The organism is Fictibacillus sp. Mic-4 (assembly GCF_049843615.1).
Taxonomy (GTDB): Bacteria; Bacillota; Bacilli; order Bacillales; family Fictibacillaceae; genus Fictibacillus_A; species Fictibacillus_A gelatini.
This window is the reverse complement of sequence record NZ_JBBHZM010000008.1, coordinates 57,672-113,643: the sequence shown is the minus strand read 5'-3', so window position 1 is coordinate 113,643 and position 55,972 is coordinate 57,672. Positions and strand designations below refer to the sequence as shown.

The 55,972-nt window shown below is 41.1% G+C and carries 52 protein-coding genes (1 of these 52 running past the window's edge); 6 read left to right on the top strand and 46 right to left on the bottom strand.

What is annotated here, in order from left to right; all coding sequences use genetic code 11:
• Positions 1-551: 551 nt before the first annotated feature.
• The 14 genes from WD019_RS08240 to WD019_RS08175 all read right to left on the bottom strand — a co-directional run bounded on the left by WD019_RS08240 (position 552) and on the right by WD019_RS08175 (position 16,682).
• Complete coding sequence (locus tag WD019_RS08240; RefSeq protein WP_425711189.1) at positions 552-1,025, bottom strand: hypothetical protein; 474 nt, start codon at positions 1,023-1,025, stop codon at positions 552-554.
• Positions 1,026-1,193: 168 nt separating this feature from the next.
• Positions 1,194-1,544 (bottom strand): hypothetical protein, encoded by a 351-nt coding sequence (locus WD019_RS08235; RefSeq protein ID WP_425711188.1) that lies wholly within the window; start codon positions 1,542-1,544, stop codon positions 1,194-1,196.
• A gap of 39 nt (positions 1,545-1,583) precedes the next feature.
• Positions 1,584-1,883: a hypothetical protein gene (locus WD019_RS08230; RefSeq protein WP_026677566.1), complete on the bottom strand. Its 300-nt coding sequence runs from the start codon at positions 1,881-1,883 to the stop codon at positions 1,584-1,586.
• Between the two features lie 26 nt (positions 1,884-1,909).
• Positions 1,910-2,248, bottom strand: coding sequence for a DUF4176 domain-containing protein (locus tag WD019_RS08225; protein ID WP_425711187.1), 339 nt, complete (start codon positions 2,246-2,248; stop codon positions 1,910-1,912).
• Positions 2,245-2,505, bottom strand: a complete 261-nt coding sequence (locus tag WD019_RS08220; protein ID WP_425711186.1) for a hypothetical protein — start codon at positions 2,503-2,505, stop codon at positions 2,245-2,247. Before WD019_RS08220 ends, WD019_RS08225 begins: the two co-directional genes overlap by 4 nt.
• A gap of 35 nt (positions 2,506-2,540) precedes the next feature.
• Positions 2,541-4,013: a lipase family protein gene (locus tag WD019_RS08215; protein ID WP_425711185.1), complete on the bottom strand. Its 1,473-nt coding sequence runs from the start codon at positions 4,011-4,013 to the stop codon at positions 2,541-2,543.
• A gap of 13 nt (positions 4,014-4,026) precedes the next feature.
• Complete coding sequence (locus WD019_RS08210) at positions 4,027-4,815, bottom strand: DUF3952 domain-containing protein (protein WP_425711184.1); 789 nt, start codon at positions 4,813-4,815, stop codon at positions 4,027-4,029.
• A 308-nt stretch (positions 4,816-5,123) separates the two neighbouring features.
• Positions 5,124-9,626: a type VII secretion protein EssC gene (gene essC, locus WD019_RS08205; RefSeq protein ID WP_425711183.1), complete on the bottom strand. Its 4,503-nt coding sequence runs from the start codon at positions 9,624-9,626 to the stop codon at positions 5,124-5,126.
• Positions 9,627-9,689: 63 nt separating this feature from the next.
• A complete protein-coding gene (essB, locus tag WD019_RS08200; protein ID WP_081412625.1) occupies positions 9,690-11,036 on the bottom strand; it encodes a type VII secretion protein EssB in 1,347 nt (448 codons plus the stop codon).
• Positions 11,037-11,113: 77 nt separating this feature from the next.
• A complete protein-coding gene (locus WD019_RS08195; RefSeq protein WP_026677555.1) occupies positions 11,114-11,365 on the bottom strand; it encodes an EsaB/YukD family protein in 252 nt (83 codons plus the stop codon).
• Between the two features lie 16 nt (positions 11,366-11,381).
• Positions 11,382-11,888, bottom strand: coding sequence for a type VII secretion protein EssA (gene essA, locus WD019_RS08190; protein ID WP_051291423.1), 507 nt, complete (start codon positions 11,886-11,888; stop codon positions 11,382-11,384).
• A complete protein-coding gene (esaA, locus tag WD019_RS08185) occupies positions 11,863-15,291 on the bottom strand; it encodes a type VII secretion protein EsaA (RefSeq protein WP_425711182.1) in 3,429 nt (1,142 codons plus the stop codon). Before esaA ends, essA begins: the two co-directional genes overlap by 26 nt.
• A gap of 146 nt (positions 15,292-15,437) precedes the next feature.
• Positions 15,438-15,734 (bottom strand): WXG100 family type VII secretion target, encoded by a 297-nt coding sequence (locus WD019_RS08180; RefSeq protein ID WP_026677552.1) that lies wholly within the window; start codon positions 15,732-15,734, stop codon positions 15,438-15,440.
• Positions 15,735-16,385: 651 nt separating this feature from the next.
• Positions 16,386-16,682, bottom strand: a complete 297-nt coding sequence (locus tag WD019_RS08175; RefSeq protein ID WP_026677547.1) for a WXG100 family type VII secretion target — start codon at positions 16,680-16,682, stop codon at positions 16,386-16,388.
• 497 nt (positions 16,683-17,179) lie between these two features.
• Here WD019_RS08175 and WD019_RS08170 point away from each other — a divergent pair, with 497 nt between their 5' ends.
• Both WD019_RS08170 and WD019_RS08165 read left to right on the top strand, forming a co-directional pair.
• Positions 17,180-18,256 carry a DUF5105 domain-containing protein gene (locus WD019_RS08170; RefSeq protein ID WP_026677546.1) on the top strand — a complete coding sequence of 359 codons (1,077 nt, stop codon included), beginning with the start codon at positions 17,180-17,182 and terminating at the stop codon, positions 18,254-18,256.
• Between the two features lie 5 nt (positions 18,257-18,261).
• Complete coding sequence (locus WD019_RS08165) at positions 18,262-19,386, top strand: TcaA second domain-containing protein (RefSeq protein WP_425711181.1); 1,125 nt, start codon at positions 18,262-18,264, stop codon at positions 19,384-19,386.
• A gap of 51 nt (positions 19,387-19,437) precedes the next feature.
• On the opposite strand, the gene eno is transcribed toward WD019_RS08165, so the two are convergent.
• From eno to WD019_RS08105, 12 genes are all read right to left on the bottom strand, one after another.
• Positions 19,438-20,730: a phosphopyruvate hydratase gene (gene eno, locus WD019_RS08160; protein ID WP_026677544.1), complete on the bottom strand. Its 1,293-nt coding sequence runs from the start codon at positions 20,728-20,730 to the stop codon at positions 19,438-19,440.
• Between the two features lie 79 nt (positions 20,731-20,809).
• Entirely contained in the window at positions 20,810-22,345 is a 1,536-nt protein-coding gene (gene gpmI, locus WD019_RS08155) for a 2,3-bisphosphoglycerate-independent phosphoglycerate mutase (RefSeq protein ID WP_425711180.1), read from the bottom strand.
• Complete coding sequence (gene tpiA, locus WD019_RS08150) at positions 22,335-23,099, bottom strand: triose-phosphate isomerase (RefSeq protein ID WP_026677542.1); 765 nt, start codon at positions 23,097-23,099, stop codon at positions 22,335-22,337. The genes gpmI and tpiA overlap by 11 nt, the downstream gene beginning before the upstream one ends.
• A gap of 48 nt (positions 23,100-23,147) precedes the next feature.
• The gene (locus tag WD019_RS08145) at positions 23,148-24,332 is read right to left on the bottom strand and encodes a phosphoglycerate kinase (RefSeq protein WP_425711179.1); all 1,185 of its coding nucleotides are present in this window, start codon (positions 24,330-24,332) and stop codon (positions 23,148-23,150) included.
• Positions 24,333-24,445: 113 nt separating this feature from the next.
• Complete coding sequence (gene gap, locus WD019_RS08140; protein ID WP_425711178.1) at positions 24,446-25,453, bottom strand: type I glyceraldehyde-3-phosphate dehydrogenase; 1,008 nt, start codon at positions 25,451-25,453, stop codon at positions 24,446-24,448.
• Between the two features lie 84 nt (positions 25,454-25,537).
• Entirely contained in the window at positions 25,538-26,569 is a 1,032-nt protein-coding gene (locus WD019_RS08135; RefSeq protein WP_425711177.1) for a sugar-binding transcriptional regulator, read from the bottom strand.
• Positions 26,570-26,727: 158 nt separating this feature from the next.
• Positions 26,728-26,979 carry a glutaredoxin family protein gene (locus WD019_RS08130; RefSeq protein ID WP_322786398.1) on the bottom strand — a complete coding sequence of 84 codons (252 nt, stop codon included), beginning with the start codon at positions 26,977-26,979 and terminating at the stop codon, positions 26,728-26,730.
• A 119-nt stretch (positions 26,980-27,098) separates the two neighbouring features.
• On the bottom strand, positions 27,099-30,251 hold the full coding sequence (locus WD019_RS08125; RefSeq protein ID WP_425711176.1) for an efflux RND transporter permease subunit: 3,153 nt from the start codon (positions 30,249-30,251) through the stop codon (positions 27,099-27,101).
• A 146-nt stretch (positions 30,252-30,397) separates the two neighbouring features.
• Positions 30,398-31,717 carry an RNA polymerase factor sigma-54 gene (rpoN, locus tag WD019_RS08120; protein WP_026677534.1) on the bottom strand — a complete coding sequence of 440 codons (1,320 nt, stop codon included), beginning with the start codon at positions 31,715-31,717 and terminating at the stop codon, positions 30,398-30,400.
• Between the two features lie 187 nt (positions 31,718-31,904).
• Entirely contained in the window at positions 31,905-32,105 is a 201-nt protein-coding gene (cspD, locus tag WD019_RS08115; protein ID WP_026677533.1) for a cold-shock protein CspD, read from the bottom strand.
• Positions 32,106-32,378: 273 nt separating this feature from the next.
• The gene (locus WD019_RS08110) at positions 32,379-34,196 is read right to left on the bottom strand and encodes a DHA2 family efflux MFS transporter permease subunit (protein ID WP_425711175.1); all 1,818 of its coding nucleotides are present in this window, start codon (positions 34,194-34,196) and stop codon (positions 32,379-32,381) included.
• An 8-nt stretch (positions 34,197-34,204) separates the two neighbouring features.
• Entirely contained in the window at positions 34,205-34,870 is a 666-nt protein-coding gene (locus WD019_RS08105) for an HlyD family secretion protein (RefSeq protein WP_026677531.1), read from the bottom strand.
• Positions 34,871-35,089: 219 nt separating this feature from the next.
• Between WD019_RS08105 and yvfG the strand changes: the two genes are divergently transcribed.
• Positions 35,090-35,302 (top strand): protein YvfG, encoded by a 213-nt coding sequence (yvfG, locus tag WD019_RS08100; RefSeq protein ID WP_425711174.1) that lies wholly within the window; start codon positions 35,090-35,092, stop codon positions 35,300-35,302.
• Positions 35,303-35,561: 259 nt separating this feature from the next.
• On the top strand, positions 35,562-36,155 hold the full coding sequence (gene clpP / locus WD019_RS08095) for an ATP-dependent Clp endopeptidase proteolytic subunit ClpP (protein ID WP_026677529.1): 594 nt from the start codon (positions 35,562-35,564) through the stop codon (positions 36,153-36,155).
• 74 nt (positions 36,156-36,229) lie between these two features.
• Here the strand turns inward: clpP and WD019_RS08090 are convergent, their stop codons facing one another.
• The 16 genes from WD019_RS08090 to WD019_RS08015 all read right to left on the bottom strand — a co-directional run bounded on the left by WD019_RS08090 (position 36,230) and on the right by WD019_RS08015 (position 51,176).
• Entirely contained in the window at positions 36,230-36,487 is a 258-nt protein-coding gene (locus WD019_RS08090; protein WP_026677528.1) for an HPr family phosphocarrier protein, read from the bottom strand.
• A 33-nt stretch (positions 36,488-36,520) separates the two neighbouring features.
• Positions 36,521-37,462, bottom strand: coding sequence for a DNA-binding protein WhiA (whiA, locus tag WD019_RS08085; protein WP_026677527.1), 942 nt, complete (start codon positions 37,460-37,462; stop codon positions 36,521-36,523).
• Between the two features lie 99 nt (positions 37,463-37,561).
• On the bottom strand, positions 37,562-38,509 hold the full coding sequence (locus WD019_RS08080; RefSeq protein WP_026677526.1) for a gluconeogenesis factor YvcK family protein: 948 nt from the start codon (positions 38,507-38,509) through the stop codon (positions 37,562-37,564).
• Entirely contained in the window at positions 38,506-39,384 is an 879-nt protein-coding gene (gene rapZ, locus WD019_RS08075; RefSeq protein ID WP_026677525.1) for an RNase adapter RapZ, read from the bottom strand. The genes WD019_RS08080 and rapZ overlap by 4 nt, the downstream gene beginning before the upstream one ends.
• Positions 39,385-39,479: 95 nt before the next feature.
• Positions 39,480-39,947 carry an NUDIX hydrolase gene (locus WD019_RS08070; protein WP_425711173.1) on the bottom strand — a complete coding sequence of 156 codons (468 nt, stop codon included), beginning with the start codon at positions 39,945-39,947 and terminating at the stop codon, positions 39,480-39,482.
• A gap of 242 nt (positions 39,948-40,189) precedes the next feature.
• Positions 40,190-41,134: a thioredoxin-disulfide reductase gene (trxB, locus tag WD019_RS08065; RefSeq protein WP_026677523.1), complete on the bottom strand. Its 945-nt coding sequence runs from the start codon at positions 41,132-41,134 to the stop codon at positions 40,190-40,192.
• A gap of 216 nt (positions 41,135-41,350) precedes the next feature.
• Entirely contained in the window at positions 41,351-42,955 is a 1,605-nt protein-coding gene (locus tag WD019_RS08060) for a tetratricopeptide repeat protein (RefSeq protein ID WP_425711172.1), read from the bottom strand.
• 233 nt (positions 42,956-43,188) lie between these two features.
• Entirely contained in the window at positions 43,189-43,542 is a 354-nt protein-coding gene (locus tag WD019_RS08055) for a hypothetical protein (RefSeq protein ID WP_026677521.1), read from the bottom strand.
• 1,188 nt (positions 43,543-44,730) lie between these two features.
• Positions 44,731-45,369, bottom strand: coding sequence for a bifunctional phosphoribosyl-AMP cyclohydrolase/phosphoribosyl-ATP diphosphatase HisIE (gene hisIE, locus WD019_RS08050; protein WP_035351093.1), 639 nt, complete (start codon positions 45,367-45,369; stop codon positions 44,731-44,733).
• Positions 45,370-45,371: 2 nt separating this feature from the next.
• Entirely contained in the window at positions 45,372-46,130 is a 759-nt protein-coding gene (gene hisF, locus WD019_RS08045) for an imidazole glycerol phosphate synthase subunit HisF (protein WP_026678382.1), read from the bottom strand.
• On the bottom strand, positions 46,124-46,858 hold the full coding sequence (gene hisA, locus WD019_RS08040; RefSeq protein ID WP_026678381.1) for a 1-(5-phosphoribosyl)-5-[(5-phosphoribosylamino)methylideneamino]imidazole-4-carboxamide isomerase: 735 nt from the start codon (positions 46,856-46,858) through the stop codon (positions 46,124-46,126). The genes hisF and hisA overlap by 7 nt, the downstream gene beginning before the upstream one ends.
• Positions 46,855-47,487 carry an imidazole glycerol phosphate synthase subunit HisH gene (gene hisH / locus WD019_RS08035; protein ID WP_425711171.1) on the bottom strand — a complete coding sequence of 211 codons (633 nt, stop codon included), beginning with the start codon at positions 47,485-47,487 and terminating at the stop codon, positions 46,855-46,857. The genes hisA and hisH overlap by 4 nt, the downstream gene beginning before the upstream one ends.
• A 2-nt stretch (positions 47,488-47,489) precedes the next feature.
• Positions 47,490-48,080: an imidazoleglycerol-phosphate dehydratase HisB gene (gene hisB / locus WD019_RS08030; RefSeq protein ID WP_026678379.1), complete on the bottom strand. Its 591-nt coding sequence runs from the start codon at positions 48,078-48,080 to the stop codon at positions 47,490-47,492.
• Positions 48,073-49,353: a histidinol dehydrogenase gene (gene hisD / locus WD019_RS08025; RefSeq protein ID WP_425711170.1), complete on the bottom strand. Its 1,281-nt coding sequence runs from the start codon at positions 49,351-49,353 to the stop codon at positions 48,073-48,075. The genes hisB and hisD overlap by 8 nt, the downstream gene beginning before the upstream one ends.
• Positions 49,328-49,996 carry an ATP phosphoribosyltransferase gene (gene hisG, locus WD019_RS08020; RefSeq protein ID WP_425711169.1) on the bottom strand — a complete coding sequence of 223 codons (669 nt, stop codon included), beginning with the start codon at positions 49,994-49,996 and terminating at the stop codon, positions 49,328-49,330. Before hisG ends, hisD begins: the two co-directional genes overlap by 26 nt.
• Complete coding sequence (locus WD019_RS08015) at positions 49,989-51,176, bottom strand: ATP phosphoribosyltransferase regulatory subunit (protein ID WP_425711192.1); 1,188 nt, start codon at positions 51,174-51,176, stop codon at positions 49,989-49,991. The genes hisG and WD019_RS08015 overlap by 8 nt, the downstream gene beginning before the upstream one ends.
• Positions 51,177-51,388: 212 nt before the next feature.
• Between WD019_RS08015 and cax the strand changes: the two genes are divergently transcribed.
• The gene (cax, locus tag WD019_RS08010; protein ID WP_026678375.1) at positions 51,389-52,450 is read left to right on the top strand and encodes a calcium/proton exchanger; all 1,062 of its coding nucleotides are present in this window, start codon (positions 51,389-51,391) and stop codon (positions 52,448-52,450) included.
• Between the two features lie 104 nt (positions 52,451-52,554).
• Positions 52,555-53,559: a redoxin domain-containing protein gene (locus tag WD019_RS08005; RefSeq protein WP_425711168.1), complete on the top strand. Its 1,005-nt coding sequence runs from the start codon at positions 52,555-52,557 to the stop codon at positions 53,557-53,559.
• Positions 53,560-53,616: 57 nt separating this feature from the next.
• Here WD019_RS08005 and WD019_RS08000 read toward each other — a convergent pair whose 3' ends face one another.
• From WD019_RS08000 to treR, 4 genes are all read right to left on the bottom strand, one after another.
• A complete protein-coding gene (locus tag WD019_RS08000) occupies positions 53,617-54,270 on the bottom strand; it encodes a DUF6612 family protein (RefSeq protein WP_425711167.1) in 654 nt (217 codons plus the stop codon).
• Between the two features lie 40 nt (positions 54,271-54,310).
• Positions 54,311-54,439 carry a hypothetical protein gene (locus WD019_RS07995; RefSeq protein ID WP_425711166.1) on the bottom strand — a complete coding sequence of 43 codons (129 nt, stop codon included), beginning with the start codon at positions 54,437-54,439 and terminating at the stop codon, positions 54,311-54,313.
• A gap of 398 nt (positions 54,440-54,837) precedes the next feature.
• Entirely contained in the window at positions 54,838-55,662 is an 825-nt protein-coding gene (gene pheA, locus WD019_RS07990; protein WP_425711165.1) for a prephenate dehydratase, read from the bottom strand.
• Between the two features lie 146 nt (positions 55,663-55,808).
• Positions 55,809-55,972: the final stretch of a trehalose operon repressor gene (gene treR, locus WD019_RS07985; RefSeq protein WP_425711164.1), read on the bottom strand. It continues 553 nt past the right edge of the window; the window shows 164 of its 717 coding nt (coding positions 554-717); its start codon lies beyond the right edge, outside the window; its stop codon occupies positions 55,809-55,811.

Below are 55,972 nucleotides of genomic sequence, written 5' to 3'. Positions count from 1 at the left end.
CTTCCATATGTACACCCTCAATTTTAAGAAATACCAAACAATAATTTTTGTTGACACCTGTTTCTTTAAACAATCATTTCCTTCTATTTTATTTTACAATAGGCGAGCTGGAAAAAAGTACTATCTTTTTCTAGTACCCAGGACCAATTATTCGATAAGTAAGATTAACTTAATCCCCTTGCTAATAATCCTCCACCGACTCCTACTATTGTACCAACACCCGGAATTGGGATAAATGCAGTTCCTGCTGCCGTAAACGCTGTCTGAACGTAAGCCAAAAATATAAAAAAGAAGCGCACCTTTTCGGAACGCAACTTAAATAGCCGACTATCCTTTTCAATCGAATATACGGCTTATTTCATTTATTTTCTACATTACCGCCGAATCAGTCATCGAGGTTCAATTCTGTTTATGGAATCTCCAACGACTGTCCTGATCCGGCCGCGTAGAAGTATTTCATTTCCGTTACACCAATCCGATTGCTTGTTTTGTACTCAAATGTGCGAGAACCATCTGTTACGAAAAATAATATACAATTTTTCCAGCTATCTTTAAGAAGCCAAATGCCGAGCAAGCGTGTCGGAAAATTCATTTCCCCGTTTGTTTAAGAGCAGTAAATTAATCGCAACTGAACGCTTTCCGTGTCGATACACCCTCAGGAAATTGGATCTTGTTAGCGCAAACGCTACCGGAGTAGCAACGACATTGGTAAATCGTTCTTGATTGATCCCTGAAATTTCATGCCATGGGACAAACGCTTCAAAAAATACAAATGTTCTTATTTTCATACCTTCCGATGTTATTTCTACAACAGGTCGTGGATCAAAGGTTTTGATGAAACAAGCGATTCCTAATATGAAGGCAATGATGGTCAGCGCCCAGAAAACAGCTACCGCAATACCTGTTAAAAGATAGGTATCTGTTAGAATTTTCGTATAAAATATATAAATCACGCCGATCATCAAAACACCTAACAACCCTGTTATGAGCCGATTCGAATAAAACTTTATTGATTCACTTTGCATTCATTTTCCTCCTTACGGGACGTTTTACTGCTACACATTGTCCCAAGTTTCATTACAATTGTTACGGTCTGTTACAAGATAAACTTTGTAATAGATACATAGACCCTTTCGTCCACCTGAAATATCCCGAAAAAGGCTAATGGTGTAAAGCGTTACTTTAATTTGTCCTCATGCTCTTTTTACCTTTTTTTGCATCGTTAATATACTGGCAGCAATATAAAGAGCTCCAGTAATAAATCCGCTAAAAACAAAGGCAAAAACTCCAATCAACAACAAAGCAATACCTTTTCCAATTGACGCCTTTCTTTTTATTACTAAACCAAATATGATGCCGACAATTCCAAATAATAGCGGAAAGACTACTGATATTGTCCAAAAAAATTCGTCGACAGATATTATGTAAAGGACACCAGATGAGGAAAATATACCCAAAATCAAAAGGGCTATTGATTTTAAAATAGAAATACTTCCTCCAATTAAAGCAAATAGACTGGCTAATCCGTACTTCCCTTCATTCACATGATCCACTCTCCAAAGTTAAGGAATATGGGCAAAAGATTAAGATCCAAGATGAACCAAGAAAATGAATATAATAACACAAGCTGTCATTGCGCAAACGAAAAGACTAATAGCATTTAACGCTAAGGATATATAGAGAAGAATCTTTTTCTCATCTTTCCTCATCAATCCGATTCCCGTTAATGTTAATCCCGCTACTAAAATTAAAAAACCAAAAATAATTAAATAAATGTTTATACTTAATAAAAGGGGTATTCCAAAAAGAAAAGGAATTAGACTTAAAAACAAAGCGATATAACTTATAGGAGAAATTTTCTTCGCCTTCACTGTCTTTTCCATTTCTTACACCTTCTAAAAAAAAGCATTCATCGTTCTTCAGTTTCCTTTTTTTCACTTTGTTCAATTACATCATCGACTCTTGCGGCAAAATCATTTCTCCAAATTTTAAATTTCTCTTCAAACTCGCCCTCTGTTCGGTTGACATACCCTCTAAATTTCACTTGTTCAATATCCGTTGCGTCAAATAATTTATAACTATCTTTTGTTAGCCCTACAGGTAAAAGTACGGCTCCGTAATCTTTGAATGTTTTTTCATCAATTAAAATTCCTCTACTGACGATCATATAATCAAGATTTTCCTCTGACAATAGAGAAACGACACTTCCTAACGGCAAAACTTCGTTAAGTTCCGGTCTTTTTGTCAATTGACTGACCCCCTTAATTCTTTCATTTTGTCCTCAATTTTCCTTCGTTTCTGTTCCAAGTCTTCAATTCTATCAATAAATGCGTCTCTTGTTTTACCTTTCATTTGTCCATCAACAATTTTTTTAAGTTTAGTAATATAATCCGTTAAGGTGTGCACTGACTCTTCTAAACTTTTTATTGTACTGATGATTTCATTAGTTGCCCCGCTTTGTCCAAATGTACTATGAATTCTCTCCATTAATGTAAGATTATCCATAATGAAAAACCTCCTTTCACTTTATTTACTTTCGGCTAACCCGCCAGTGAGACAAATAAAGTACTTTTTAATTCCTCGTCTTTTTCAACCATAGACTGTACCGCAGATTTAACATCATCACTCAATTGAACTATTTCTTTCGATAGTTTATCTATATCGTTTTTGATTTCATTTACCAGGTTCTTATTAATTCCTTTTGTCGGATCCTGTAAAAATAATGTTTTTAACGTTTGATAATGGGAAACCAGGTGTTCGACCACGATTTGTTCAATATGTGGATCAATATCAAAGTCACCTTTAAATACATCCATTATCTCTTTAAAATAGGAAAAGGCAACGTCTTTAACAATACCCATGATTTCACTTGCGGTTAAATAAATAGATACACCTACTTTGAATGCATCGAAAGCAATATCAAACGCTTTTTCTAAAGCGGCATCAATTTTCTCTTTCATTTTAACTAATGTATCTTCTATCCATAGAACAGCATTAGATACCCCAGTCTTAATTGAACCAATTAATTGTTCACAAAATAGAATCGTTTCCTGTACAACCGGATAAGCTAATGTTTCAAAAGCAAGTCCTAAAGCTGACATATCTGCTATATTCATTAATCCAGCAACAATTACCGACACACTTGCTGATAGACCTGGAAATGCAGCCATCCCCCCTGCAAACTTTATAGCTTCTTTTGTTCCAAAATTTTTTTCTGTAATTCCTTTATAAACATCACCCGCTGAAGATACTAATTCAAAAAAACCTGGAAAAAAATCAAGTCCGGTATCATTATCACTTTTCAGTTTATCAAACCAAACAAGGCTTCCGTCTTTGCTAAAGTCGGAGTCATCAAATGCATAAGAATGTCCTTTACCGTTTGGTATTTTATACATTTGACCAGGTATTACCATATCTCCATCCTTTACACCTAAATGCAGTGGATCATTTTCATTAATTACATTACGAATATTTTTTTGATCAAACCCATAACCGTACCTAACAACATCTAAATTTAATAGCGGAGCAGGATTTAAACTAAGAACATCAATGTGATCCTGTTTATTTCTCATTGCCACAGTGTTTGCAAGTCCTCCACCAAGTGAATGTCCAGTTATAGATATTTTAGCCCCGTTAGCATTCGCTTTTACTTTTTGATAAAAGGAATCCGCTTGATCAGCTTGTGTAGTACTCAGAAAATTTAACCCGAAAAGATTGTATCCGCCAATCTCTGCATCCGCTATAATATCCCCTTTCCCCTTTTGTTGAGGTTGTGTACCAACATAAGCAATGACAATTTCTCCCGTTTCATTGTCTTTTAATGCGTATCCGGAGAATCCCGATTTTGGGTCGACGTATTGGTCGATGATTTTTGCATTCATATTATCTTCCAGTGTTCTTTTATCAATGTGTTTTGGACTATTCTTATCATCAAAGTTATAAATCATATCCCCCGCTAGTATTAACTTTCCTTTATCAGAGGATATACTATATGTTTCATCTGGCCTCGACATTCGAATTCCTCCCTTAACTATTTTTTAGTTTTTGATACTCATTTTTCGCATGAAGATTATTACTATCTAAATAAATACTATTATTCATAAAATAATTAACGACTTGTCCATTACGATTTTTCTTCTGCCATTCAATCTCAATGATAATGTAAAATATTTTCATTTTATTTTTGATTTCGTGTAAACTTATTAAAATAGTGGCCTTTTTAAAAGAATCATAATTAATTTTCAACTCATCATTAATAATTTCCTTAAATTGCTTTTCATTCAAACTATAAGCTATGGCTGGCGGTTCATCTAAGCCGTATGTATAACTAGCTGGTTTGATTTTTTCGATTCCTTGAAGTTTATCAAAAATGAATATTAGATCTAATGGTTTTTTCGTTTTTTCATTTATAAACTGATTGTTAGAATAACTAACCTTAAAATTAGGAGAACTATTCTTTTTTATAGTTTTTTCCTCACCCGTTCCTTTTTTTATACTTGTTTCGGAACTTGTTCCGCCTACTCCTACTGCATTATTTTTAACGGTATTATATACACCATCGAATCCAATTTTATTTTTATTATTTATAATACTGTTGTCATTCCTCTTTTGCGAAGTAATAATAAAGGAACGCAATTTAATATTCGAATACCCATCCACGGCATGTAAAATGGAATCCATATTTTTCTCATTTAAGTCTTTTGCGATTTTTTTGTAATCCACTTTCTTTTCAAATGGAGAGCTGTCGGATGATGAACATCCGCTTACTGACGATATGATTATGATTGATAACAATACTGAAAGTAGCTTTTTCATATGTGCACCTCGACTTTAGTTAATGGCATTTCAAATTTGATTTTTTTAACAGTAATTCTTTTGTCGCCACACGTTTCTTTAAATCATCATTTCCTTATATTTTATTTTACAAAAGATAATCTGGAAAAAAAGTACTATCTTTTCCTAGTACCAAGAACAAATGTTCCGTATGGGGGGTAATTGTCTATGACACCTAAAATATTCCACCTTTTCAATATTATTAAACACCTGATAATTTTAAATTCGATTTTTCATTTCAAAGTTTTATGGGGAGGAATACCCACCTCCCCACCTTGATTTAATTTTATTTATGAGTATACCTCAGCTTTTGTTAACGGCATTTTAATTTTTATGAGCGAACCTTTTAAATAATAATATACTTCGTCTTTCGCTAATGGGGCTTCATTGTTAATGTACTTGATATTAAATACATTCTGATCATTTACTGGCATTTTAATCAACCCTGATGTGATCTTGCTTTTACATTTCATTGCCAGTGAATCTCTGTTCCGATACAAATAGTCTTCTTGTCCGCAAATAATGAAATAGAATTCAACTGTTTTTGCCATATCAATTAATAAGCTTGCGTCTTCATCATTTATAAACACTTTATTACAAAAGGACTCGATATCCACAATAAAAATTAATTGTCGTTTAAAAGAAATATCTTTCTGTTTTCCCGCTACCTTTGCTTCTGATAAGATTTGGAGACGATCTTTTATTAAAGACTTCCAATTATTCAATTGTTCCAATATATCTTGTTCGTTTACTGCGTAACTTTTGACCTTATTTCGATACTCTATTAATCCATAGTCTGTCGTATCGATAACGCCCATTGTTTCTAAGTCTCCATTGCTCATCTGGGCCAATAAACTTAGAGATACTTCCGTTAGTAAAGAATTGTCATTGCCATAGATTAATAAGTGGTTGTTGATTGAAAAATTATGTGCGGTCACCTGCACATTATCATAATCAAGTCCCATTGGAAGAAAGCCTTTCTGTTGTGCACTAATGAATTGTTTATTTTTCCGGTAGAGCTGTAAATCGATAACATCAGGCATCATAGGAATTTCCTCTGGTCGATTTCCTTTCCAAGCTTGATCCATTTGAGAAATTTCATGTTGTAAAAGCTTGATTTGCTCAATTTCATTTTCAGCGTTAGTTGGTAAGGCAGCCTGGAAAATTGTTGGGTTATCAATTTTTATTAACCCACGGCCCGGTAATTCTTCAATTTCAAGCGATGTTCTACCAACAATTGAAGTAACTTCACTTTTATCTATTAAATAAAAACAAGCCTGAAGTTTTATATTGCTTACAATTTGCATTCTTAAACTCATCTGTCTAGCGGCACTTACAATAATATGAATGCCAACGCTGGAACCTTCTCGAACAATTTGTAAAACAAATGCTTCAAATTCATTGTAAAATCCAGATTCCTTGACAGCGTCATAGTTATCAATGGCAACTACAATGTTTGCCATTGTATTGCCGCTTATTTTTTCGTACATTTCTGCATTGGCCACATCATATTGACTTAATAATCTTTTCCTTGCTTTCATTTCCACTCTTAGCCGCTCAATCAACTTCATGCATTTTATTGTTTCCTCAATACGAACAATATCCGCAACATGTGGTAGATTTTTCAATGGAAGTAACCCGTTTGTCCCTAAATCAATTAAATAGACATGTAAATGTTCAGGATTGTGCTGTCGGGCTAAATCCATGACTACTGTTTGAATAAATGTTGACTTTCCAAAACCTGGACTTGAAAATATTGCTAAATGCCCATCTTTTGTGAAATCGAGGGTTAACCGATTTTGTGCCTGTAATTCAGGTTGGTCAAGCACACCAATTGTGGCCCGTAATGGTTTTTTTGAGTCCTTCCATGTTTCTTCATAATTTACAGGATGAAGATCTTGTGCATATATCCGCTCCTTCAGCGGTGGCAGCCACGGACGAGGGAGTGGTTTAATATTCTCATGTTCAGCGAATTCATGAATATACTCAATCACCGCGTCAAGTTCTGTTGAGACTTTTGAAATTTCTTGTTGATGGGCAAGACCGCTTAAGTCGTCGGATAGGATGTCGTATTGTCCGAGTTCGTTAATTGCATAGATGGTCGTGTCCATATATGTTTCATCATGTTTATCAGGCACATATTGGGCGCCGCTCCATGCGCTCTGGAACAGTTCGTAAATTTCGTTGTTTCCAACTTGCAAGTAAGCACGGCCCGGCAAGGTGATGTCCGCCGCATCCGGTGTTTTTAAAATTTCGTTCGAGTCGCTCGCATTTTGCACTTTGAGCGCGAGCTTGAATTTTGAGTTCGACCAGATCTGATCATCAACAACGCCGCTCGGCTTCTGTGTCGCAAGAATGAGATGAATGCCGAGTGAACGGCCGATCCGGGCGGTGGAAACGAGCTCTTTCATAAAGTCCGGCTGTTCGGCTTTTAGTTCCGCAAATTCATCCGAAATTAAGAATAAATGCGGCATCGGCTCACTTGCTTCACCTTGTTTGTATAGTTTTTGATATTGATTAATGTGGTTGACATGATGTTCACCGAATAAGCGCTGCCGCTTTTGCAATTCCGCTTTAATCGAGGCGAGCGCACGCATGGATTGGGCACCGTCGAGGTTCGTAATCGTCCCGAGCAAATGCGGCAACTGCCTGAACAAGTTCGCCATCCCGCCTCCTTTATAGTCGATTAATAGAAAGGCGACTTCATGCGGGTGGAAGTTGACGGCAAGCGATAAAATATAGGATTGAATAATTTCCGATTTACCTGAACCGGTTGTACCGGCAATTAATCCGTGTGGACCATGGGCCTTTTCATGCAAGTTCAAATTGACAATATCCTCTTTCCCACGCAGGCCAAGCGGTACGGCAAGGCTTTTATACGTTTCATTTTTAGCCCAGCGACCCGCGATTTCGAGCTCTTCCACCTTCTCTACCCCATACATTTCAAGAAATGTGACGCTTTCGGGGATCGAGTTTTTCAAGTTTTGCAGGTGATTGAGCGGAGCAAGTGCCCGTGATACGTCTTCTTTATTAAATCCTTCCGGAAAGTGATCGAGCGTAAATTTCCTGTTGACGAGTTCTCCTTCCTCCAGGATGATATTTCCGTTTTTGACATCACGAATATCGATGACCGTCTTAACATGTTCCGGAAGTGACTGCATTACATCCTGGACAAATACGAGCGAAACGCCGAGCTCGCTCGGATCGTCATTAAAATATTCCATGACCGTATGATCCAATATCAATTTTTCGTCGGTAATGAGGACGACAAAGTGTGGCGAGAAATACAGTTTTTCATTACTATTGCTTTTTTCATCCACAGCCAGTTTTCGTTCTTTTAAAATTTGGTATAGCGTGTTTAATACCTGGTCACGGGAACGTTCATGGTAAACGAATCCCCGTACATTCATCTCCCGTAAGCTTGCGTGCGGAAGCCAGCGCATCCACTCCCAGTTCGCTTTTTCTTCTTCCGGGAAGATCGTGATAAACTGTAAATCATAATAACTATGAAAAAAGGCCGTTTGCATGACCAATAGCTGTAATTGTTCAATGACATGCCGGCGTTCTCCGATATATCCGACAGGACCGTTCGTTAATGAAGTGACAACCGGGACATCCTTTAGCCCGGCATATTGCGATCTCAATTCTCGGGCGGCTTCGACCAATTCGTCTTTTTCCTGTGTAAATTCTTCCACAGAAAATTCAATCTCAAAGCTTGAATCAGCCCAGCCTAACCCAACGCGATACATCAGGAAATCATGATGAAACATCGTTTTTTCGTAAATTCGCGAATCTACATTCACGGCCATATCCCGAATCTGCTTCACCGTTGGATAGTGATAATTCAGAGCATGACGCTGTTGTTCACTCGCTTCATACAATTCTTTTGTTTTTTGTTTTAAATACTCCCGGTAGCTTTCATCTCGTTCTTTAATGTCCTTTCGATACTGCTTTAAACTCTTAATATAAGTGGTAATGGAAAAAATGACCGTTACGATCGTCATCGAGAGCATCGCGATAATATAAATGCCGCTCGGTCGAAAAAAGGAAATTAAAATCATAACGGCTACCATGACGAGTGGAGGGACAATGACACGCGCCAGCTGCTCGCTTGGTTTTCTTGGTTCGCTTGATGGTTTGGCAATTCTTCGTTTTTCCGTCGGTTCCCGATAAATAATACGGGGTGAACGATGATAATCTGGATATTCGGCGTTAAACCGCTCGCAATCATCATAAATTCGCATTAACTTTGTGGAAACAAACGTATCCGATGGAAGAACGCGGATTTCATTCTTTCCGACTTGAATCAAAACTCCGTCAAAAAAAACCTGATCTCCGGGTTGAAGTATTACATCTTCCTCCAGTCGAATACAATTGTGGTAAACTTCCCCGTTGTATGCTTCGAGCCGGAAAGCCTGTCCGAGTTCCTGGCGGGTTAACGCCATGTCCACTTTTGTATTTCTCACTTTCACATCATCGTATTCGTTTGTTCCAAAGGAAATACGATGATGTGGTGACGTGTCATAGACTAACCACTTATCGAACTCCATTAAATGAAATTTCAGGACACAATTGGAATGGTGGACTGTTAAACTTTTATTAAGAAGTAACGAGTGATTGCCGATTTTGCACATTTCCCCGTCCCATTCGATATCTAATGGTTGATCGAGTTTTGGAAAGGTTAACGTATGTGACCAATCGTTTCCAATCGTGATTTTTTGTTGTTCATTTGTATTTAAATGGCATTTGTGCAATTGAATTCCATCACTAATAAGTAATAATCGTTGTGCCATCTTTCTCTTCCTTTCCACTTCAAAAAAGTAAAACCTCAATCAACAAAAACATTTCTTTCTTATCTATTTTTTATCTTTAGATTTTTCTTCTTTCTTACTTTCTTTTGGCTTCTCTTCTTTTTTGCTTTCTTTAGTATCGCCCGCCGGTTTCTTTTCCTCTTTTTGTACTGGCTCGTTTTGATTGTTGTTTTCAACCGGTTCGGTCGTCTGCTGGCCAGAAGGGCTGCCGGAAGTTTCTGAATCAAGATTAAGATTTAAATGGTACTCTTCATCGTATTTTTTTAATTGCTCTTTGTATTTCTCAACTTCTTCTTCCCGCTTAGAACCGCTTATGTTCGGGTCATTGTTTACCTGTTCCATTTTTTGAGTGATGCCATAGACAATGAGCCTCGGATCATCGAGAGATTTCGCAAGATCTAATGCCTTGTTGACATTCCCGCGCCCGGAATAGATCCAAAACAATAAATACTTTGGATCGCTTTTCAGACTCATGTTTTTACGAATATTTTCTTTTTGCTCCGGATCTAAATGAACACCTTGAAGATAAGAACTTGCCAGAATATATTTTCCGGCGATCGGTAACTTTTCAGGATCTTCGCCTTCTAAATCGTTGATGACTTTTTCATAATCAGTAGCTAGAAAGTGACGATGGGCATCGAGCAAATGATTTTGATACGGCTCCCTGGCAAAGTATAGATAGCTGAGTGGTATGGCCAAAAGAACCGAGACTCCGATAAAAATAAATGTTAACTGCTTAAACAGGTTAAATCGTTTTTTAGGGACGAGCAGCATTTTCTCTTCGGTCTCTTTTTGCTCTTTGACATAATGATCTTCGAGTATCTTCATTAAAGATTCAAAGTTATCCGCTTCTGCCACTTGTCGCTCAAATGCCGTTTCTTTCGCATTGTTGAGCGAGCCTGAATATAATTCATCAAAACTATAATTCTTTGAAAACAAGGCAATAATTAGACATTTATATTGAAGTAAAAACCGTTCCTCATCCATCTCAAAAGGCGGGACAAGGTTTCGGATTCCTCGATAAATGACATAAGGCATAAGATTGTCATCAAACACCAGATTATCAGGGTGTAGAAAGAACGTTATTCTCGTATTCAACCATTCTTTAAATCGCGCTATATTGCGTAACAGGCGCAATTTGTCATTACGCCCGATTTTTTGGATCTCTTCCCATTTTTTTAAATATTGATCGACGGTGAAGGAAAACGCGAATAAATCTTCACCTTCTGTAACAACTGCAGGGACAAAATGGTCCCTGTCTTCAGTTATTGGTCCTAACTGACGGAGATCTTTAACATGTGTCTGCGATTTAGCAAGATTTAATTGCCATGTTCTTTCATTTATTAAAAAACGAAAAGGTATTGAATCAATCTGTATAGTTTTCTCATCCATTTTTGCTTACTCCCTTTTTTCTTGTTCATCTTTTTTAATAGATTCGCTAAATCTTAAAACTACTCAGACACATTGTTTTATAAAACGATTAAAATATCGCCATTTGTGACCGGGTAATCAATGAGTCGGTCATCATCAGTTAAAAGAAGGTCTTTTGCCGGGACTTTAACGGCAAACAGTGATTCTTTTGAAAGGCTAAGATTCAATGTTTCGGTTATATTGCCAAGCAGTTGTTTAACCGTTTGATGGACGGGTATTCTTAAATCATATTGGTCACCGTCCCACTTTGAAAAATCAACAGTTACATTAATATGTGTTTCAGCGGGCATTTTTAGCTCTTCTCCTTTACTCCATAAATGTTCTTATCATCTTATAAATGCCGGTACAAATTAACAAAGCCACCCCGCCCAATATTGTGGTAACCGTTTTGCTCATCCCACGACTCCTACCATCCTCATCACTTTGAGGCTCTGCAACGAATGGCGCCTGGTAGTTGTCGGTAAAGAGAGCTTTTCTTGAATTCTTAATGACCATATCTTTTTTCACAGGTGTGACAAAAAGTGAATGTTTAATACTTTCCATCTGTTGCTTGTTTTTTCTTTGTTTGGACTCAATCGCAGCCCGAGTTTGTTCTGAAAACAAATCGGGCGCGATTTTCTCCAACTCTGTCTCTTTATTGCTTTGTGATTCCGCTTTTTTCTTTTCGCTTTCATTCTGGCTTATACGATCCGATTTCCAGTGAATCGTTCCATCATGTTCCAATTCGTCCGCCAGTACCGTCTGAAGCGGACATAGGAGAAAAATGCCTGAACAAAGTACGATAAACTTAATGAGCTTCATTAATCCCTTCATCTACAATCTCCTCTGCTCTTTCCGAACGTTTAAAGACAAAAAGATTACATGCAAAACCAATGACAACAATCACAAGTAAACTGGAAATATAGAATACAAGATCCGCTGTTCCATCCCCAAATTGTATGAGTAACTTTTCAACATATTGCAATGGGGAATAGGTCTTAATATCTGCTGCAAGGGATGATTTGTCAAAGTGAAGTCCAAGGGCTTGAGTGAAGAACAGATATAAGCTCAATACAATTAATAATACAAACATCCCTATCATTTTTAATTGGCGTAACAAATAGGTTGCTACAAGAACCATAGACAGTACGATTGCTGTAATGAGACCGATCCAGAACATGAATTTTTCTTGATTAATTTCCAATAAATAACCGGACAGAAGACCGATTACAATTCCTTCGACAATACCAATTCCCGTCGTAATCATCGTAATAGGTACGTTGCTTCGGATGAATGATCTTTCTTCTTCAAACATATCTTGCTGGATTCGTTTTCGTTCATTAGTTGAGATGACATATGCTGTGAACAGCGAAACGATAAAACAAATTAACACGATAAAATAAGGTGTAAACGTGTCCCCTTTTTCCACAATAACGCCTTCATTTTTGGTTTGTACCGGATTTGAAAGAAAGTTAAGCAAATAATCATTTGGCCGCTCTCCAATCCGGCTGTTGGCAAAAACGCTGGCAAAATTATTGGCAAAGTTCTTATCTTCTTTCACTTTGTTCGTCCAATCGTTGGATAACTCATCCGCTTTCGTCACGAGCGTCGATCCGCTGTCCTTAATCGCTTTCGCCTGGCTGTTAATCGAATCAAATGTTTCATAGACACTGTCTGCGGAATTCAAATTACTTTTTGATTGATCCGCAAGTGACTGACTTTCAGCAAGCAAAGAAGAGAATTGATCATCGAGCGCAATAATATCAGACTGCTCTTGTTCTTTATTTGTTAAGATTTTTGTATGTTCATCTTGCAATTTCAGACTTTGTTCACGCCATGACATCAGGTTTTGCAACGTTTGGGCGAGACTGTTATTTAATAGCTCCGCTTGTTCGGAAGTACGATTGATCATTTCAATTAATTGATTCGAATTTTCATTCGCTTGATCGACCTGTTGAATGTACGTGTCGATTTTACCTTTTAACTCCTCTGCTTCCCCATGAACGTCTTCTGTTATTTGATCGGCGATATAATTGGTCAAAACATCGATAATATTTTGCTTATTGAATAAAGAGTAGAGAGAGTTTTCACCCGCCCATTCATCAAGGCGTTTTTCGTTGAGTTTATTCTGGTAGTCGGGACTGGATATGTCGGTATTCTCAAGTTGGTTTGTCTCAAAATAAACATCAAATAAAGCTGCCATTTTTCTATATTCGCTGATCACATTGATAAGATCACTTGTCATATCGACCGGGAGAGGAGATGTTACAATGTGTTTAATATAATTATTTTCTACAACAACTTTTTCTCCAGGTTGGTCATTCTGATCGGGTTGAGGTTTTTCTTTATTTTGTTCTCCAGTGTCCGGTGTTTCTTTAGGATCGATTTTATCATTGTCCGTATTGCTTTGTTTTTCTTTGTTCGTACTTTGATAAGTTGATTCTTCGTCTGAAGTTCCGTTTTCTTTCTGATCACTATCTTCCTTTTGTTCATTTAAGCTTTCAGTGTCGGTCTGTTCGGCTTCCTTTTGAACAGTGTTTGTTTGTCTTAATGAACCTTCTTCTGATTGAACAGAACTTTTCCGGAGAGCGGATGGCGATTCCGGTTGATCAACATTAGTCACATCCTTCTGGTTGAGCTGCCAGTTCCATGTAAACTGTTTCGTAATGTCCGAAGCATTCTTTAACACCACATGCAACTTGATGGTGAAATCCCCTTCCCCTGTTGCCGGGAGCACAATTTTCCCATTTTCAATGAATGGTCTTGTATAAGTTCCTTCCCCCATGTGAGGTAATGTTAATTTTACTGAATCGATTTCAAACCCTTTTGGAGGTGTAATGGTTAACTCCTGTCCCGATTTCTTAGTTTCCGGTAATTGAACTGTATCGGTTAAGGTCATTCCTTCCTGTTGAAGTTTTTTCAAATCCGCATTCATCTGTTTGGTCGGAATTGAACCAGAAGGTGATGCCTGAACATCAAACTCATCAATATATTTATGGGTTAAAGCCATGATATTTTTCAGCTGGGTTTTCGTAGAATCATCTAAATCTAATGGATCCATATCTTCCGGGTTCAATGAAGGAAGTTTCGTAATTTGCTTTTTAAGATGTTCTGTGACACTTTTATCCGGACCATCGAAAAACTTACTTAAATTCACATTTTGCTCTTCACCTGATGGAGTTTGCATCTGTTTCTTAAGCTTAGCGATAATGGAACGTTTCAATGCTTCCATGTCAGAAGGCAATGTTTCGTCTAACTTAGTATCGATTTGTCCCAATTCTGCTTTCGTTGAAGTTAAATAATTTTTTATTGCTGTTGCTTTCGAAAACATAATGCTCGTTTCTTCATTTTTTTGAAAAAGTTCATTGATTGCCTTATTGGCCGATTCAAGGTTTTGCAATTGTTGCATCACATTATCGCTATTCAAACTGCTGTTAAAAAGACCCAGCTCATTTGAGAAGTTTTTGGCTAACAGGCCATTTGCTTTATTTGTTAGAATAATATTCCCAAACTCCGTCTGAAAAAGCTGGTTCGTTTTAAAACCTTCATTTAAATTGTTGCCGAAAGATTTTAAGAGATCCTGTAGACCTTTAAAGCTCTCTTTTGATAGTTTTGTACTGTCCTGCACTTGTTTAAATTGCGATGTATAATTGGATAACGGATTGTGAATATCTTTTTTATAAATGCTCGTATATGCCAGTTCTTTATTGACAAGCTTTCCAATGTTGTCCTGGGCGTCTTGTAAATTCCCGAGTACACTTGCAAAATAAACATCTATAATTCTCCGGTTAAAATCCGCCAGAATCGAACTAGCCGTTTTCTCCGCTTCCGCTTTCATATTATTATTTCCGGAAGAATTAATTTTGTAATTTAACGTAACTTTTTCGGGTATTGTAGAATTAATAGATAGTGCCTTTTCCGTAAAATTGCTTGGGATGACAATCATCATATTGTAGCTTTTCCGTTTTAGCCCATTTTCCGCTACTCCGCGGCTAACGACATACCAGTCATGTTTATTATCTTTCTCAATTCGTTTAATAAATTCATCACCGAATTCAAAATGTTTTCCATTAAATTCGGCTCCCTGGTCTTCATTGACCAGAGCAACTGCCATTTTCTTCGTTTCGTCGTTGTTCTTTCCCTTCGATGCTTGATTAAAAGCAAGGTAAGAAATGCCCGCGGAAAGAACAAGCATTAGAACGAGAAATAGCAATATACCCCGTCCCAATTTTTCCATTCACATCAACCCCTGTAAATTACTTGTTATGTATTTCTCTCTATATTAAACAATTGAAGCCACACAACACTTGTTGCGTGGCTTTCCGCTAAGAGATCGCTAGTATTAATGCACTATTATTGACCACTCAGCAACTAAGATTTTGTTTATCTTAATCCAAAATTTTGCGATAATTGCTCATCATGTTGAGCCACAGCATCAGCCGTTTTGTTCAATTGCGTATTGATGTCATGCATGAGCTGAGCGAAGTTTTGCACTTTTGGTTTTAATTCATTAAATTGGTCATCAAATCTTTCAAATGCACGACCTTCCCATTCTCCTCTTAATTCGTTTTGTAAGTTGGTCAAGTCTTTTAAAATTTGCTCAATTTGCTGTGCGCTCTGTCCATAACGTGTTGCCTTTGCTTTTAACTCTTCTGGCGTCATGCGAATTGTTCCTGCCATGAATATCACTCCTTTATATTTTAACCTATTGGTAACAATAGGTTTTATAACATTAGTAACAAATGCTGTTTTAAAACAATCCTCTGGCAAAAAACTACATTTTATTACAATTTTTTAATCACTTTTACTCTAAATGATGGGTTTAACTATGTCAATTGTAATTCAGTAGATTACTAAAATGGGTAAAAAGGCACTAGTTCTTTGTGCCTACTTATAAAAATTTATTTATCCATTCTTCATGAGGGATCACTTCTTCAACACAAATCATATTTCGCAAAACAAAAGACTCTTCCCTTACAATCATCTCATTACCCCTTTCATAAATTCCAAAACGGAATTTTTTGTATTTTTTATCTTTTTTTCTTCATTTTCTTTTTTCTGTTTACATATTGAACTTTCTTCACTTTACAGAAAACCTTGTTTTTTAAAAGTTTTCTGGACTGTCTCTTAAACCTTTAATCCATTTAATCAAAACAATTACATGAAGCATTAGTCCATTTATTAAGATTTAAAGAATGAAAGGTCCAATTCACCCATTTCATCCCCCCTCCTTTTTTATAAATAAACAAAAAAATAAATAGGATTTTCTTTAAGAAAAGCCACACAACAATGTTGTTGTGTGGCCTGTTGTTTAAGCAAGCGGCTGATTGATTATCGAAGCCCAAAGTTTTGCGATAACTGCTCATCGTGTTGAGCCACTGCTTCAGCCGTTTTATTCAATTGTGTATTAATGTCATGCATAAGCTGGGCAAAGTTTTGCACTTTCGGCTTCAATTCGTTAAATTGATCATCGAATCTTTCAAATGCGCGACCTTCCCATTCTCCTCTTAATTCGTTTTGCAAATTGGTTAGATCTTTTAAAATCTGCTCGATTTGCTGTGCACTTTGTCCATAGCGTGTCGCTTTCGCTTTTAACTCTTCCGGGGTCATACGAATGGTTCCTGCCATTACTAATCACTCCTCTAAAAAATTTTCTAACGAGTAACTTCCAAACTGACAGATAAGTTGCCCGTTAAAGTTCTTCTTTACTGTAAAAAACAATAGTTTCCGAAGTCAATCATTTTTTCCATATTTCTGAAAAACGGCATTAAAGACCCATTTCTTTTTTACCAATAAAATGCAAAACAAACTTCCTTGATGGTTCTTTTATACTATTTTTCAATGATGAAAGTTTTTGATTTCACTCATATAGATGATTTTAGACTAGTTAAATGTATAAGTTTAACAAACATTAGCTATTCAACAAACATAAGGATTTATTTTACTTATATTCCAAATATTAATGGGTACTAGAAAAAGATAGTACTTTTTTAAACGGGGTATTGATGCTATTAATAAAAGTGCAAGTTCTAGTAGAAAGATCTGCGCAGATGAATATTCTAGAATGCTGAACTACTTAACTTTTAACGGTGAAAAAGGAGATTTCAAAAAAATAGGGAGGAAACATGATGTTAAAGAAATTAGGCATGATCTCATTGCTTTGTGTCGTTATCGCGTCTCTTGCCGCCTGTGGCAAATCCGGAGAAAAAGCAGCATCCGGCACAGCTAAAAGCGAATTAGTAGAGGCATCTATTGATAACGCATCCTACATACTAACCGGTGAAGATGACGGTGTATCCGAAAATAAGAAGCATGGATTGTTAGCTGTCACTCTGAAAGTGAAAAATGTATCAGATTCAGATGTTACATTTTTAGGCTCCGAAGATATTAAGCTTTATGACGGTGACAAGCAATTCAATCCTAAACGAAATGTCTATAGTTCAGAAGTCGACCTGGAAATTGATAACTCGGGTGATATCGGCGCCGGCAAGGTGAAAACGATGACGTATGTTTTCGACGTAGAAAAAGATAAAACGTATGAAATCGGCCTTCATCCAAACTCGATGGACCATGATCAAAATCAAAAAAGCGAAGAAATTAAGCTGAAATTGGATACAAAAAAATATGCGGAAAGTTTCGATGCACTAAACGATCCGGCAAAAGCATTAACCGCTTATATTGATACGATTTATCTTGGAAAAGATAACAGTGATTACGAAAAATATGTAACCGCCGATAAGGCTGCTTTGCAAGATAAAGCTAAGAAGAATTTTAAAGAGAAGATGGACGGAATATTTACTGAAAACAACATTTCCGATTCAAAATTGGATAAGCTTTATTCAAGTTATCAATCGTTTTTAGCACAAAAAGCGAAAATCGAGGCGAAAGTAAGTGCAAATGCCAAGGGAAAAGCGGTTGTTGTTTTAAATTACTCTGCCATTCCATTGAGCGATTTACGGGGAAAAGTATTTGATTATAAAAAAGAATACTGGAAGAATACCGATGATTACGATCCGAAAAAATCCGAGAAGTATGCCCTTTCAAAATTCGATACGATCCTTAACAAACTAGATCCTAAGGAAGGACATTATGATCTTAAAGTTCTTATGATTCAAAAGGACGGAAAATGGACCGTTGATAATTCGGACGAAAACAGTGCTGAAGAAATTTCAAATGTGTTTGCTGCAGGTGAGGTGTATTAAAAATAATGAAAAACAAATGGCTCATCTCCAGCATTGTTGTAGCCGTTGTTCTTGTCATTGGGATTGTCATCTTGCAGCAAATGAATAAACCGGAAAAAACCGTCGCTACATTCGAACAGGCTGTTGAACAGAAAAAGCCGAATCTGCTTCACGGTCTCATTATTTCCGATAATAAAAAAGCAGCTGTCAACGATGCTTCGTTGAATGCGCTTATCTCTTTTTTAAAAGCGAACAACGACAGCATGCAAGCGATTAAAGAAGGTTTAAACAAACAAATTAAAGATAAAGATTTCACAACATCCAACCAGCAAATCAGTTTAGTGAAAGATGAAAAAAAATGGGGCTTTTTTACGAGTTATAAGCTGAAAGTAAAAACTGTAAAAATTAAAGTAACCGGGCAAAATGAAGATGATCAAATTAACCTTTCGATCCAATCATTAAATAAACCATTAGAAAAAAATAAAGACGCGCTATACGGTCCAGTCCTTCCCGGTACGTATCAGTTCGTGACGACGATTACGAATCAACTTGGCACGTTTATGAAAAAAGAAAAAAAGGAAGTATGGGGCAGCACAAACGTAAGTCTTCTTGTGGATGACAGTAAACTTGCGAGGAATGATAAAAAGATCCAAAAGGACATTACGAAGGCTCTTGATAAATTTAACAGTGACTTACCTGTCGTTGAAACTTCAGGTTTTGATACGAATAAGTTTACGAATGTGACGGAAGCCTTAAAACAAGCTTCGATGCTTGAGAAAGAAGACTTTGATGTCATCAAAAAATATATCAATGAAATGCAGGCACAATATTTAGGGGCAGTCGTCAATATAGATGAATTATCGATTAATTATTTTGATAATCAGTGGAAGGCTGATATTCAGGCTTTTGTTTCCTATAACAACAAGATTAAATACAGTGGGCAAAAATCTTATAAAGATGTGTCGTATAAGTCGATTCGCCAATACTCTCTTAAATACGAACCCGATCGTAAGAAATGGATGATCGATAAGGTGCATGACACAGAGGCCGATGGAACGGAACCGGATGATTGGAAAGTCAAAGTGGATATGAAAATTGACAATCCGCCGGTCATGAAATGGATGCGTACGAAGAAAAAAGAAGCGCTTTAACGAAAAAAGAAGCCGTGAATGTACTTTAATCACGGCTTCTTTTTCTAGTCGTTATTTGCTCAAATTATAAAATGCATTAGCTCCTGCATAGCTTGCGATGACGCCAAGTTCATCTTCAATGCGAAGCAATTGGTTGTATTTCGCCACACGGTCTGTACGGGATGGCGCACCTGTCTTAATTTGGCCGGCGTTTGTCGCAACAGCGATATCTGCAATCGTGCTGTCTTCACTTTCACCAGAACGGTGGGAAATGACTGCGGTGTAACCAGCGCGTTTCGCCATTTCGATCGCATCGAACGTTTCCGTTAATGTTCCGATCTGGTTCACTTTAATAAGAATGGAGTTTCCTACTCCTTTTTCGATTCCTTCACGAAGCTTCTTCGTATTCGTTACGAACAGGTCATCTCCGACAAGCTGAACTTTGTCGCCCAGACGTTCTGTAAGGAGCTTATGTCCTTCCCAATCGTTTTCATCGAGGCCATCTTCAATCGAAATGATCGGATATTTTGATACGAGGTCTTCGTAGAAAGCAACCATTTCTTCAGAAGTTTTCACAACACCTTCACCTTCGAGGTGGTACTTACCGTCTTCCTTATTGTAAAGCTCGGAGGAAGCCACATCCATTGCAAGTTTCACTTCTTCGCCAGGTTTGTAACCCGCTTTTTCAATTGCTTCGATGATGGTTTGAAGCGCTTCTTCGTTTGAAGATAAGTTTGGCGCAAATCCGCCTTCATCTCCAACCGCTGTGTTGTAACCTTTTTCTTTTAACACCGCTTTTAAGCTATGGAAGATTTCCGCTCCCATGCGAAGCGCCTCAGAGAACGTTGGAGCGCCGACCGGCATTACCATAAATTCTTGAATGTCCACATTGTTATCTGCATGCGCACCGCCGTTTAAAATGTTCATCATTGGTGTCGGCAATTGTTTCGCGTTAAATCCGCCAAGATAAGCGTATAGCGGCAAGCCGAGATGTTCTGCGGCTGCGCGGGCGACGGCCATTGAGACGCCAAGAATGGCGTTCGCGCCTAATTTCCCTTTGTTTTCTGTTCCATCAAGCTCGATTAACGTTTTGTCGATGCCGACCTGGTCTAGTGCATCAAAGCCAACCAATTCTGGTGCAATAATTTCATTGACGTTGTCTACCGCTTTTAAAACGCCTTTTCCGTTGTAGCGTTCTTTATCTCCATCACGCAATTCAACGGCTTCGTATTCACCAGTAGACGCACCGCTTGGAACGATCGCGCGCCCCATTGCGCCGGACTCGGTAAATACTTCTACTTCTACTGTCGGGTTTCCGCGGGAGTCTAAAACTTCGCGAGCATAAATATCAACGATAAGTGACATACTTTCATCTCTCCTTATTTTTAAAAATAGTTTAAACGAACTCTTTCGCACAGGGGCCCACTGTGCAAAAGAAAGTCTTTTATTCTTTAATTAATGTTTTCCCTGTCATTTCTTCAGGCTGCTTGCCGCCGATTAATGTTAAGAAGGTCGGCGCAAGGTCAGCCAGTATCCCGCCATCACGAAGCTCAATTCCTTCCTTTGTGACGATGACCGGAACCGGATTCGTCGTATGGGCGGTCATTGGTTTTCCTTCCAAAGTCACAACCTCATCTGCATTTCCATGGTCAGCCGTTATAATTGCACATCCACCTTTTGCGATAATGGCATCCACAACTTTTCCTAAGCATTCATCGACCGCTTCAACCGCTTTAATGGTTGGTTCAAGCATGCCGGAATGGCCAACCATGTCAGGATTGGCGAAGTTCAAGATGATCGCGTCATGCTTGTCCGCTTCGATTTCTTTTAAAAGCGCATCCGTTACTTCATAAGCGCTCATTTCGGGCTTCAAGTCGTACGTCGCCACTTTCGGCGAGTCGATCAAAATCCGTTCTTCACCCGGAAATTCCGCTTCACGTCCGCCGCTGAAGAAAAATGTTACGTGCGGATATTTTTCCGTCTCGGCAATCCGCAGCTGCTTAAAGCCCTGTTGGGAAAGAACTTCGCCCAGCGTGTTGTCTAAATTGATCGACTTAAAGGCAACATTTCCTTTGACGGTTTCACTAAAATGTGTCAAGCAAACGAAGTGGATGCCTTTTGGAAACTTGTCCCCGCGGTCAAATCCTCTAAAGTCTTCGTTCGTAAACACTTGAGAGATTTGGATGGCACGATCCGGACGGAAATTGCAAAAAATGATCGCGTCGTTATCCTGAATCGTTGCAACCGGAGTCCCGTCCTCGTTTGTAATAACCGATGGGATGATGAACTCATCATAGATTTCGTTTTTATACGAGTCTTCTACTACTTCAAGCGGATCTGTATACGAAGGTCCTTCACCATACACCATCGCCCTATACGATTTCTCGACACGCTCCCAGCGCTTATCGCGGTCCATAGAATAATAGCGTCCGGATAAAGTCGCAATCTTTCCAACTTCGAGTTCTTTCATTTTATCCAGCGTTTGTTCGATGAACGGTTTTGCCGATTTTGGCGGCACATCCCGGCCATCCAGAAATCCATGGACAAAAACGTTTTCTACGTTTTGTCTTTTAGCCAGTTCGAGCAATGCGAGAATATGATCGATATGGCTATGGATCCCGCCGTTCGAGAGCAAGCCAAAAATGTGGAGGTTCGTTCCGTTCTTTTTCACATGGTCCATCGCTTCGATGAAGGTCGGGTTTTCAAAAAACTCCCCTTCACGAATGGCCAGGTTCACGCGGGTCAAGCTCTGGTAAACGATGCGCCCCGCCCCAATGTTTAAATGACCAACTTCCGAGTTCCCCATTTGTCCTTCCGGGAGTCCTACCGCCTCTCCGCAAGCCGTTAAATGATTGTGCGGATACTTTTCCCAATACCGGTCAAAGTTCGGCTTGTTCGCCTGTGCGACAGCATTCCCTTTTCGTTCGGGACGGCAGGCAAATCCGTCAAGAATAATTAATGCTACAGGCTTATTTGCCATTATTAACGCCCTCCAATAATTGAAGGAACGATTCAGGCTCTAGACTTGCACCGCCAACAAGCGCACCGTCGATATCCGACATGCTCATCAATTCCTTAATGTTGCTCGGCTTCACGCTGCCTCCATATTGAACGCGGACTTGTTCAGCCACCTCTTGAGAAAACTTCTCGCCAATCACTCCACGTATGTAACGGCATACTTCATTGGCATCTTCTGAAGAAGCGGTTTTCCCTGTGCCGATTGCCCAGACCGGTTCATACGCGATCACTATAGATTTCGCCTGATCTACTGATAATCCTTCAAGCGCTTTTTCCGTTTGCCTTTTCACGATCTCTTTCGTTTGTCCGGCTTCACGCTCTGCAAGGGTTTCTCCGACACAAACGATTGGGATTAAACCGTGTTTAATCGCGGCATGCGTTTTCTTATTGACGAGTTCATCGGTTTCGTTAAAGTATTCGCGGCGTTCAGAATGTCCTAAAATGACATAGGTAACGCCAAGATCTTTCAGCGCATAAGGACTAATTTCCCCCGTAAAAGCACCGCTGTCTTCAAAGTGCATGTTTTGCGCGCCGATGTATATCGGCTTTTCACCTATTCCATCTACTAATGTATCTAAGAAAAGGGCAGGTGCACAAATGACCGTATCGACAACTTCATTTGATGGTACCAGACCTTTTACTTCTTCCAAAAAACTTTTCGCTTCGGAAATGGTCTTATGCATTTTCCAGTTTCCCGCGATGATCGGTTTTCGCACGATTCTCCACCTTCCTTGCTGCTTTTTTCTTATTTAATAAAGAAGGAATTACTTGTCGTTTAATGCAACGACTCCTGGCAAAGCTTTCCCTTCCATAAATTCTAAAGATGCCCCGCCGCCGGTCGAAATGTGATCCATTTGATCGGCAAGACCAAACTTTTCAACAGCTGCTGCAGAATCCCCGCCGCCGATGACGCTGTACGCATTTGCGCTCTCAGCCAGAGCCTCCGCCACTGAACGTGTTCCGTTTGCGAACGATTCCATTTCAAACACGCCCATCGGACCATTCCAAATAACAAGTTTCGAATTCCGGATGACATTTGTATACGAATCGATCGTTTTCGGCCCGATATCAAGGCCTTGCCAATCTGAAGGAATAGCGCTCGTATCGACCACTTTCGTATTAGCGTCATTTGAAAATTCATCTGCTACAACAACGTCTTGCGGAATGAGTAGATTGACACCTTTTTCTTTCGCTTTTTCCATGAAGGCTTTCGCAGTTTCGATTTTATCTTCTTCCAGCAGCGATTTACCGACATCATCACCTTGCGCTTTAATAAACGTATAAGCGAGACCACCGCCTAAAATTAGGTTGTCTACTTTTTCAAGCAAATTGTTAATGACGTCGATTTTATCTTTCACTTTTGCGCCGCCAATAATTGCAGTAAAAGGACGTTCCGGGTCTGATAACGCTTTACCTAAAACTTCAAGCTCTTTTTCCATCAGGAATCCAGCTACTGCAGGCAAGTGATGAGCGATTCCTTCCGTCGAAGCGTGAGCGCGGTGAGCCGCACCGAATGCGTCATTGACATACACATCGGCAAGCGCCGCAAAGTTTTTCGCAAGTACCGGATCGTTCTTTTCCTCTCCAGGATAGAAACGGACATTTTCAAGCAATAAAACGTCTCCTTCTTTTAAAGCCGAAATCGCTGTTTCCACTTCTTCTCCGTAAGCCTCGTTTGTTTTGACGACTTTCTTGCCAAGAAGTTCGCTTAACCGGTTCGCAACTTCGTCCAAACGCAAACTTTCAACCACTTTTCCTTTCGGCCTGCCAAGATGGCTGGCGAGCACCACTTTAGCCCCTTGTTCGGCTAAATATTGAATCGTCGGAAGAGCGGCACGAATGCGCGTGTCGTCTGTAATTTCCCCATTGTCCATCGGCACGTTAAAGTCGACGCGGCAAAACACAACCTTCCCTTTAACGTCGATGTCACGAACGGTTTGTTTGTTCATACGTAATAAAACCTCCTGACAACATGTAATAATAAGACGAATATTAGTTTACATGAGAAAGAGGGTAAGAGTCTTCTTTATTCTCTTATCCCCCTTTTATTCGTCTCTCTCTATTAAAGTCCTTTTTTAGCTATAAAGTCAATAAGGTCTACGACACGATTTGAATATCCTGTTTCATTATCGTACCAGGAAATCACTTTCACCATGTTCCCTTCCATTACCATCGTTGAAAGAGCATCGATGGTTGAAGAGTTGGTGCATCCGTTGTAATCAGTAGATACAAGCGGCTCTTCGCTATAACCGAGGATGCCTTTTAGCGGACCTTCAGCGGCCTCACGCAATGCGGCGTTGAGTTCTTCCACCGTTACTTCTTTTTCTAATTCTGCGACAAGGTCTACTAATGAAACGTTCGGTGTCGGCACACGCATTGCCATGCCGTTTAGTTTTCCTTTCAATTCAGGAAGAACTAAAGATACCGCTTTTGCAGCACCGGTTGTCGTCGGAATGATGTTTTCTGCTGCAGCGCGTGCACGACGCATGTCTTTATGAGGCAAATCTAGAATTTGTTGGTCGTTCGTATAGGAGTGAACAGTTGTCATCATACCACGAACAAGGCCGAATTTTTCATGAATAACTTTTGCAAATGGTGCAAGACAGTTCGTTGTACAAGATGCATTCGAAATAACGTGATGATTCGCTGCGTCGTATTTGTCTTCGTTCACACCCATAACAACTGTAATGTCTTCGTCAGTTGCCGGAGCCGAGATGATTACTTTTTTCGCTCCTGCTTCTAAATGTTTCGCCGCGTCAGCACGTTTTGTGAAACGTCCAGTAGATTCCACAACAACTTCCACACCAAGGTCTCCCCAGCCAAGCTGTGCCGGATCACGCTCCGCTAATACTTTCACCTCTCTGCCGTCAACGATCAATGTATTTTCTTTTACTTCAACTTCTGCATTAAGTTTGCCATGAACCGTGTCATGTTTTAAAAGAAAGGCTAATGTGTTTGCATCTGTTAAGTCATTTACCGCGACAACTTCTACGTTCGGGTTATTTAATGCTGCGCGAAACACATTTCGTCCAATACGACCAAATCCGTTAATTCCAATTTTTGTTACCATGTTAAATGGACCTCCTTTTATAATAAAAAAATAGATAACTGTAAACAAATGTACAATAAGCAGGATACACACTTTTTTACAATTTTAAGCTTCTCCCGCCTGGCGAAGCAGTTTTCGTGCTGCTCCCTCATCGGTGATTAACACCTGTTTCGGGCCATGTTTCATAAAGGCGGCAATCGCTTCGGCTTTCGAAGCGCCTCCGGCAACCGCCATTAAAAGCGGACTGTTTTCTAATTCATTCAGCTGTAGCCCGATCGTTCGAACCCGGTGTACCACTTCGCCTTGCTTGTTAAAGTAGTACCCGAAAGCCTCGGCAACGGCTCCTTCTCGCTCTAATTTATCTAACACTTTTTGCGACGAATTGCGCCGTTTCGCCATTGTTTCAGCATCGCCAATTCCGTGGATGACTATACTTGCGGAATGAATAAGGGCCAATACTTCTTTAATGCCGGGCTCCTCGATTAATGATAGGTAGGATTCTTCACTTAAATCATCCGGGACATGCATTAATCGATATTCACCGTGCGCTTTTCTGGCCATGGTGGAACAGATCGTGTTTGCTTGATTCTCTACTTTCTCACCGAGTCCGCCTCGTGCAGGGACAAATATGATTTGTTTTTCTCGAATGCTTGGAGTCATCATTTCTGCAACGGCAGCCATTGTTGTACCGCCCGCTACGGCAATGACATGATCGTGAATTAATTCTTGTTTTAACCGAAGGACGGAAGCTTTTCCTAATTCCGCTTTTACCCACTCATCGGTATCGCTGTCACCGGGGACGACAATGACCTCGGATAACTTCAACACTTCTTTTAATTGGGCTTCTAAACGACTAAGACCGGATAAATCTTTCATTACCGCTTCTAACTGATCAAGAACATTCTCCCCATCATCAGTTAGCGACATTCCTGAAGCTAGAATTGAAACCAGGCCTTGATCTTTTAAAAATTGGACTTCGCTTCTCATCACTCTTTCCGTCATATTTAATTGGACGGCAAGGCTCCTTCTCCCAATTGGCTGGGAAATACGGATCACCCGCAATATCTTATATCGCTTTTCCATAACTTCCAGTAAATCCGGTATTAGTTTTTTTTGAATTCCCAATAAGTTATTCATCTTACTTACCCCAATCTAAATGAAACGAAAAAAACCGATGGACTTAATTTGTCCCGCTTAGTCATTTTATGTCCCGATTGTTGCAAAAAAAAGCCGAAATGACTTTTTTAAATTTACGTCCTTATTGTATCAGAACGTTTTGGAAAGTTCAATCATTTTTACTTACTCAAAATAAGCAAGCGCTTTCTTACTTGTTCTTTGTTGATTTGCCCATACTCAATAACCTCATCATCCATTGCGATCACAGGAATCATCAGCCCATATCGTTCAATCAGCGCATCATCTGTATAAATGTCGATTTCTTCAAGCTGAAACGGGATCTCTTGTTGCAGCTCCTCTAGTATCTTATGCGCTTTATCGCAGAGCGGACAGTGCTTTTTAGTAAAAAAAGAAAGTTTCAATTGATTCATTGTTTATGTTCTCCTTTTTTTCTTCTTTAATTCAACAAAATTATCTTGATTAAATAGCATATACTCATTATACAAAAAAGAAGCCTGCATCCGGAAATCCTTCCTGCAGGCTTCTTTTCTTAGTGTTCTACACGTTTTTTCCGCTTGAACTTCATTAAAAACTCATAAACGATCGGCACGATCAGAAGTGTTAACAGCGTGGAGCTTGTTAACCCGCCGATGACGGCGACACCTAGTCCTCTCGAAATTAAGCCTCCTGATTCAAACCCGAATGCGAGCGGAAGCAAAGCTCCGATCGTTGCAATCGCCGTCATTAAAATCGGACGAAGACGGGTGGCCCCTGCTTCTAAAAGAGCGTCCCGGGTTGATAAGCCTTCCCTTTCTTTATGAATGACGCGGTCGATCAGGACTATCGCGTTTGTTACCACGATACCGATCAACATTAATGCACCAATCATTGAAGAGATGCTTAACGTTTCCTTAGCAATGTAAAGAGCAAATAGACCCCCGATAACGGTAAACGGCAAGGAGAAAAGGATGGCAAATGGCGCCAATCCGCCTCCAAATGTAATCACTAAAATTAAATAAACGATCGCGATCGCGGCCAACATCGCAAGACCTAACTGCTGGAAAGAATCTGTAATTTGTTCGGTCACGCCGCCCATTGAGATGGAAACGTCGTCCGGCTTTTGAAGGTCATCAAGTTTCTTTTGAACGTCTTGCGATACCTTCCCAACATTATTTCCTATAATATCCGCGCTCACACTGACATAAACACGGCCATCGCGATGGGTAATCGTATTAGGCGTACTTCCTTTTTCAACATCCATCACATCTTTTAATTTCACTTGAGTCCCTGTGGCCGTCTCTACTTTAGTGTTCGTCAATTCGTTGATGTCCTTATAGTTCTTTTTATCCACATGGACATAAACATTTAATTCTTTGCCGTCCCGCTTAATCGTCGTTAATACAGGCTCTTCGCCAATATTGCTTAAGCCTGAACCGACTTGCCCGGCCGTTAATCCTAATTTGCTTAATTTGTTCTGGTTGGCAACAAGAGTATATTCTTCATACGACTTCGAAAGGCTTGAATCAACATTCGTCAACGAACCGTTTTTCTTCATCACCTTTTCAATATTCGTAACAACCGGCTTAAGTTCATCAATGGAAGAACCGTAGGCGTACACTTCGAGCTTGTTGCTGGAGGCGCCCGTTGAGAAATCCTGTGTTTTCCACTCCCCTTTTTTCGTTACTTTCTTCAAATCGTCAATGACCTGTTTTTTTACTTGTTCAAAGTCTTTCGTGTCCTTCTTATATTCAACGTAGAAAATGCCCGACTTGCTTCCCACGCCGGTCATCGGGTTGCCGCTGTCAACAGAATACTGGATCATTTTCACGCGATTGTCATCTTTAAAATAGTTCTCCGCCTTTACAGCCATCTGTTCGATTTCTTTATCGGTTTGGCCGGGATCCGGATTGTATGTCGCTATCATCATTTTCTGTTCATCCGACGGCAAGAAGCTTACACCGATTTTCGGAATTAAAAATAAGCTTCCAGCAAGAATCAAACAGGCAAGACCAAATGTGACAAGCTTATGATTCAGCGACCAGTTGAGAATTTTTTTGTAGGCGGCCGCTAATTTACCGTGTCCTTCTTTATGCTCACCGTTCTTTTTTAACCCGTTTTTGAAAAGTGAATGGGCAAAAGACGGAACGATGGTAATGGCGACAAGCAATGACGCGACTAATGCAAAAACGATCGTTAAGGCAAATGGCAAGAAGATTTCACCAACCGGTCCCTCCACCAACGCTAATGGAAGAAAGACGGCAATCGTTACGATCGTGGAAGACATGATTGGAATGAACATTTCCCTCGTCGCTTCACGAATTAACTCTTTTCCCCTTAGCTTTTCAGTCGATAACGTCATTCTGCGGTAAATGTTTTCAATGACGACAATCGAATCATCCACCACCCGTCCAATAGCGACCGTCATTGCTCCCAGTGTCATAATGTTCAATGAGATATCCATTTGCTTCAAGACGAGGAGCGCAATGACTAACGAAACAGGAATGGATACGATGGAGATGATGGTTGACCGGATATTTCGCAGGAACAGCAATATAATAAGTACCGCAAAAATTCCTCCAATTACCGCTTTAGACAACATCGTGTGGACCGAATCTTTGATCGGTGTCGCTTGATCAAATGTGTTCACAACGGTTAATCCTTTATGATCTTTTTTTAGATCATTTAACGTTTTATTCACTTGATCCGCAACTTCAACGGTATTGGCCTCGGGCGATTTTGTAATTTGGATTCCGATCGATTCTTTCCCGTTCGTTCTGGAAATCGATTCATGTTTGTTAACTAATGTAAGACTTGCAATCTCACTCAATTTAACAGTTGGCAATGATACACTGCTTTGATTGGCCCGACTTTGGGCGGCCTGCTTCTCATTACCCGGTGCTTGTCCCATCCCCGTCCCTTGCTTCATGTTTGGAGAGTGCGCAATTGCTCCGGTCGGTGCAGGCGTGTATGGGATTTTAATATTTTTTAAGTCTTTCAGCGTTTTGACACTTCCATCAACAACAACCGCTTTTTCTTTTTGGTCAATATTCATTAATCCTAATGGGACAGCTACATTCGTTCCTTTAATGAATTGTTCAACCGTGCTTGCATCGAGTCCATATTTCTTTAATTTATCCTTTTTAAATGTCAGTTGAATTTCACTTTCGTACTGCCCGGATGTCTGAACCGATGATACGCCATCAATTCCTTCTAATTCTGGTACGATATCGTCTTCAACCGTTTTTGTCAGTTGTTTAAGAGACTCTTTATCATTAGAAACACTTAAAGATAAAATCGGAAAGTCATTCAAATTGATCCGGGATACTTTCGGACGTTCGGATTTATCTGGCAAGTCCATATTCTCCAGCGCTTCCTTAACCTCGTCCTTCGCTTTATCCATGTTTTTATCAAACCCGTATTCAATTTGAATAGAAGAGGCGTTTTGCATCGAGGAGGAGCTGACGACATCTACTCCCGGAAGGCTTTTCACCTTTTGTTCGATCGGTTTTGTAATTTGCTCGGCCACTTCCTCCGGTGTTGCTCCCGCATAGGTCGTCGATACCATAAGCACAGGGGCGTTTATATCCGGCATCGTCTCAAGCTTCATTGTGAACCCGGAATAGATCCCGGCAACAACGACGATAAGCGTCAATAACCAAACGGCAAATTTATTTTTTAAACAAAATTGAATAATACGTTTCAACTATTTTCCACTCCTTCTCCATTGACCGACTAGTCACCCAATTAAAATATAAATGAGTGCTCATTCAGTTGCAACTATTATTATCATCAATATTGTGAACAAAAAAAGACCGTCATAAGAACGTGATTTCTTATGATGGTCATTCATTATTTACTGTATCGTTTTCGTTTAGCTGACGAAAGGATATTCATTTCTTCCCTGTACTTGGCCACCGTCCGGCGGGAAATATTCATTCCTCTTTCATTCTTTAACTTATCTGCGATTGCCTGATCCGATAACGGCTTTAATTTATCTTCCTGATTAATAAGTTCGGCAATTGCGAGCTTTACGACTTTTGCGGACGTATTTTCTCCGTTCGCTTTTTCAATTTTTGTTGTGAAAAAGGATTTTAATTCAAACGCTCCTCTCGGTGTTTGAATGACTTTATTTTTCACCGCCCGGCTTACCGTCGATTCGTGCATTCCTATGCGGTCCGCGACATCTTTTAACGTCATCGGCTCTAAATATTGCGGCCCTTTTTGCAAAAAAGCGGTTTGCGCTTTTACAATTTCTTCAGCAATTTTTAATAACGTTGTTCGCCGTTGTTCAAGGCTTTTTAGCAGCCATTGATATTTTTGATAATGTTCTTTTAAATATTTTGAAGCCGCTGCACCTTCACTTTTCAATAAATGGGTATAGCCTTCATTTAAATGGACTCTTGGTGCAAACTGATCATTTAAGTAGATTTGATAGTGCCCCTTTTCTTCTACAACCGTAATATCCGGGTAAAGAAAGAGACGTTCATCTTGATGTGAAACAGAATGGCCCGGCCTCGGCTCCAATGTTTGAATAAAATCAGCCGCTTCTTCCACCATTTCCACACTCACATGCAGCCGCTCGGCAATTTGTTTTAATTTTCGTTCTGCAAGTAAATCTAAATAGTTGTCCGCAATGCGATAAACGAGTTCATCCTCCATCGCCAATGCTTCTAACTGCAATAAAATGCATTCCCTTAAATCACGGGCCCCGATTCCTACAGGTTCTAATTGGTGTAAAAGTCCGATGACGTGTTCCACCGCTTTCTCGTCAATGCCAAACCGTTTCATCACTTCTTCTGTTGTCACTTGAAGATAACCATTATCATCAATATTTAAAATTAAAAATTTTAATATCGAACTTTCTTCCTTCGTTAATGGCAAAAACATCGTTTGATCAAGCAAATAATCATGCATGGTTTCTTTCGTATGATGAAGATAATCAAGGGTATTTTCTTCCCCTTCACCGATCGTTTTCTCTGACGTTTTTCTTTTTCCCATGGACATAAGATTTGATGGTTCAACAAGCTCTATCAAAGGATTTTCGTTCGCCTGTTCTTGCAAAAATTGCGACAATTCATAACAGGGATATTGCAAAATGGCAATGGCCTGTCGAAGCTCCGTCGTCATAACAAGACTTAAGCTCTGTTGTTGAAATAAACCAAGTTCCATTCTCCATTCCCCTTCCTGACACAACCATTTCCTCTATATAAAAAAAGACATAAGGTTTTTTGTACTATCTCCATCATACTATAAAAATTGAAAGCGGACACATGAAATATTTAGTAAGCCCTTTATTTTTTTAACATCAAAAAAAGGCGTTGGGAATGATTTCCCAACGCCTTATATTTTTTGGCAATTAAAGTTTTGTAACGTTAGCTGCTTGAGGTCCGCGAGCACCTTCAACGATTTCGAAAGAAACTTCTTGTCCTTCTTCTAAAGACTTGAAGCCTTCTGTTTGAATAGCAGAGTAGTGTACGAACACATCATTTCCACCTTCAACTTCGATGAAACCGAAGCCTTTTTCTGCGTTAAACCATTTTACTTTCCCGTTTTGCATGGGTAATCCTCCTGTCGATTGCCTGTGGCAACACTTAAAAATTTCTAAACCAAATTACAATGCTACACACTAAAAATAAAAGGGCCGTACATTCAAAGAGAAGTAGGATTTCAAAACACGTTTTACTTCTCATTTGAAGTTACGACCCGCTTAAATCCAGACGATATAACAAGTAATGGTTATGTTTACTATACCATGAACATTTCTTAATGTCAAAAGACGGAAAGAACTATTTTTATGGGTCTTCCTTTTATAACTTTAGACCTACTGTTTTTACTTTCCGCTTTGTGGCATGACCCGCTTGATAAAACACGATAAAATAAGCGCCACTGCCGCAATGCCTGTTGCCACAATAAACGAATCATTGATTCCTTCGATCGTTGCTTTCTTCATCATTTCACCGTAAATCATTTTCGTCGCCAGACTCTGGCCGGCCTCGCCCGGTAGTCCTGCTGCATGGGCAATGCCCTGCCCTAATTGCGTAATTTTATTTACGATATACGGATTTGAACTTGATATGCTGCTGGCAAAGTTCGTCTGATGAAACGTAGAACGGGTTGACATCACGGTCACTAAAAAGGCCGTGCCAAGACTTCCCGCTACTTGCCTTGCTGTATTGGAAGCTGCTGTTCCATGGCTGGCTAAATGCCTTGGAAGCTGGTTCAATCCTGCTGTCATGACCGTCATCATTAAGAAGGACATGCCAAACATCCGCGCCATGTATAAAAATAAGATATGAACATACGTTGTATCTGTCGTTAGCTTGCTGAACTGCCATGTTGTAATGACCGTGATCGAAAGCCCGACAATCGCTAGCCAGCGGGCGCCGATCCGGTCAAATAAGGCGCCGGAAATCGGTGACATAATCCCCATAATAATGGCTCCAGGCAAAAGCAATAAGCCGGAATCAAGGGCAGTGAAACCTCTAATATTTTGCAAATAAATTGGGAGTAGGAGCATTGCTCCAAACATCGCCATATTAATGGCCATGCTGATAATTGTAGTTAAAGAAAATACATCATATTTAAATACACGTAAATCCAGCATCGGCTTCTCGGCCGTTAATTCTCTCCATACAAAAGCGATCAAACCAATGATTCCGATCGTTAAGGAAGTTAATACAACTTTATCGGTCCAACCGTCATTCCCTGCTTCGCTAAAACCGTAAAGCAAAAAACCAAATCCGATCGTCGAAAATAAAAATCCTAAAAAATCAAATTTCGGATTAGTCGTTTTAATAACGTCCTTCATCCATAAAAAGGCGATAATGAGGTCAATCACTCCAAATGGCAAAACAATGTCAAAAAGCAGGCGCCATGAATAATGTTCAATCAACCATCCTGATAACGTAGGTCCGATTGCTGGCGCAAACAACATGGCAACACCCATAAGCCCCATTGCCGCTCCCCTTTTTTGAGGAGGAAAAATCGTTAAGAACACGGTCATCATTAAAGGCATAATGACCCCGGCGCCAGCTGCCTGGATCACCCGGCCAATCATCAAAAGAGAAAACGTTGTTGAAATGGAACAAATGAAAGAGCCTAACGTAAATAAAAACATAGCGGCTAAAAACAGTTTGCGCGTGCCGAATTTTTCAATTAAAAAGGCTGTGATCGGAATGCATATGGCATTGACAAGCATATAGCCGGTTGACAGCCATTGAACGGTATTTGCGGAAACGTTTAAATCCGTCATAATATGCGGAATTGCCACATTCAAGAGTGTTTGATTCAAAATCGCGACAAAAGCTCCTAGCATTAACGACGCTAATATTTTTCCAACCTTAAACTCGCCTTCAGGCTCATTTTTCATCATTCTTTTCTTTGTAACAGGGGTTTGATCAACCGCCTCATTCACATATTCAACGGCAGGTTCGGCAATGGATGATTCTTTTAATGTTTCGCCAATGACTTGATCCGCTGTCGACGGTGCCTCTGTTCGCACTTCTTCATTAGTCTCTGGCAACTTTTGTGTTTGAATGACATCGATTTGCCGGGCTTCCTGTTTCTTCCGTCTTCTTATTAATGCCACATTGACGAGCGCCAGTATGATTATGGCAATCACGATATATCCAGCTAAATATGTTGACATTTCTTCACCTACTTATGGATTCGGACTGTCACATTCATGCCAGGTACTATATCAAGTCCTTTATAATTGTCTAATTTTATTTTTACCGGAATAACTTGAGTTACTTTTGTATAATTTCCTGACGTATTCGAGCTTGGCATTAATGAAAACGTTCCAGCTGTTGCATAGCCAATTTGGTCCACCGTTCCAGTTAACGTTGAACCAGGATAAGCATCCACATATACATCAACATCCTGGCCTTTTTTCACATCATTAATTGAAGTCTCTTCAATATTGGCCGTTACCCATAAATTTTCAAGATCATACATTTGGGCCAGCGGCGTTCCTGCTGCTACGAAAGAATCCTTAACGGCTGATTTCTGTACGACGGTACCATCAGCAGGCGCTTTAATTTTAATTGTCTTTGGTGCCGGCGCTCCGGGTACTGCGGCTCCCGCAGGATGAATCGTTCCAATTTCATCACCTTTTTTGAATTTCTCGCCAACATCGCCTTTCCAATCCGTTAATTGTCCGTTCGCAGTTGCCGCAATTGTTACTTGCTGACCGGTAATCTGGGCGTTGTCCGTCTTTAAGTAATTGACGGAATTTGTATAGTAATAATATGCTGCAAATCCGCCGCCAACTAATATAAGCAATAAAATGACGTTTAATAAAATCATGCGTCGGGCATTCATTTTGACTTATCCTCCTTGAGTTTCAGCTTTTTTCTTTTTTCCTTTAAGCGAAAGTAATTTAGTTAACAAATAGTTCGTATACGAATTAATATGGAACAATAAAATTATATATGCATTTTTTATAATGTCAACAAAAAGAAGATTTATAATGCACATTTTCACCAATTGGCTTTTCCGGCTTCGTTTGCTACGATTATAGAAGAAAGGAGCAACTATAAAATGGAACAGTTTTCAGTATCTTTTTTTGAAGAGAACTTTAAGCAATATATCGAAAGGAATAAAGATGTATTTTCAAAGGTTCATGCCATGAATGCGTATTATCGTTCAATCGTCGGGACATTAATTAATGACCATTTGAACAAAAATGCGGAAATCGTCCGGCGCATTCGGAATTTGGAAGAAGCGTATAACAATGTTAAATCAGAACACTAAGGCTCATTACTGCGCTAAATATGCTTTCTTTTCTATAATTTCCCGCTCTCACACGTTTAAAAAATGGTGAAGCGGGAATGATGATTGATAGTTCAATAAAGGATTTTTAAGGCTTTACAGCGAATTACATACTGTATTGCTTTTTATTTGACCTTATTTGACCTTTTCTTGTATGATGTCAGTAGCCGAATAAAAGGCAAGATGATGATTTGAAATAATGTTTTTAAAAATTTTTCCACTCTTAAAAAGGAGGAGAACCATGAACTTAATCCCAACAGTTATTGAACAAACAAACCGCGGTGAACGAGCATATGACATTTATTCCCGCCTATTAAAAGACCGCATCATTATGCTAGGAAGTGCGATTGACGACAATGTGGCCAACTCGATTGTCGCTCAATTATTATTCCTTGCAGCTGAGGATCCGGATAAAGATATATCTCTTTATATTAACAGCCCTGGCGGATCCATTACAGCAGGTATGGCCATTTATGATACGATGAATTTCATTAAGCCACACGTATCTACCATTTGTATCGGCATGGCCGCTTCAATGGGAGCATTTTTGCTTGCTGCCGGTGAAAAAGGAAAACGTTTTGTCTTGCCAAACTCCGAAGTGATGATTCACCAGCCGCTCGGCGGAACACAGGGGCAAGCATCAGACATCGAAATCCATGCTCGCCGCATTATTCAAATGCGCGAACATCTTAATAAAATTTTGGCGGAACGAACTGGCCAACCGCTTGAAGTCATTGCACGTGACACGGATCGTGACAACTTTATGACTGCCGAGGAGGCTGTGAAATACGGTCTTGTCGATAAAGTGATTTCGTCAATCAGCGAATCGAAATAAGGACAAGAGAAATTTTTTCCCGTACGTTTTCTATTACCGAAAGAAAAAGAGCACTCACGTTCGAGTGCTCTTTTTTAGTGATTTTCCGAAATGAAGGCTTCCAGCGCGTTCATTGCTTCTTCTTCATCAGCGCCTTTTACAATTAATGTGATTTCAGCTCCTGAACCGATCGCGAGGCTCATAATTCCCATGATACTTTTACAGTTTACTTTCTTCCCGTCTTTCTCAATGAAAACATCGGAAGTAAAACGATTCGCCTCCTGGACAAAAAGTGCAGCCGGCCTTGCCTGCAAACCTGTTTTCAATTGGACTTTTACTTTTTTCTCAATCATTTTCCCTTTTTCCTCCCACAACACGTAATTAATTTATTTAATAGCTTGGCCCGATCGTATTTTATTTGCTATTTCATCTATTTTACGTAGCCGATGGTTTACCCCCGATTTGCTCACTGGACCTGAGGAGACCATTTCACCTAACTCTTTTAATGTAATTTCCTGGTGTTTCACCCGAAGTTCAGCGATTTCCCGGAGCTTATCCGGCAGGACATCGAGCCCAACTTCTTTTTCAATCAGACGAATGTTTTCCACTTGCCTTAATGCCGCTCCGACTGTTTTGTTTAAATTCGCCGTCTCACAATTAACAAGCCGGTTGACCGAGTTCCGCATATCTTTTAAAATGCGGACATCTTCAAAATAAAGAAGAGCGTTATGAGCCCCGATGAGCGTTAAAAATTCAGATATTTTTTCTCCATCTTTTAAATAAATAATATACCCTTTTTTCCGTTCAAGAACTTTCGCTTTTAATTCATAATGATTCATTAGTTCGCAAAGATCCTGGGTGTGGTCTTCATACATGGAGAAAATTTCAAGATGATAGCCCGTTTCCGGATGGTTAATCGACCCTCCCGCAAGAAAAGCTCCGCGCATATATGAACGCCGGCAGCAGCTTTTCTTTTTGATTTCCTTCGCAATCGTCCGATTAATGGAATAGCCCCCGCTCATAATCGATAAATCTTCTAATAACGCTTTTGCCTCCCCGGGAACGCGAACAATGTACACATTGTTTTTCTTTAATCTCATTTTCTTACGTACTAACAATTCAACATGAAATGAATAAAGGCGTTTAATCAATGTATAAATTCGGCGGGCAATCGCCGCATTTTCTGTCGGTATGTCAAGCACGAGCTTTCGATTGCTAAATGAAATGGAACCGTTCATGCGGATAAGTGCCGCAAGTTCAGCTTTTGCACAGCAATCTTTAATTTCCAATTGCGTTAATTCTTTTTTTGTTTCCGCGGCAAACGACACCATTTTCACCCCTCTCAATTACGGTAACGTGAGGGCAACCGCTTTCTTGTAGAGGCTGTTCTAAAAGTCCAATTAGCCTTCTTTTTTGAACACGGCCTCTTATATCAAAGATAAAAGCAGCTTGGAAACACGTTTCGCATCATGTCGTACAAGTGTGCCATATTGAATAATATTTTCGCTTATAATTTTTGCGCCAAACCATTTTAAACGGTCTTCGTCACAGATGACCTGGTCGGCTCCTTCTTCACGGTAAAGCTTGAGTACATCTTCCGGAATGTCTTCGTTGTTGACAATAATAACGTCTAACACATTTTTGCCAATATGGTCAACGAGAGCCTGGACATGTTCACTTGCCGTATAATTCGTTGTCTCACCTGGCTGTGTCATTACATTGCAAATATACACTCGTGGAACCGTTGCTTTCTTGATCGCCTCGCTTATGCCGCTTACAAGCAGGTTCGGCAAAATGCTTGTATAAAGGCTTCCAGGTCCGATGACGATTAAATCCGCATCCTCTATCGCTTTCACACTTTGCCTTAATGGTTCAATTTTTTCCGGCGTGAGAAATACGCGTTTAATTCTTTTGTTCGTTAACGGGATTTTCGATTCCCCTTTAATGACCGTGCCGTCCTCAAGTTCAGCATGCAATATGACGCTCCGGTTCGCCGCCGGCAGCACCTGGCCTCGAACGTTTAAAACCCGGCTCAATTCCTGGATCCCGGTTAAAAAGTCTCCCGTAATATCATGCATAGCCGCAAGAAGCAAATTGCCTAACGAATGGCCGGTAAGACCGTCTCCCGTTGTAAAACGGTGTTGAAACATGCGTTCAACTAGCGGTTCTACTTCAGAAAGAGCGGCAAGCACATTACGAATATCTCCTGGAGGAGGCATATCATACTCTTTCCGCAATCGTCCGGAGCTTCCTCCGTCATCGGCGACGGTTACGATAGCCGTTATATCAACAGGAAATTGCTTAAGCCCCCTGAGCAAAACGGAAAGCCCTGTACCACCGCCCAGGACGACAATCTTCGGTTGTTCCTTTTTCATTTATCCTTGTCCTTTCCCATATCACGGTGGCTAGAGAATGTAGAAAATTCTTTTGCTAATTCTTTCCCGATATATTCTGCTAACGCAACTGAACGGTGCTTTCCGCCGGTACAGCCAATTCCAATGATGAGCTGGCTTTTCCCTTCACGTTTATATTGCGGGATCATAAATTTCAATAGATCCAATAACTTTTCAAGAAAGGTCTTTGTCTCAGGCCATTTCAAAACATATTCTGAAATGTCTGCTTCAAGGCCGGTTCGTGGGCGCATATGTTCGATATAATGCGGATTCGGCAAAAAGCGCACATCAAATACAAGGTCTGCATCAATCGGGATGCCATGTTTAAAGCCGAAAGACATGACATTAATCGTAAATGGATGCGCTTCATTCGTTGAAAAGCGTTGAATGATCCTCTCGCGTAATTCGAGCGGTTTCAATTCAGATGTATCAATGATTTGCTGAGCGCGTCCTTTTAGCTCTTCTAACATTTCTCTTTCTTGAAGAATTCCCGAGAGCGGGTTTCCACTTTTAGCCAGCGGATGTGATCTTCTCGTTTCTTTATATCTCCTGACAAGGGTAGCGTCTTTACAATCTAGAAATAAAATTTGAGGTTGAATATGTGAGTAGACCGGAAGCTGATCGAGCGTTGAGAACAGCTGGTCAAAAAATTCTCGTCCGCGCAAATCCATCACTAATGCGACTTTATTCAATTTCCCTTCAGATTCCTCCATCAAATCAACGAATTTCGGCAAAAGTGCCGGAGGAAGATTATCAACGCAAAAGAAACCTAAGTCTTCGAAGCTCTGCATCGCAACTGTTTTTCCCGCGCCTGACATCCCTGTAATGATAACCATTTGAACATCTTTTGCTTCCATAACCGCTCCCCCCTTTTTTTAAAGCAAGAAATTGGCAGTCGCCTAATTCATACAGTCTTCTGATCTCTTTCTAGAAAACGCATTACAAATATATATTATGCCGGATCCAGCCGATACGATAAAAGTTTGTAATCAGGTGTGTAGGTGAACGTACCAAAAATCATGCCGCTTCCTCGAAGAACATAATCTAAAATGTGATGATCCCCGGGAGCCATTGGCAAGTTTCGAATTTCAGCGATCGGTTTCCATTCGACCTTTCCTTCTTCGCTTTCAGACAGTGATTCTCCTTCAAAGTTGGTTGCGAAAAAGGTAAACATCATCCATTCTGAAACAATTTTATCTTGTTCTTTGATGATAAAATTAAATACGCCTTTAAGCTGAGGATGTTTCAAATAAATTCCCGTTTCTTCGCGAAATTCCCGAATGACGGAATCACGGATCGATTCTTCAGACTCCATTTTTCCACCGGGGGCCACCCACCATCCCCTGCGTGGCTTTTGCAGTAAAAGAACTTGATTATCTTTTATCAAAACACAGTTTGTTACTCTTTGCACAAAGTTCACCTCGATTGCCTGAACATTAAACTAAGTATACTAAATTATAGTATTCCACTCAAATGCCAACTGCTTTAGACAATTGGCATTTCGGTGAAAAACGGCCCGGCTGCCGATTCCAGAGACAAAAAAGAGGCACGGATACGAGTTCCGTGCCTAACGTCTAGCTATTTATAAAAAGGGGGTCAATTTCTTACTATTATAATACCCCTTTATTGTTTCACCATTATTACAGAATGGTTAAAACCGAATTACGATTTTAATTTCTCCTTTAGTTCTTCTACATAATGTTGCGCGGCCTGCGCTGCGATGCTTCCATCGCCTGTTGCCGTAACGATTTGGCGAAGTGATTTTTCGCGGATATCCCCAGCGGCGAAGATACCCGGGACTTTCGTTTCCATCTTTTCATTCGTTTCGACATATCCAGCTTCATTTGTAATGCCAAGATTGAGGAAGGCCTGGTTTAACGGCAGCATTCCAACATAGATGAAGACGCCGTCCGTTTTAAACTCTTGCTCCTCTCCCGTTTGTGTATTGACAAGCGTTACTTTATTTACTTTATTGTTCTCTCCGTGAATTTCTTTTACGGTATGATTCCAAATAAAGTCCACTTTTTCATTATCAAACGCTCGTTGTTGCAAAATCGGTTGCGCCCGCAGTTTATCGCGGCGGTGGACGATTGTTACTTTCGTTGCAAAGCGAGTTAAATAAACCCCTTCTTCCACGGCAGAATCGCCGCCGCCAACAACGACAAGCTCTTTTCCTTTAAAGAATGCACCATCACAAACGGCGCAATACGAAACACCGCGGCCGCCAAGCTCTTGCTCGCCAGGCACGCCGAGCTTTTTGTATTCTGCACCCGTTGCGATAATAATGGCGCGGCCTTTATGTTCTTTGCCGCCAGCTACTACCGTTTTATATTCTTCGCCATCGATAATTTCTTTCACATCACCGTAAGCATATTCCGCACCAAATTTTTTCGCATGCTCGAACATTTTATTTGATAATTCCGGTCCAAGAATCGTTTCAAACCCCGGATAGTTTTCAACATCTTCCGTATTGGCCATTTGGCCTCCCGGAATCCCGCGTTCAAGCATTAACGTGCTTAAATTGGCGCGGGACGTATAAACGGCAGCCGTCATCCCTGCAGGCCCGGCTCCAATTATGATCACATCATAAATTTTTTCTTCACTCATGATTTAACCCACTCCTTTACGGAAAAGATGCGCATTCACTTAGATGTCAGAAACAGTTGGATAACTGGAATCGTCTGTTCCCGATTCCGACAAATCTAACCTCTTACTTCTAATTTCCGAACAAAATAGCTCCGCCATTTTGTTCTGCGTCATCTTGCCCCATCGTTCATTTGTAATAATGGTATATTCACCGATAAAGGAAGTCTATTAATTTGCTCAATCCGTCATTTCAAGCAGTTTCTTTATTTTTTTCAACCGTGATGATAAAACGGCAACCGATACCCCGTACCGCTCAGCAATTTCCCGTTGCGTCGCTCCTTGCTTTCGTTTTCTTGATAAATAGTCGAGGGCAGCCGCCATCCCTTTTTCATTTTTCAAAAGTTCAGGTTCTAGTTTTGCCCGATTCATGACTTCAAGCCAGAGGAACGTCATTTCATCATCAATAATTGCTTCCTTCTCTTTTAATAAATCGATGATGTCAAAGCCTTTTGTAAAAATAGAAGAAACGGTATGATAGATGTTTTCTTCATGTTTGTTTTTGACAACGACCGTACGGCCCGGTTCCATTTCCAACAGTAAATTCGCCGCCATCTCTTTTAAAAAGGGATGTTCTTCCCGTTTTAAACAAAAGGCTTCCAATAAAGAAACAGCCTCTTTATTCGTATTCCCTCTTAAAAGAATTAAATGCGTCAACTTATTTTTCTCAAGCGCTTTTTTAATTTGATTCAAGCGAACAAAAAAGCCCGGCTTCTTTTTTCGAACATTAGAAACTGGCGGAAGACGATATTGATAGTCCAGACCCGTAACCGTAAGCATGCCGATCATCGCTTGTTTCAAATAAAATGGGGCAACAACACCTTCCGGATCCATCTCTTCTACTTTTCGCCAATATTTGATGGCAAGATCAACGTTCCCAATGGCATAATAAGAAACGGCAATGAGATGGAAGAAGGCCGGACTGTAGTTCATTTGAAATTTTTTCACAGAGACAAGCCAGCGATTGGCATAAGTATGCTCCCCTAAAATGCCAAACGTGCTTCCTAATTTATACCGCTGTTCCGGATGAATTGGATGGATGACCTTCAACGCTTCCGTAATCTTTTTACATTTTTCATTCTGCCCTAAATGGTGATAAAAGATCGCCATGTTACAGAGTGCATTTAAATTGCCCGGATTTTTCGCAAGCACGTCCTCCAAAATTTGAAGAGCTTTTTCATACTTGTTTTCATAAAAATAGGTCAAGGCAAGATTATTATATGCTGCCCAAAAATTCGGGTGTTTTTCAATAATCTCCTTTAACTGCACTTTCGCTTCTTTCATATTTCCCGTTTCGATGCTATGGCGCGCTTTCTCGTGAGAAGCGATCAATTCCTCTTCCTCCGTTAGCTGCTCGGCTGGCCTTCCCGTTTCAAAGTAAATTAAATCAAGCAGCTCCTGGGAATCGTCAAAAAATTCACCGTTAGGCTCATGTTTCATATAAAGGATGGCGTGCTGCTCCGCTTCTTTAAACATGCCGAGGTGGGCATAATTGTTTGCCATAAAGAAGTAGCATTCCGCCATCTCGCCGTCCACATATTCAAGCACGTGCTGCAAGCAATTATTCGATTCTTGAAATTCGCCAAGTTCCGCAAGTGTCGACGCAAGCTGGCAATGAAAGGCCGGCTCATCCGGTTCAAATAATACGGCCCTCTCAAACATTTTTTTCGCTTTATGCAAATCTCTTTTCTGATACGCCTTTAGCCCGCATTGAAAATAATATTCCCCATCTTGCTTAAAAGGAAGGATACGGCCAGTTGTATCCGCGCTTTTTTCCTTCTCCATTTCTTCCTCCAATTTTTTAATCTATCTATTTTCATCTATTGTCTTATTCTCAAATAATTCACCGAAGAAAGTATACCATAGGTAGAAGATGTCATCATTACTTTTTCAAAAATTTGAGTGTCGAACTTTTGAAAAGTGAGTGATTGGGATAGTCGCTCTTTTTTCCCAAAAATCAATAGTTATATTTTCCTGCACGAATCAAAAACGTCATGCCGGATGGGCATGACGTTCCATTATGACGTTGTTTTTATCTTCCTGCTTCTATTCGTTGTTGTTTGTTTTTCGGCCTGTCTTTTCCCTTTGTTCAAAAATGCGGCCAAAAGCAATAACAGCCACGCCAAAATGAACATGAGGAAAATCATCGGCAATTGGTACAGGGCAAATTGGGCGAATTCATTTTCTTTAAAAAACCAACAAAGCGCTGTATGTATAATAAAAGAAACAATATAAAGCGGAAGCAGCTTAAAAAAGCGATGGACGCAATGTTTCTTTTTTTTCGAATCTAAAAAAATTCTGGCGGACTCAATAAACATTCTCAAACCTACGAGTACGGTAAAAATCATTGTAATCCCAGTGATTACTCCCAAACGATCAACTCCCTCTCACTCCCATGCTGAACGATTATAATAAACTAGTGAATAAGAATCAACCTATTCTTTGAGCCCAGCACGTTTTCTATGTACTATACCCATTTCGACAGGAACTCCACTTTTCAAACTGTGAAAAAAAATCTCTCTATTCCCGGTGTCCGTTATTAACTCTCCATCCCCTGTTGTCTAATAAACATAGAAATCATTTGAGAGGAATGAGTATGGGGAAGCCTGACAACACGGTAACCTATAAGGAATAGGCAACATGGGAGAAGAAGAGCGTTGTGAAGTGCTCGATGGAAAAATGATTCGTATGGCTCCCTCACCTATTCCGGACAAAATCAAACCGCGTGACGTAGAATGACTCTCAAGGACAAATTCGGGTCCAACATAAAAAATGTCCCCATAGAACGCCTCTCTAAGACATTTTTAACTCTCCTGGCGTGAATTTTGTCCGAGAGAACGCCTCTCTAAGACATTTTCGACTCTCCTGGCGAGGTCACTGAAAAAGTCCAAGAAATTTTCAAAAATGCTTTTTCCTAAAAAATACATCCCCACTTTGGTAAGCGAAATGCATTGTAAACACGATGCTATCCCCCACTTCCTAAGTGAAAAATACTGTTTTTTTGGGTTTTGGTTTTTCAAAAATTTTAGTTTTTTATTAAAAGGAACTTTTTCAGTGGCTTCTCTCCTGGCGTGAGTTTTGTCCGAGAGAACGCCTCTCTAAGACATTTTTGACTCTCCTGCCGAGAATTTTGTCCGAGAGAACGCCTCTCTAAGACATTTTTGACTCTCACGGCGTGAATTTTGTCCGTGAGAACGCCTCTCTAAGACATTTTTGACTCTCCTGGCGTGAATTTTGTCCGTGAGAACGCCTCTCTAGGACATTTTCAGGCTCCTTGACTTAAAAAATGTCCAATAGGTCGGCTCTCAAGTGCGAATCCAACCCCTACCCCTTCACGCGAAAAATGTCCTTTAAACTACTACCCCTAATGAACAAATCCGTGGTCCAGGTCGGGAAAAACTAACCTCTGCCGTCGTTACCCGACAAGCAATGGCTTCGCAACTTTATTCGAAAGTGAGAAATGAGACGTTAGATTTGTCGGAATCGGCGGATAGCGAATTCCAATTATGGTAGTTTCATAAAAAAAGCCGCTGGCAATTGATGTCAACGGCTTCTTCTGATCAAGCTTCTTCCGATTTTTTCTTATGGCGCTCATCGAGGACGGCAAGGATCTCATCCAACGGGAGCTTTTGCTCTTGCAAAAGGACGAGGACGTGGTAAAACAAGTCGGCGACTTCCCATTTCAGCTCTTCCTTGTCCCTGTTTTTTGCGGCGATAATAACTTCGCTCGCTTCTTCCCCGACTTTTTTCAAAATTTTATCGACGCCTTTTTCAAATAAATACGTCGTGTAGGCACCTTCCGGACGTTCCGCTTCTCTTTTTGCGATCACAGCTTGAAGCTCGCTGAAAATCGCATACCGGCCAGCCGAATTGGATATCGGGGCATCTATTAAAAGCGAGTTAGAGAAACAGCTGTATTCCCCGGTATGACATGCCGGCCCCTGTGGTTCGACGAGGACGACAAGCGCGTCTTTGTCGCAATCAAAGCGAATGTCGATCACTTTTTGCGTATTGCCTGATGTCTCTCCTTTATGCCAAAGCTGCTTTCGTGAGCGGCTAAAAAACACCGTTTCCCTTGTTTCTAACGTTTGTTGTAACGATTCTTCATTCATGTAAGCAAGTGTCAGCACTTCTTTGCTTTGGATATCCTGGACAATGGCCGGGATGAGTCCATTTTCGTCAAACTTAAGTTCTGCCATATTCACCTTACTTCCACACCCTTCTTCTGCAAAAACGCCTTTACTTCCCGTATCGATGTTTCTTTATAATGAAAAATACTTGCGGCGAGCCCGGCGTCCGCCTTTCCTTCAACAAATGCCTCGTAAAAGTGTTCCGCGCTGCCCGCTCCGCCTGAAGCGATAACAGGAACAGTTACTACTTCGCTTACCGCTTTCGTCAGCGCAATATTAAATCCCGTCTTTTCTCCATCTTGATCCATGCTCGTCAATAAAATTTCGCCGGCACCCCTTTTGACCGCCTCTTTCGCCCAGGCGACGGCTTCCCAATCGGTCGGCTTTCGCCCGCCATGGGTATAGACGCGCCATGAACCGAACCCGTCGTCGAATTTTGCATCAATGGCGGTGACGATACATTGAGAGCCAAAGTAATCGGCGCCTTCCGTAATCAATTCCGGGCGAAGAAGAGCCGCCGTATTGACTGAAACTTTATCGGCTCCGGCGCGAAGAACGCGCTTCATATCGTCAAGGGAATTAATGCCGCCGCCGACCGTAAACGGGATCGCCAGCTCAGCCGCCACGCGCTCGACGACTTCGACCATCGTCTGCCGCCCTTCGTGGGAAGCGGAAATATCAAGGAAGACAAGTTCGTCCGCCCCTTCTTTATCATAAAAAGCGGCCAATTCAACCGGGTCCCCGGCGTCCGTCAAATTTAAAAATTGGATGCCCTTAACGACTCTCCCGTCTTTTACGTCGAGGCACGGAATGATTCGCTTTGTCAGCATTGCTTCACCTTCTTTAGCGCATCTTCTAATGAAAATTGCCCGGTATAAAGGGCTTTGCCGATAATGGCCCCCGCGATCTGGCGCGAATCGCTTTTTAATTCTTCAAGATCGGCAAGCGAGCTAACTCCGCCCGAGGCGATCACTTCCTTGCCAGTCAGCTCCGCGAGTTCGCCGATCGCTTCAACATTCGGACCAGACAATGTCCCATCTTTTGAAATGTCCGTGAAAATAAACACCTGTGCACCGGCTTCAGCCAATTGCAGCGCTAAATCCGTCGCTTTTACTTCCGATGTGTTGAGCCATCCTTCTGTCGCGACAAAACCTCCTCTTGCATCAATCCCGATTGCAATATTTTCTTTATGTTCGTTCAACATGTTCTTGACGAAAGAAGGGTTCGAAATGGCCGCGCTCCCTAAAATGACGCGATCGACGCCGTTTTCCAGGTAATAGGCGACATCTTCAGCAGAGCGAATGCCCCCGCCGACTTGCACCTTGACGGAAAGCTCTTTTGCGACACGAAGGACGTGTTCATTGTTTATTTTTTTTCCCGCCTTCGCCCCGTCAAGATCGACCATATGAATCCATTCGGCGCCGCTATCCGCAAACTGTTTCGCCATTAAAAACGGGGAATCGCCATAAACCGTTTCGTTCTCATAATTTCCTTGCAGCAGGCGGACACACTTTCCGCCGCGCATGTCAATTGCCGGATAAATTGTAAATGTACTCATGATGTTTTCTCCTCCACCATCTCACAGAAGTTGCGCAATATGCTCATGCCAACCGTTGAGCTTTTTTCCGGGTGAAATTGCGTTCCAAAAATGGTTCCTCGCCCGACAACCGCAGGCACTTGTACATCATAGTCAGCTGTCGCAAGCAAAATCGCCCGCTCGTTCGTTTTCACAACATACGAGTGAACAAAATAAACATAGCCTTCCTCAACGTTTTCCAGCAATGGGCTCTCTTGATGAAACGTCAGCTTATTCCAGCCCATATGAGGGACTTTATACGTCTTTCCGGCCTCCGTTTTTCCTTTAAAACGTTCGACCTTTCCGGGAAGGAGCGATAGTCCTGCCGTCAGTCCGTTTTCCTCACTCTCTTCAAATAAAAGCTGCATGCCGAGGCAAATGCCAAGAAGCGGCTTGCCCTTTTCGGCTTCCTCTAAAATAAACGCCTTTAACCCGGATTCGGTCAAGGAATGCATTGCATCCTTAAAGGCGCCAACTCCCGGCAAGAGCAATCCTTTCGCCCGGGCCAATTCTTCCGGGTTTTCAGACACAACATACGGATATTCAAGCCTTTTTAATGCGGAGCTGACCGAATGGAGATTGCCCATTCCATAATCGATAATGCCAATCATAGTTATAACATCCCTTTCGTCGAAGGAACCCCTTTTACGCGAGGATCAATCATCGTTGCTTCATCCAATGCTCTGGCAAACGCCTTGAAAATCGCTTCAATCATATGGTGTGTGTTTCTGCCGTAATGAACGATCACATGCAAATTCATCCGTGCTTCAAGCGCCAGTTTCCAAAAAAATTCGTGCACTAATTCGGTATCGAATGTTCCGACTTTTGGTGATGGAAACTCCGCCCGAAATTCCAGGTGAGGGCGGTTGCTTAAATCGATGGCGACTTGCGCGAGCGTCTCATCCATCGGGACAAAACCGTTTCCGTAGCGCTTGATTCCTTTTTTGTCGCCGAGCGCGTGAAGAATGGCCTGTCCGAGACAGATGCCGACGTCTTCTGTCGTATGGTGGTCATCAATTTCCGTATCGCCCGCCGCTTTGACGGTCAAATCAAATAAGCCATGGCGGGAGAACGCGTCCAGCATATGATTCAAAAACGGAACTGGCGTGTCAATTTCGCCTTTTCCATCCCCATCAACGGAAAACGTAAGGGCGATTTGCGTTTCTTTCGTATTTCGTTCCAGTGAATACGTGCGGTTACTCATCAACGTTCCCTCCAAGCCTTACATCAATGGCCCGCGCGTGGGCTTCCAGTCCTTCTAATCGCGCAAGCGCCGTAATTTTTTTCCCATTTTCCATTAACGCTTGTCTGCTGTAACCGATGACGCTTGATTTCTTCACGTAATCATCAACAGAAAGCGGGCTTGAAAAACGGGCCGTGCCGCTCGTCGGCAAGACGTGGTTGCTTCCGGCAAAATAATCGCCGACCGGCTCCGAGCTATACTTGCCCAGAAAAATGGCGCCGGCATGCTTAATCGCACCAAGCACTTCATGCGGCTCTTCTGTCATAATTTCAAGATGCTCCGGCGCAATATCGTTAATCGCGCTGATGCCTTCTTCCAATGTTTCAGCAATATAAATGGCCCCATAGTTTTCAATCGCCTGGCGTGCAATGTCCTTACGCGGCAACGTAGAAAGCTGGCGTTCGACTTCTTCCGCCACTTCTTTCGCCAATTTTTCCGAAGTTGTCACAAGGACGCTAGCGGCGCGTGGATCGTGTTCCGCCTGTGAAAGCAAGTCTGCCGCAACATAGACGGGGTTAGCGCTGCTATCGGCAAGGACCGCGATTTCGCTTGGCCCCGCGATCATATCAATATCGACTGTCCCGAACACTTCCCGTTTAGCTAATGCCACATAGATGTTTCCGGGACCGACAATTTTGTCAACGGCTTTAATGCTTTCCGTGCCAAAAGCGAGTGCCGCGACCGCCTGTGCGCCGCCCACTTTATAAATCGATGTTGCGCCGCTCTCAACTGCAGCAACGATCACGCCGGCGGATACACGCCCATCGTTCCCGGGGGGCGTCGTTAAAGCGATGTTCGTCACACCCGCCACTACTGCCGGTATGACGCCCATTAATACGGATGACGGATAAGCCGCTGTTCCTCCGGGCACATAAACGCCTACTGAATCAAGAGGGGTCACTTTTTGCCCGAGAAGCGTTCCATCTTCTTTCGTAATAAACCATGATTGACGTTTTTGCTGCTCATGATAAAATCGTATATTGGCTGCCGCTTCTTTAATGCATTCGATGAGAGAAGGATCGATCTCTTCATAGGCCAGGCGAATCTCCTCCTGGCTGACGAGCAAATCATCCAAACGAACACCGTCAAATTTCTCCGTCAATTCATACAGTGCCGCATCCCCTTGCTTTTTCACTTGATCAAGAATATGAAGAACGGCTTCTCTTTCTTTTGCCGTATTTGTATCGATATCGCGTTTTAACAATAGACTATCGGTTAAGCGAGAAATCTTCACCGGTTGCTTCCCCCTTCCATGCAACGACGTTTTTCAGCCGCTCAACAAGCTCATCAATCATTTCCGCCTTCATCCGGTAGCTTGCCGGATTTACGATAAGCCTTGATGTAATCGTCATAATGTTTTGTAGTTCGACCAATCCGTTTTCTTTTAGCGTCCGTCCCGTTGAAACGATGTCGACAATTCGATCGGCAAGCCCAATCATCGGAGCAAGTTCGATCGAGCCATTTAAATGGATAATTTCCACCTGCTCCCCTTGTTCGCGAAAATATTTGGCGGCGACGTTCGGATATTTCGTCGCGATTTTTGGCGCAAATGATTTCTTTTCTGCACCTGCCAGGCCGGCAACGGCAAGATGGCACTCACTAATGTTCAAATCGAGAACTTCATAGACAACACGTTCTTCTTCCAGCATGACATCTTTTCCGGCGATCCCGATATCCGCTACTCCATGCTCGACATAAGTCGGCACATCCATCGGCTTTGCTAAAATAAACCGCATCTTCGCCTCTTCGATTTCAATGATCAATTTTCTCGAATCTTCGAATTCGGGAGGAAGCGGATAATCTGCTTTTCTAAGCAATTCTACTGCTTCATGAAAAATGCGTCCTTTTGGCATCGCCACTGTCAACCAGTCAACCATGAGTATCCCCCCCTCCTTTTTCTCCTACGACATATATGACATGTTGAAAACGGCTCGCAAAGCGTTCAACATTCCCAATGCTTGAGAATTCTTGCAAAACGGTCTTCTTGCCTTCTTTCCGCTTTTCTTCAGCCATCTTGATTGCCTGGTTTCGCTTCTCTTTACTGTAAATGATGCACACTTCGACTTGATCGTCTTGTATTACATTTAGCGCTTCCGTCAAATCATCTAAATGGACGCCGAATCCAATCGCATCCCCGCTGCGGCCGAACTCCTTAAGCAATTGGTCATAACGTCCGCCGCTTGCGATCGGAAACCCGAAACCGCTCATATATCCTTCAAATACAATGCCCGTGTAATAATGCATATGACTGATTAAGGTAAAGTCGAATGTAATATAGTCCTTTACCCCATGCACGTCGAGCACGTCAAGCAGGTGCCCGAGTTCTTTAAGCGCTTTTTGCCCTCTTTCCGTAGAGACAATTTGTTCTGCCTTTTGCAATACTTCACGATTCCCCCTGAGGTGCAGGAGTTCTTTTAAACGATTTGAATCGTCCGCTCTTAAAGTGAGTTTTCTTATCAATTGAAGGTAGCCAACATAATTTTTTTCATATAAATAGCGGCGAAGCTCTTTTCTTTCATCTTCCTGTCGCAGCGAAGCTTTGAACAATTCATCGATCACGCCAATATGTCCAATTGCGATTTTAAAATCTGTCAGCCCCGCTTCTTTTAACGCCGATATCATAAGCGCAATGACTTCGGCATCCGCACTCGTCGTTCCGTCTCCGATCAATTCGACGCCGACTTGTTCGAATTCAGCCGGACGCCCCCCTTCACGCTGCTGGGCGCGAAATACGGAGGAATGATAGGCAAGCCGAATCGGATAAGGGATTTGTTTCATTGTCGAAGAGATGACTCTTGCGATCGGAGCTGTCATATCCGGCCTGAGCACGAGTGTTTGTCCGTCCATATCTAACAATTTAAACAATTGCCGATCTAAAATCGCCGACTTCTCGCCGACTGTGTCATAATATTCCAATGTCGGTGTTTGAATAAGTTCATAACCCCAGAGGCGAATTTCGTTCATCATCCGTTCGCGCAAGTTTCGTCTTGTTTCATATAATGGCGGCAGCGTATCCCGCATGCCGATTGGCTTTTCAAAAACAAACGGTTTTGACATGTTCACACCTTCGCATCCTTTAGTTTGCTAATATGCTAATATAGTAAAATATAATAAAGATTAGTCTACATGCCTTTTGCCATTTCGTCAACAGTTTCAACGCAATTTTGGACGATTTTATCTTGTCCATCCCAAAATTAAACAGTAAAATACGTTAGAGAGTCTGTTTTTGGGTAAAGTAAGAATAGGATACATAGAAAGGAAGAATGTTGTTGGTAAACAAAATCTTTTTTATTGCCATTGTCATCGGACTGCCGCTGTCAATTATCGGGAGTCTTATGCACTGGTCGGCCGTCCTCATGTTCGTCATTTACTGTCTTACGATCGTCGCACTCGCTTCCTATATGGGAAGAGCGACCGAAAGTCTTGCGATTGTCGCCGGCCCTCGAATCGGCGGATTACTTAATGCGACGTTTGGGAATGCCGTTGAGTTGATCATTTCAATTTTCTCTTTGAAAGCTGGACTGATTTCCGTCGTTTTGGCTTCGCTTACCGGTTCTGTCGTTGGAAACTTGCTTTTAGTAGGCGGGCTTTCCTTTTTCGTTGGCGGACTGAAATATAAACGGCAACGGTTTAATATTCATGATGCCAGGCACAATGCCGGTTTATTGATTTTCGCCATTGTTGTTTCCTTTATTTTTCCTGAGGTCTTTTCGCTCAAACTTGAAAAGGGCGAATCGTTTACGCTCAGTGTCTGGGTATCGATTATCATGATTATTCTTTATCTTGCCGCACTTTTCTTTAAATTAGTGACCCATCGCGGCATCTACAGCAACGATGCTGAAGCGCAAGTACACGAAGAGGAAGAAACAGCTGAATGGTCAAAGGGGAAAGCGCTCCTTATCCTGGCGCTCGCGACCGTCGCTGTTGCCTTTGTCTCTGAAAAGCTTGTCCATACCTTTTCTGAAGTCGGGAAAACGCTTGGCTGGAGTGAAGTATTCATCGGGGTGATCATTGTCGCCATCGTCGGGAATGCGGCGGAACATGCTTCTGCGATCATAATGGCCTATAAAAACAAAATTGGTGTCGCTGTTGAAATTGCGGTCGGATCGACGCTGCAAATCGCTATGTTTGTCGCTCCTGTGCTCGTTTTAGTCTCAACTGCCTTTGCCGATCATATGTCGCTCGTCTTTTCCCTGCCTGAACTCGTTGCGATGGTGCTTGCTGTCTTCTTGACAAACGCGCTTATCAATGACGGGGATACCAATTGGTTTGAAGGACTGACATTGCTTGCGGCCTATGTCATTATGGGTGTTGGATTTTATTTACTGTAGCATGCGAAAGTCATCTTATAAAAAAGATGGCTTTTCTTTTTACGAATATAATGGACGTTACACGATAAGTTAGTACAAAGGATTATATGAAAGGAGCGAGAAAAGTGGATGAATATTTTCATTTCGGTTTCTTGAATGTCAAATGGAGCTGGGTCATGATCGCATTTAGTGCCGCTTTTTCCTTTTGCGTGATGTATTTCCGCCTTATCCGGCACAGGGATGCGAAAACGATTCTTAACCTTTTGCTGAATGGGGCGATGATTGGCGTTTTAACATGGAAGCTAAGCTACATATTGATCCATCCGCTTGTTTCTATTCATTCCCCCATTACCATTCTTTATTTTCATGGTGGCAGCATCGGACTAATTTTCGGGGGACTCGTTAGCGCCTGTTATTGCTTTTATTTTGTAAAACGGTATCGTCTTGAAGCGATTCCGCTCCTTTACGGGGCTCTTACATGGGGATTGAGCTTTTTCTTCTTTTATGAATTGATGTCCTATTTTCTCCATTTATCGGTGAACCATCTTTTGCTTGCCTTCTCATTTTTGGCAATCACCGCTTTTTTATTTACAAAAAAGCTGTACAACTTTTCCGCACTTATTGCGAGCGTGCTCGTTCTTGCTTTTATTTACCCGATTGTGGATCGTTTTGCCGGAGCGCATGAAAAGCCGCCTGTAGCCATTGCCACTACTGGGATCGGGCAGGGGAATCTCGCACCAGATTTCACATTAACTACGTTGCAAGGGAAAAAGGTTACATTGTCTGACTTTAAAGGGAAAACGGTATTTCTCAATTTATGGGCGTCATGGTGCGGACCGTGCCGCGCCGAAATGCCGGAGATGGAACGCTTTTATAAAAATTACGGAGGCAAAAAGGTGGAAATTGTCGCGGTGAACTTAACGTCTAGTGATTCCACACAAAACGCGGCCGATTTTGCAAAAGAAAATGGAATAACCTTTCCTGTGCTGCTTGACAAAAACGGACGTGTCGGTGAAATGTATAAAGCGTTTACGATCCCAACAACCTACGTTATTGATCAAAAAGGAAAGATCAAACATAAATATATCGGACCGATGAGCTACGAAACGATGAAAAGTTTTCTTGATTAATCCGCCATTCACTCCTGGATTATAGCAATAAAAAAGAACGGATCAGTCCGTTCCTTTTTATTGCGTCTTCACTTCTTTTGCCGCTTTTTTTACATTTTCGGGGATGGCAAGATCTTTTACTTCATTAAATTTGCTCATTGTGCTATCCATATGCAACTTCATTTCCGCTGTATGGCTGCCTTCTTTAATCTCCATGTTCATGTCAAGTAAAAGCTGTTTTGGATAATTTGTCTTTTTGTCGATCGTAAGCGTGTACTTTAAATCGCTAATTTTCATGTTATTTAAAGATTGTTCGATGGCCTGTGCCGATTGCGGGTTCATATTTTGCGCCATCATTTCTTTTGCAAATTCTTTAATTTCATCACCTTTACCGGACATCTTTAATTCATACGTATCTCCTTTGTCCTTCACCGATAAATCTTTCACAAATTTCTTCATTTGCTCCATTTTTTTCGCCGGACTCATGTTCTCAGTCGCTTTTGATAAATCCATGGGTCCCTGATTTGGCATTTTGATCCATTGTCCGCCTTGATTCATATATGCTTCATCTTTCGTAATGTACATTTCTACACTTACCGGTTGGCCTTTGTCTTCTGTATCCATCTTTTGATGAACTAATAATGGCTCCGTTGTCATTTGGGCATTAATTTTCGTCGGCATTTTCATCGTATGCCCTTCTGCGTTCATCTCAACGTTCATATCAGCGTCCATTTCATAGTTTTTAATGTTCGCTGAGGCCTTTGTCGTTTTCTCAAGAACTTGTTTCAGCCGTTACTTTTTGCTCCTTCGCTCCACCTGAAGATTGTTCTGCTTTTTGCCCGCATCCGGACAAAATTAACCCCATCGAAAAAACCCCTGCAATTACAGCTCTTTTTAACATGTTAACCTCCAAAACTTTTATTTAACTGCTTTTGACAGTTCATAAATACCCTTGTGCATAAAAATTGAAACTTGAATTTGCAAATTCTAAACATTATTTCCAGAAGTGGTTTTCAAAAACATCTGATCAGATCATTTACTTAGATAAGATAACATAGAAAAATCAAATTAAATAGTACTATCTTTTTCTAGTACCCCCCTTTTGCTAAAAATGAGCCAAACGTCCTATTGGAACAAATTTGCTTCGCCAATTGTATGAAGGTCCGAAGTTAGAGGTTAGATGAGCCGGAATCGGCGAATAGCCGATTCCAATTATTTACTTCGTATAGGGAATTAATAAATTCCCTTTATGAGAAGAAAATCAGCGGCTAAAAGCCCTGCCTTAGTTGGACAGGGCTTTTAGTTTAGTCTTGTTGTTGTGAAGCTTCCTAGTATGCGGACGTCGTGTTCGAGTGTTTGTAAAATCGTTATCGCCTTGTTCAGCGATCGACCCGTTACACCTGCTTCCGCTTCTAAGAAAAACTGGTACGTGCCTAATTTTTTCTTTGTCGGCCGGGATTCAATCCAGGTTAAATTAATGCTGAGCGCGGAAAATACGTTTAATATAGTTGAGAGTACACCAACTTGCTCTTCTTTAGGCGTCACTAGCAGCATCGTTTTGCCGTTAGCCTCCTGGGCGTTAAGGTTTTTCGAGACAATGACGAAACGCGTATGATTGACAGAATTGTCCTGGATGTTTCTTTCAAGCACATCTAATCCAAAGGCTTTCGCGGCCCATTCCGAGGCGACGGCCGCAACATCTGTCTTCCCTGAATGTTTAACCGCTTCTGCGGCTGATGCCGTACTGTCAAACTGCCTGTACTTCACCCCGAGCTTTCTCGTATAGTTTCTGCATTGGGCTAAAGCTGGCGGTATCGACCACACTTCCTGAAGATCACGAAGAACCGCTCCTTCGTTCGTCAATAAATGAAGTGCGACAGGCAGTACCACTTCTCCTTCAATCAACAAATCATATGTTAAAAGACCATCTACGGTCATTGTAATCGTGCCTTCAATGGAATTTTCGATCGGGACAATTCCTTTATCAACGGTCCCCTCACAAACCGCCTCCATCACGTCCAAAACCGAATCACTCATATGCCATTCAACCAAATCTTCTGTAAAATATCGATGGGCGGCTTCCTCCGAAAATGTTCCTTTTGGTCCTAAATAAGCAACTTTCATCTGCTGTACTCTCCTTCTTAGTCTGGTGCGTTTTCCATCCTCGCCGTTTGAATAAAATGACTATTGTGAAGAAGTATATCATGGATTTGTTCACTTTTGAACATAAAAACATCCAACCCGATTCATAAGGTTGGATGTTTGACGCCCTATAAACTTCTTCTTGCAAAATCGACAAAACGAAACTTATCCGGCCGATGCCGGGATTCCGTATATTGAAAGATGCTGGCATCGTCTAAATAAACATGGTTTTTGACGATGACTACATTGTGGAACCCCTCTAAGTCGAGGTGTTTTTTGTCTTCTTCCGTCG

What these genes read in the sequence shown, in the direction of transcription:
- WD019_RS08180 (WP_026677552.1), bottom strand. Translation starts at nt 15,734, where the DNA reads ATGGCAGGAACAATTCGCATGACGCCAGAAGAGTTAAAAGCAAAGGCA.
- WD019_RS08015 (WP_425711192.1), bottom strand. Translation starts at nt 51,176, where the DNA reads ATGTCAAAACCGTTTGTTTTTGAAAAGCCAATCGGCATGCGGGATACG.
- WD019_RS07995 (WP_425711166.1), bottom strand. Translation starts at nt 54,439, where the DNA reads ATGTTAAAAAGAGCTGTAATTGCAGGGGTTTTTTCGATGGGGTTAATT.
- esaA (WP_425711182.1), bottom strand. Translation starts at nt 15,291, where the DNA reads ATGGAAAAATTGGGACGGGGTATATTGCTATTTCTCGTTCTAATGCTT.
- WD019_RS08215 (WP_425711185.1), bottom strand. Translation starts at nt 4,013, where the DNA reads ATGTCGAGGCCAGATGAAACATATAGTATATCCTCTGATAAAGGAAAG.
- hisF (WP_026678382.1), bottom strand. Translation starts at nt 46,130, where the DNA reads ATGCTGACAAAGCGAATCATTCCGTGCCTCGACGTAAAAGACGGGAGA.
- hisG (WP_425711169.1), bottom strand. Translation starts at nt 49,996, where the DNA reads ATGGTTGACTGGTTGACAGTGGCGATGCCAAAAGGACGCATTTTTCAT.
- hisA (WP_026678381.1), bottom strand. Translation starts at nt 46,858, where the DNA reads ATGAGTACATTTACAATTTATCCGGCAATTGACATGCGCGGCGGAAAG.
- WD019_RS08175 (WP_026677547.1), bottom strand. Translation starts at nt 16,682, where the DNA reads ATGGCAGGAACCATTCGTATGACCCCGGAAGAGTTAAAAGCGAAAGCG.
- WD019_RS08130 (WP_322786398.1), bottom strand. Translation starts at nt 26,979, where the DNA reads ATGAATCAATTGAAACTTTCTTTTTTTACTAAAAAGCACTGTCCGCTC.
- WD019_RS08135 (WP_425711177.1), bottom strand. Translation starts at nt 26,569, where the DNA reads ATGAATAACTTATTGGGAATTCAAAAAAAACTAATACCGGATTTACTG.
- WD019_RS08105 (WP_026677531.1), bottom strand. Translation starts at nt 34,870, where the DNA reads ATGAATGCCCGACGCATGATTTTATTAAACGTCATTTTATTGCTTATA.
- WD019_RS08080 (WP_026677526.1), bottom strand. Translation starts at nt 38,509, where the DNA reads ATGAAAAAGGAACAACCGAAGATTGTCGTCCTGGGCGGTGGTACAGGG.
- WD019_RS08240 (WP_425711189.1), bottom strand. Translation starts at nt 1,025, where the DNA reads ATGCAAAGTGAATCAATAAAGTTTTATTCGAATCGGCTCATAACAGGG.
- WD019_RS08230 (WP_026677566.1), bottom strand. Translation starts at nt 1,883, where the DNA reads ATGGAAAAGACAGTGAAGGCGAAGAAAATTTCTCCTATAAGTTATATC.
- essB (WP_081412625.1), bottom strand. Translation starts at nt 11,036, where the DNA reads ATGGATGAGAAAACTATACAGATTGATTCAATACCTTTTCGTTTTTTA.
- WD019_RS08145 (WP_425711179.1), bottom strand. Translation starts at nt 24,332, where the DNA reads ATGAACAAACAAACCGTTCGTGACATCGACGTTAAAGGGAAGGTTGTG.
- WD019_RS08210 (WP_425711184.1), bottom strand. Translation starts at nt 4,815, where the DNA reads ATGAAAAAGCTACTTTCAGTATTGTTATCAATCATAATCATATCGTCA.
- WD019_RS08000 (WP_425711167.1), bottom strand. Translation starts at nt 54,270, where the DNA reads ATGGACGCTGATATGAACGTTGAGATGAACGCAGAAGGGCATACGATG.
- trxB (WP_026677523.1), bottom strand. Translation starts at nt 41,134, where the DNA reads ATGAGTGAAGAAAAAATTTATGATGTGATCATAATTGGAGCCGGGCCT.
- WD019_RS08165 (WP_425711181.1), top strand. Translation starts at nt 18,262, where the DNA reads ATGAAAAACAAATGGCTCATCTCCAGCATTGTTGTAGCCGTTGTTCTT.
- pheA (WP_425711165.1), bottom strand. Translation starts at nt 55,662, where the DNA reads ATGAAAGTTGCTTATTTAGGACCAAAAGGAACATTTTCGGAGGAAGCC.
- WD019_RS08110 (WP_425711175.1), bottom strand. Translation starts at nt 34,196, where the DNA reads ATGTCAACATATTTAGCTGGATATATCGTGATTGCCATAATCATACTG.
- hisIE (WP_035351093.1), bottom strand. Translation starts at nt 45,369, where the DNA reads ATGGCAGAACTTAAGTTTGACGAAAATGGACTCATCCCGGCCATTGTC.
- WD019_RS08060 (WP_425711172.1), bottom strand. Translation starts at nt 42,955, where the DNA reads ATGGAGAAGGAAAAAAGCGCGGATACAACTGGCCGTATCCTTCCTTTT.
- rapZ (WP_026677525.1), bottom strand. Translation starts at nt 39,384, where the DNA reads ATGGAAGCAAAAGATGTTCAAATGGTTATCATTACAGGGATGTCAGGC.
- yvfG (WP_425711174.1), top strand. Translation starts at nt 35,090, where the DNA reads ATGGAACAGTTTTCAGTATCTTTTTTTGAAGAGAACTTTAAGCAATAT.
- cspD (WP_026677533.1), bottom strand. Translation starts at nt 32,105, where the DNA reads ATGCAAAACGGGAAAGTAAAATGGTTTAACGCAGAAAAAGGCTTCGGT.
- WD019_RS08195 (WP_026677555.1), bottom strand. Translation starts at nt 11,365, where the DNA reads ATGCCCGCTGAAACACATATTAATGTAACTGTTGATTTTTCAAAGTGG.
- essC (WP_425711183.1), bottom strand. Translation starts at nt 9,626, where the DNA reads ATGGCACAACGATTATTACTTATTAGTGATGGAATTCAATTGCACAAA.
- hisB (WP_026678379.1), bottom strand. Translation starts at nt 48,080, where the DNA reads ATGAGTAACCGCACGTATTCACTGGAACGAAATACGAAAGAAACGCAA.
- WD019_RS08220 (WP_425711186.1), bottom strand. Translation starts at nt 2,505, where the DNA reads ATGGATAATCTTACATTAATGGAGAGAATTCATAGTACATTTGGACAA.
- hisH (WP_425711171.1), bottom strand. Translation starts at nt 47,487, where the DNA reads ATGATTGGCATTATCGATTATGGAATGGGCAATCTCCATTCGGTCAGC.
- WD019_RS08170 (WP_026677546.1), top strand. Translation starts at nt 17,180, where the DNA reads ATGATGTTAAAGAAATTAGGCATGATCTCATTGCTTTGTGTCGTTATC.
- eno (WP_026677544.1), bottom strand. Translation starts at nt 20,730, where the DNA reads ATGTCACTTATCGTTGATATTTATGCTCGCGAAGTTTTAGACTCCCGC.
- rpoN (WP_026677534.1), bottom strand. Translation starts at nt 31,717, where the DNA reads ATGGAACTTGGTTTATTTCAACAACAGAGCTTAAGTCTTGTTATGACG.
- clpP (WP_026677529.1), top strand. Translation starts at nt 35,562, where the DNA reads ATGAACTTAATCCCAACAGTTATTGAACAAACAAACCGCGGTGAACGA.
- gpmI (WP_425711180.1), bottom strand. Translation starts at nt 22,345, where the DNA reads ATGGCAAATAAGCCTGTAGCATTAATTATTCTTGACGGATTTGCCTGC.
- essA (WP_051291423.1), bottom strand. Translation starts at nt 11,888, where the DNA reads ATGAAGGGATTAATGAAGCTCATTAAGTTTATCGTACTTTGTTCAGGC.
- WD019_RS08090 (WP_026677528.1), bottom strand. Translation starts at nt 36,487, where the DNA reads ATGATTGAGAAAAAAGTAAAAGTCCAATTGAAAACAGGTTTGCAGGCA.
- gap (WP_425711178.1), bottom strand. Translation starts at nt 25,453, where the DNA reads ATGGTAACAAAAATTGGAATTAACGGATTTGGTCGTATTGGACGAAAT.